This window comes from Enterobacter cloacae complex sp. IR5384, assembly GCF_049237265.1.
Taxonomy (GTDB): domain Bacteria; phylum Pseudomonadota; class Gammaproteobacteria; order Enterobacterales; family Enterobacteriaceae; genus Enterobacter; species Enterobacter cloacae.
In genome coordinates, this window is sequence record NZ_JBMKHJ010000007.1 from 112,725 (window position 1) to 164,641 (window position 51,917).

A 51,917-nucleotide genomic window follows, 5' to 3' on the forward strand; every position below is an offset into this window, starting at 1 on the left:
TTGGTATAGCCGTTCCCGGTGTGCCAGAACTTCGCCGCCTGGTCGTTTAACGCCTGGCGCAGCGCCGGGTGTGCATGGCCCAGCGCGTTAACCGCAATCCCGCCCGCAAAGTCGATATACTCTTTACCCTGCTGATCCCACAGGCGCGAGCCTTCCCCACGAACCGGAATAAAAGCCGCCGGAGCGTAAACCGGCATCATCCATTCATCGAAATTTTCACGCGTAATTGACAGAGACATAGCGACCTCATCCGGTAAATAAAAGGTTATTTGAATGTTAAATAATTGAGTGTTTGCACTGTGAATGTAGATTGCAGCCTTCGTGCCAGCCAGCGATAAAAATGCATAAACGGGGGGAGGTAACAGAATATCAATAAGTTACAATATGGGGTTATTCACTGTTAGTGCATAAAAAGTGAATATTTTTACGACAAGCGGCGCTTTGCCGCATGAAAATCAGAAAGAGTATGCAGAGGCCAAATATAATTCTGGAATTGTGATCGCTCGCGAAATTTATTGGCCATTTACGCCCCTTTTAAGGGCGAAGCGCGTCAGAATGGTGCAAATATTGCACCGTTGGCATTATCTGTCGCAGTTATTGGTCAATCCCCGTAACAGACGACGCAAATTCTGCTACCATCCATGCACTATTCACCTTGCACTGGCAGCGACTATGAAATTTGTCTCTTTTAATATCAACGGCCTGCGTGCCCGCCCTCACCAGCTTGAAGCGATTGTTGAACAACATCAGCCTGATGTGATCGGCCTGCAGGAGACAAAAGTTCACGACGATATGTTCCCCCTCGAAGAGGTGGTGAAACTGGGTTACAACGTCTTTTATCACGGACAGAAAGGGCATTACGGCGTTGCCCTGCTGACCAAAGAGACGCCGGTTTCCGTCCGCCGCGGCTTCCCGGGTGATGGCGAAGAAGCGCAGCGCCGTATCATCATGGCGGAAATTCCTTCAGCGCTCGGCAATATCACCGTGATCAACGGCTATTTCCCGCAGGGGGAGAGCCGTGACCATGAGACCAAATTCCCGGCGAAAGCGAAGTTTTATCAGGATCTGCAGGATTACCTGACCACCGAACTGAAAAAAGAGAATCCGGTGCTGATCATGGGCGACATGAATATTAGCCCGACCGATCTGGATATCGGCATTGGTGAAGAGAACCGCAAACGCTGGTTGCGCACCGGCAAATGTTCATTCCTGCCGGAAGAGCGGGAGTGGATGGATCGTCTGCTGAGCTGGGGTCTGGTGGATACCTTCCGCACGGCTAACCCAGACACCCAGGATCGCTTCTCATGGTTCGATTACCGCTCAAAAGGCTTTGATGACAACCGCGGGCTGCGCATAGACCTGCTGCTGGCAACCTCCCCGCTGGCGGAGCGCTGCATTGAAACCGGGATCGACTACGATATCCGCAGCATGGAAAAACCGTCGGACCACGCGCCGGTGTGGGCGAAATTCAAGCTGTAACCCCGTGTGAACATTCGAAAAATTTTCGTACTGTGCGCCCTGCTGGGCGCCTTTATGCTGACGTGGCTCACTCTTCCTCCGGGCACGCTCTCTCTTGAAACCGTCAAAACGCATCAGCAAACCTTGCTCGCTTGCGTCGAACACGCCCCGCAGCAAAGTGCGCTGATCTTTTTTGCGCTCTATGTGGTGGTTTCCGCCCTCTCTATCCCCGGTGCCGCGATACTGACCCTGCTGGGCGGCGCGCTGTTTACGCTGTGGAAGGGGACGCTGCTGGTGTCGTTTGCCTCCACGCTCGGCGCCACGCTCGCGATGCTCGCCAGCCGTTATCTGCTGCGCGACTGGGTTCAGCGACGGTTTGCCCAACAGATGAAAACGGTGAACGCCGGGATGGCGCGTGACGGCGCAGGGTATCTATTCGCCCTGCGCATGATGCCGTTGTTCCCGTTTTTTCTGGTCAATCTGCTGATGGGGCTGACCCGCATTGGGGTGCGTCGGTACTGGTGGGTCAGCCAGCTCGCCATGCTGCCCGCAACGGTTATCTTCCTCAACGCCGGCCGCGAGCTGGGAAAAATCACCTCGCTGCGCGATATTCTGTCGCCGGGTATGCTGTTAGCCTTTACACTACTGGGATTATTACCGCTGATGAGCCGATGGCTGTTTTCCCGACTCCCCTCTTCGTTTAAAAAGTGAGGCATTATGCGCCGTGTGCGTTTTTGCGCGTTTCTGACCGGTCTGCTGCTGACCACTCCTCTGTGTGCCGCCGACAGCTGGCACGTTATCCAACAACAGGCCAAAGGCCAGACCGTCTGGTTTAACGCCTGGGGAGGCGATCAGGCGGTTAACCGCTACCTCGACTGGGTCAGCGGCGAGATGAAAATGCACTACGCGATCAACCTCAACATTGTCCACCTGGCCGATGCGGCGGATGCGGTAAAACGGATCCAGACAGAAGCTGCCGCCGGGCGTAAGACCCATGGCTCGGTGGATCTTTTGTGGGTTAACGGTGAGAATTTCCGCACGCTGAAAGAGGCTAACCTGTTGCAAACCGGATGGGCACAGACGCTGCCTAACTGGCGCTATGTCGACACGGGCAAACCGGTCACGGAAGATTTCGCCCTGCCAACCGAGGGCGCAGAATCTCCGTGGGGTGGCGCGCAGCTTACCTTTATCGCCCGCAAAGCGAGCATGCCGACTCCGCCATCAGACCCGCAGGCATTACTGGCCTGGGCGCAGCAGCATCCGGGTAAAATCAGCTATCCTCGTCCGCCTGATTTTACCGGCACCGCGTTTCTGGAACAGTTGCTTCTCACGCTCACCTCCCGGCCCGATGCGCTGAAACGCGCGCCCGATGACACCTTTGCACAGGTTACCGCGCCGCTCTGGGACTACCTCGACAAACTCCACCCGCTGCTGTGGCGAGAAGGAAAAGATTTCCCGCCTTCACCTGCGCGGATGGATACCCTGCTCGCCCGCGGCAGTCTGAGCCTGTCGCTGACCTTTAACCCGGCACATGCGCTGCAAAAAGTGGCCAGCGGTGAACTGCCTGCCGACAGCTACAGCTTTGGTTTTCATAACGGGATGATCGGTAACGTTCATTTTGCTGCCATCCCGGCGAACGCCAGCGCCAGTGCGGGGGCCAGGGTGGTTGCCAATTTCCTGCTCTCACCTCAGGCGCAGATCCGCAAAGCCGACCCGGCTATCTGGGGCGATCCGAGCGTACTGCAGGCGAACACGCTGCCCGCAGATGAAGCAAAACAGCTTCAGGCCCACACGCCACAAGGGCTTCCGCGGATGCTTGCGGAGCCACACGCAGCCTGGGTTAACGCGCTGGAGCAGGAATGGCTGCGTCGTTACGGCACCCGCTGAGCGCACTCATCTGGCTGGCGATGGCGGCAGTGTATCTGCCGCTTGTTCCCGCCGCCGCCATGCTGTTGACGCCGGCGCTGTCGGCAGGAAACTGGCAACGCCTGTTTGACGACCCGCAGATCCCGCAGGCGCTCGCCGCCACCCTGGTATCCACGCTGATTGCCACTCTCGGCGCCCTGTTTATCGCCCTGATTTTCGTCACCACGCTCTGGCCCGGTGAGCGCTGGCGTCGTCTGTGCACCCGTTTGCCGTGGCTGCTGGCCGTTCCCCACGTTGCTTTCGCCACCAGCGTGTTGCTGACTTTTGCCGAAGGCGGTCTGTTTTATCAGCTCTGTACACGCTGCTCCCCGATGTTGGATCGCTACGGGATTGGGCTGGGGCTAACTCTCGCCGTCAAGGAGAGCGCCTTCGTGCTGTGGGCGATATACGCGGTGTTACCTGAAACCATACTGGCCCGCCAGAATGTCGTGTTGCAAACCCTGGGATACGGGCGGTTCCAGCGACTGTGCTGGCTGGTGATCCCGGAGATCGCGCCGGCGCTGGGTGCCACAATGCTGGCGGTTCTCGCCTGGTCCCTCTCTGTTGTGGATGTCGCCATTATCCTGGGGCCGGGGAATCCGCCTACCCTGGCGGTACTGGCCTGGCAGTGGCTGACCCAGGGCGACGTGCAGCAGCAAACGAAAGGCATGCTGCTCTGCCTGCTGATGCTCGCGCTGTTGGCCGTGCTTTCGGCGCTGGGGTTCGGTATCTGGAAAGCGTGGCGTCGCACGCTGCCCGCGCAGACAGGGGTGCGACGGACGTTACCCCTCGCGCCGCCCGCCCGAATGCTCAGCGGAATCCTCCCCGCATGCGGCATGCTTTGCGCCGGAGTGCTGCTGATTCTGGCCCAGTGGGATGATGTTAGCGCCGTGCGTGCCAGTTTATCGTTCGGCCTGCTTGCCAGCCTGATAGGCCTGATCACGATACTGCTCTGGCTGGAATGGGGGCCGCGGCGTGGTGCGCTGTGGGTCTGGCTCCCTCTCGCCCTTCCTGCGCTGCCGTTGGTTTCCGGGCAATACAGGGTGGCGTTATGGCTGGGTATCGACGGGCAGTACGCCGCCGTGCTCTGGAGTCATCTGCTGTGGGTGTTGCCGTGGATGCTGCTGATACTGCAACCCGCCTGGCGGCGCATCGATCCGCGGCTTCTCCTCACGGCCAGAACGCTTGGCTGGCGGCGGACAAAAGTCTTCTGCCTGATCAAATGTCCCCTGCTGTTGCGCCCCGCGCTGCTGGCGTTTGCAACCGGATTTTCGGTCAGCATGGCGCAATACATGCCAACACTCTGGCTCGGCGCGGGGCGTTTCAGCACCCTTACCACCGAAACCGTGGCGCTCAGCAGCGGCGGCAGCATCCCGATTCTGGCTAACCGGGCGCTGTGGCTTCTGTTGGTGACAGGGGCCGTCTTCGGCGTTGCCGCACTGTTATCCCGGCTCGCAGGCCATTATCGACGAGGATTACGTTAATGCTGAAGGTCAACAATCTCACCATTGCGCCGCTGTTCCGTGAGGTTAACTTTTATGTCCCTCGCGGTGAAATCGTCACCCTGATGGGGCCGTCCGGCAGCGGGAAATCGACCCTGTTCTCATGGATGGTTGGGGCACTGTCTGACGACTTTCAGGCGCAGGGCGAGCTGTGGCTTGACGATCGCCGCTGTGACGGGCTGCCTGTCGAGCAACGCGGGATCGGTATTCTCTTTCAGGACGCACTGCTGTTTGACCAGTACAGCGTCGGGCAAAATCTGCTGCTGGCGTTACCGGCGCGAATAACCGGACGCGCACGCCGGGAAAGGGTGCAACAGGCCCTGGATTCAGCCGGGCTAAATCGCCACTATGCCAGCGATCCGGCCACGCTGTCCGGCGGGGAGCGTGCCAGGGTGAGCCTGCTGCGGGCTCTGCTTGCCGAGCCGCAGGCGTTGTTGCTGGACGAACCGTTTAGCCGCCTTGATAAATCACTGCGGTCGTCCTTTCGGACATGGGTGTTTGATGCCCTGCGCGCACGCAATATCCCGGTGGTGCTGGTCACGCATGACGATGAAGATATTTTGCCGGGTGGCGAGGTGATTGAGATTTCTCGCTGGCAATAATGTGCTAACGCAATGTTTTACCTTTCAGGAGAGACGACAATGCCCCCCTCTTTTACTGACGTCAGGTTATTCGATGAAACGTGTTTCTCAACTGACCGCGCTGGCCCTGCTTTGCGGCCTCGCCTCACTCTCTTGCATGGCCGCTGATATGCCCCATTCGCTCACACTGGCTCAGCTCCAGGAAGAGCACGGCGCGGCGATCGATACCCGTGCCAGTGCGTTTTATAACGGCTGGCCGCAAACGCTGAGCGCCCCCTCCGGGCACGAGCCCGCTGCGCTTAACCTCTCTGCCACCTGGCTGAGCGCGATGAGCGACGACCAGATTGGCCGCTGGGCAAAACAGCATCAGCTTACCCCCACAACGACTATCGCCCTCTACGGCAGTGACGCTGACAACCAGGCGGTGAGCGCCCGCCTGAAGAAAGCCGGTTATCCCCGGGTTTCCGTTCTCAGCGATGCCCTGCAGTCCCCTGAGCGTCTGCAGCGCCTGCCGCACTTTGAACAGCTCGTTTACCCGGAGTGGATTTACCAGCTTTCGCAGGGTAAACCGGTGGCAGCCGCCCCGGCCGGTGACTGGAAAGTGATTGAAGCCGCCTGGGGAGCACCGAAGTTCTATCTGCTGAACCACATTCCCGGCGCGGATTATATTGATACCAACGAAGTGGAAAGCGAGCCGCTGTGGAATAAGGTTTCTGACGACAAACTGAAAGCGATGCTGGCAAAACACGGGATCCGTCACGATACCACCGTCATTCTGTATGGTCGCGATGTCTATGCCGCCGCCCGCGTGGCACAAATTATGCTCTATGCGGGCGTGAAGGACGTGCGTATCCTTGATGGTGGCTGGAAAGCGTGGTCAGAGGCCAATCTGCCGGTGGAAAGAGGGATGCCTGCTGATGTCAAACCCGCTCCCGATTTCGGCGCGCCGATCCCCGGTCAGCCACAGCTGATGATCGATATGGCGCAGGCGCGCGGGATGCTGCATCGCCAGGATGCGTCGCTGGTCAGCATTCGCTCGTGGCCGGAGTTTACTGGCGAAACCAGCGGCTACAGCTATATCAAACCCAAAGGTGAAATTGCCGGTGCCCGCTGGGGTCATGCCGGAAGCGATGCCACCCATATGGAAGATTTCCATAACCCGGACGGCACCATGCGCAGCGCCGATGACATCGCCGCCATGTGGAAAAGCTGGAACATCCTGCCGGAACAGCACGTGGCCTTTTATTGCGGTACCGGCTGGCGAGCCTCTGAGGGCTTTATGTATGCCCGGGCGATGGGCTGGAAAAACATCTCCGTCTATGACGGTGGCTGGTACGAATGGAGCAGCCACCCGCAAAACCCGGTGTCGTCTGGCGAACGCGGACCCGACAGTTCGCGCTAGGGCGTGAGTGAACGCAGCGTCAGATACCCGCTCCAGATGCGCGTTGTGGTGGTCAGCCAGCACAACGCGCCAAATACCCACGCGAGAAGCGTGAAGTGCGCCGGAAACAGGCAGCACAACACAAACAGCACGATGGTTTCCGTCCCTTCCGTTAATCCGCCGATATAGTAAAACGACTTGTGCGCATAGCCGGGGTTATCGATATTGTGTTTCGCCGCCAGAGCGGCAAAAGCCAGAAAACTGCTGCCGGTTCCGATAAAGGCGAACAGTAGCCAGGCCGCGGCCAGCGCATTCTCAGCGGGAGCCGCGAGGGCAAAACCAAACGGCACCAGCGCGTAGAACAGAAAATCGAGCGCGATATCCAGAAACCCGCCCGCATCCGTCAGCCCTCTGCGGCGTGCCAGCGCGCCGTCCAGGCCATCCAGCAGGCGATTAACCACAATGGCGACCAGGGCCGCCGGATACCAGCCAAGCGCCAGAAACGGTAGCGTCAGCACGCCTGCGGCAAATCCGGTTAACGTTAAGCCATCGGGCGTGATGCCGGGTTTATCCAGCCAGGAGGCCAGCCGGTTAAGGGCGGGCTTTACCCGGGGATGAAGATGTCGATCAAGCATGCGGCTTTCCTTTAAACGTGTCGCACAGTCCCTGCGCCGGGATATCAAGGGCGGCATTAAAGCGGGCCGAAAGGTTTTGAAACGCAATCAGCGCCGTCATTTCGCTAATCGTCTCATCGGTAAAAAGGCGTTTGAGCTCGCTTTTGAGCGCCTCATCCACCTGCGGCGGCGTGGCGGTGACGGCCTCCGCGTAGGCCAGCGCCGCGCGCTCCTGCTCATTGAAAAGCGCGGCGTCACGCCACTGACTCACGGCCTGCACTTTATCCAACGCGCCCGCGCGTTCGGCAAGACGCAGGCTATTGGCATCAATACAAAATGCACAGTGACAGAGCTGGGATACCCGCGTCATCAGCAGCGAGCGCAGCACCGGCGTCAGGCGGGCGTTGCGTCGCTCCAGAAACCCGACAAACAGCGCCACCAGCCAGAACAGGCGCGGCATACGTCCCCACCAGCGCGTGGGGTTAAGCACTGCGCCAAAGTGTTTTTTCTGCATGGCGGCAATAGGTTTGAGGCTGGCGGGAAGGGATTCAACCGGGGCAACCCAGGTGGATGTCTCTTTCACGTGATTCTCCTGATGACTGGACTCCTGGAAAGGGCACGATAATATGGTGTTTTTCGCTATCAAGTATTGACGACCATGCTGAAAACACTCGATGTCGTTGCGGCAATCATCGAAAAAGACAATAAAATTTTACTGGCGCAGCGCCCCATGCATGCCGATCAGCCGGGCCTGTGGGAGTTTGCCGGTGGAAAGGTGGAAGCCGGAGAAACGCAGCCCGAAGCGCTGATCCGCGAGCTGCAGGAGGAGTTAGGGATCCACGCGCGACCGTCGTACTACGTGGCAAGCCACCAGCGGGAAGTGTCACAGCGGTTAATCCATTTACACGCCTGGCACGTGCCCCACTTCAGTGGTGAGCTAACGGCGCACTACCACAGCGCCCTGGTGTGGTGTACGCCTGAAGAGGCGTTTGACTACCCCTTAGCCCCGGCGGATATTCCGCTGCTGGAAGCCTTTATTCTTTTACGCGACGCCAGACCAGTGGATTCGTACTGATGGTGCGTTCATCGCGCTGGCACTGCAGCAGGATGCCGTCCGCTTTCACCACCGCCCCTTCTGAGTAGTTCTGATCCTGATAGATGCAGCACTGGTTACAGGGCTGCGCTCTCTGGCCGCTGGAGCTAAAGACCTCCGGCGGTACGTTCACTTCCACATCCGGGCGAATGCGGTCAGCCTGCGCGCCAGCGCTCAGCATCAAACATAACGCGGTCATCACGTAACGGTTCATAGACTTCTCTTCCTGTTGTGTCCTGATAATGACTATAACGGTTAATCATCGCGGAACCTTTAATTTATCTCGTCATCGCTTTTGGTTATGACGCCGCACTGGTCATTAATTTCCCTTTCGACATAAATTTCTGCTTGCTTCGCAAAGCGGTACGGGTGGTATAGTCAAAAAAACAACACAAATCGTATAAGACACATACGGAAATTATCATAAGAGGTTCTTATATCTATGGATCAGACACGCACTCTGGAAAGTTTTCTCACCCATGTTCAGCAGCGCGACCCGCATCAGAGCGAGTTTGCGCAGGCCGTACGTGAAGTAATGACCACCCTGTGGCCCTTCCTGGAACAAAACCCACGTTATCGTCAGATGTCTTTGCTTGAGCGCCTCGTCGAACCTGAGCGCGTGATCCAGTTCCGCGTGGCGTGGGTGGACGACCGCAATCAGGTGCAGGTGAACCGCGCGTGGCGCGTGCAGTTTAACTCGGCTATCGGGCCGTTTAAGGGCGGGATGCGCTTCCACCCTTCAGTGAACCTGTCGATTTTGAAATTCCTTGGCTTTGAGCAGACCTTTAAAAACGCGCTCACTACCCTGCCGATGGGCGGCGGTAAAGGCGGCAGCGATTTTGACCCGAAAGGCAAAAGCGAAGGCGAAGTGATGCGCTTCTGCCAGGCGCTGATCACCGAGCTTTATCGCCACCTTGGCCCGGACACCGACGTCCCTGCTGGTGATATCGGCGTGGGCGGGCGTGAAGTGGGCTTTATGGCCGGAATGATGAAAAAGCTCTCAAACAACAGCGCCTGCGTCTTTACCGGCAAAGGACTCTCCTTTGGCGGCAGCCTGATCCGCCCGGAAGCGACCGGCTACGGTCTGGTCTATTTCACCGAAGCGATGCTGAAACGCCACGGCTTAGGCTTCGAAGGCATGCGCGTGGCGGTCTCCGGCTCCGGCAACGTGGCGCAATATGCCATCGAAAAAGCAATGCAGTTTGGTGCCCGCGTGGTCACCGCGTCTGATTCCAGCGGTACCGTCGTGGATGAAGCCGGCTTCACGGCTGAGAAACTGGCGCGTCTGTGTGAAATCAAAGCCAGTCGCGATGGCCGCGTGGCCGATTATGCCCGCGAGTTTGGTCTGACCTATCTTGAGGGTAAACAACCGTGGGGCGTGCCGGTGGATATCGCCCTGCCGTGTGCAACCCAGAACGAACTGGACGTTGAAGCCGCCCGCACCTTAATCAGCAATGGCGTAAAAGCGGTAGCCGAAGGGGCGAATATGCCAACCACCATCGAGGCGACCGATCTGTTCCTGGAAGCAGGCGTACTGTTTGCACCGGGCAAAGCCGCCAACGCCGGCGGCGTGGCAACGTCCGGTCTGGAGATGGCGCAAAACGCCGCGCGTCTGGGCTGGAAAGCAGAGAAAGTGGATGCCCGTCTGCACCACATCATGCTGGATATTCACCACGCCTGCGTAGAGTACGGCGGTGAGGCCTCGCAAACCAACTACGTGCGTGGTGCGAATATCGCCGGGTTCGTGAAGGTGGCGGACGCGATGATTGGACAAGGTGTGATTTAAGTTTTAACGTGCGGCCGGGTGCCCTCTCCCTTTGGGAGAGGGGAAAAAAACGAGGGTATCAGGCCGCGCTCTTTTTCTTTTTAAACGGTTTCTTCGCACCACCACCCGGTGCCACCATTCCTCTGAACCGCTTCACCGGCGTGCTGCGTGCCTGATCGATCAGCTGGTACAGCGTCCCCACCAGCGGCTGCATAAAGTCCTGATAACGGCACTGTTTCTCGCTGATTTGCGTCAGCACCGATTCCCAGTGCGCCGTCATATCCGGCCTGGCGGCCAGCTCCGGCAGGGAGTGGATTAATGCCCTGCCCGGCTCGGTGGAGTGAATATAGCGCCCTTTTTTCTCCAGGAAGCCGCGTTTGAACAGCAGCTCGATGATCCCCGCGCGGGTCGCTTCAGTTCCCAGCCCGTCAGTGGCGCGCAGGATCTTTTTCAGCTCTTTGTCCTGTACAAAACGGGCAATCCCGGTCATGGCGGAGAGCAGCGTCGCATCGGTGAAATGGCGTGGTGGCTGCGTCTGGCGCTCTACCACTTCCCCTTTCTCACACAGCAGCTCGTCGTCTTTAGCCACTACCGGCAGCGGAGTGCCGTCGTTCTCTTCGTCACGCTCTTTGTTGCCAAGCAGCGTACGCCAGCCCGCTTCCGCCAGAAAACGCGCTTTGGCAATAAATTTGCCTTTGGAGATCTCCAGCTCAATGACGCACTTGCGGAACACCGCGTCCGGGCAGAACTGCATCAGATATTGACGCGCGATCAGGTTATAGACCTTCGCTTCGTTCTCCGTCAGGTTGACGTTGCTGGCCCGCGCCGTCGGGATGATCGCATGGTGGGCATCGACTTTTTTATCGTCCCAGCAGCGGTTATGGGTATCCGGGTTGACGACCGGCTGCGGCAGCAGATCCGGCGCATGCACGCCGATGGCGTTCATCACCGCGTGGCGTCCGGCAAAGTGCTCTTCAGGCAGGTAGCGGCTGTCTGAACGCGGATAGGTGATGAGCTTGTGGGTTTCGTAGAGCTTCTGGCAGATATCCAGCACGTTCTGCGCGCTCAGGCCAAAGCGCTTCGCGGCCTCAATCTGCAGGGCAGAAAGTGAAAACGGCAGCGGTGCGGGTTCGGATTCCCGTTTATCGTTATAGCTGGTGACGATGGCAGGTTGACCGGTGATCCGGTTGACCACGTGCTCCGCCAGCGGACGGTGCAGCAGACGGCCTTCTTCATCCTGATACGATTCGCAGGCATCGCTCGGCTGCCAGACGGCGGTAAAACGCTCCTCTTTCGGGGTGACGATGTGCGCTTTCACTTCGAAGAAATCTTTGGCGACGAAGTTTTCAATTTCTTCATCACGGCGCACCACCAGCCCCAGCACCGGCGTTTGCACGCGGCCTACGGAGAGTACCCCCTGATAGCCGGCATTCCGCCCAAGGATCGTGTAGGCGCGGGTCATGTTGATCCCGTACAGCCAGTCTGCGCGCGCGCGGGCTAACGCGGACACGCACAGCGGGATAAACTCGCTGTTGGCGCGCAGACGTGAAATCGCCCGCTCCACCGCCTGCGGGTTGAGGTCGTTAATCAGGCAGCGCTGCACCTGCTGGCGTTTTTCCGGCGCCAGCTCCAGATAGTCCAGCACTTCATCCACCAGCAGTTGTCCTTCCCTGTCCGGGTCACCGGCGTGGACAACTTCAGACGCTTCATGCAGAAAGCGCTTAATGACGTTGAGCTGTTTGGTGACGGAGGGGCGCGGTTGCAGGCGCCATTTTTCCGGCACGATAGGCAGATCGTTGAGGTTCCAGCGGGCATAGCGGCTGTCGTAGACGTCTGGCTGTGCCTGCTCAAGCAGGTGACCAATGCACCAGGTGACCACCTGCCCGTTACCGCATTCAATAAAGCCGTCGCCTTTGCGATGCGGCTTCGGCAGCACATCGGCGATGGCACGAGCCAGACTCGGCTTTTCGGCAATAAACAACCGCATCGAATTAACGGATCTCAATCATCGGTCGGCCACCGCGCGCGGTCACCAGTTCGCCGATCGCCGTCAGGGTAATACCAAACTCGGCGGCCGTTGCCTGCACCTCGGCTTCTGACTCCGGCGTGACTGCCAGCAGCAGACCACCCGAGGTTTGCGGATCGCACAGCAGGTTACGCCACTCTTCAGGCATTTCGCCCATCAGATGACCATAGCTGGCAAAGTTACGCTGAGTACCGCCCGGCACGGCGCCCTGGGCAATGTACGCTTCCACGCCTGGCAGCTTCGGCACGTCCTGATACCAGACCTGCGCCTGCACACCCGCGCCCTGACACACTTCAGAGAGATGCCCCAACAGGCCAAAACCGGTGACGTCGGTCATCGCCTTCACGCCGTCGATATTGGCGAAAGCGGCACCGGCCAGGTTCATCTGGCACATCACTTCCGTTGCCAGACCTTTATGCTCGGGTTTCAGCAGGGATTTTTTCTCGGCGGTGGTCAGCACGCCAATGCCCAGCGGCTTGGTGAGGAACAGCTTGCAACCCGCCTGCGCGGTGCTGTTGCGTTTGACGCGCTCGGTAGGCACCACGCCCGTGACCGCCAGACCGAAGATCGGCTCCGGCGCATCAATAGAGTGACCACCGGCCAGGGCAATCCCCGCCTGCTGGCAGGCAAAGCGTCCGCCCTCAATCACCTGGCGGGCTATTTCTGGCGCAAGGGTGTTGATCGGCCAGCCCAGAATCGCAATCGCCATAATCGGTTTACCGCCCATCGCGAAGATATCGCTGATGGCGTTGGTCGCTGCGATGCGCCCGAAATCGAACGGGTTATCGACAATCGGCATAAAGAAGTCAGTGGTACTGATAATGCTGGTGCCGTTACCCAAGTCATAAACCGCTGCATCGTCACGCGTTTCGTTGCCAACAAGCAGGTTCGGGTCGACAAACTTCGCCTGTTCACTGTGCAGGATGGTTTCCAGCACTTTGGGGGAAATTTTACAACCGCAACCGGCTCCGTGGCTGTATTGCGTTAAACGAATGGTTTGCTCGCTCATGGACATCTCCTGTCAATGCAATCGCGCTATGGTAGCGCTCATTCCTTAAAGAGGTAAGTATGACTGTCTGAATTCTGCGGCAGATGCTCAGAATCCAGACAGTTTAGCGCGCGTTATCAGAAACGGCTGACGAAAGGCGTGGTGTCCGGCACGCTAATGGTGCTGGAGGCTTTAAGCTGAGGGGTGCCGAGATAGAGGAAACCGACGATTTTGTCATGCTCGCCGCAGTTGAGTCCGTCGCGCACCGCCGGGCTTTCAGTTAGTGGCCCGGTACGCCAGATACCGTTGAAGCCTTGTGCAACAGCGGCCATCTGCATCGCCATCACCGCGCATCCCGCCGACATCTCCTGCTCCCATACCGGCACTTTATGCTCCGCCTGACACTTCGCCACGACGGCGATAATCATCGGCGCACGGAACGGCGCATTACGGGCTTTATCGATCCCTTTCTCATCCTGACCGGCGGCAACCGCCCCCTGCTCCAGCAGCTGGCTGAAGCGCTCGCGGCCTTCACCTTCAATAATAAAGAAGTGCCACGGCTGAAGTGTGCCGTGATCCGGCGCACGCATACCGGCACGCAGAATGTTCTCCAGCTGCTCACCCGCTGGCGCAGGTTCCGCCAGACGTGACGCGCTACGGCGGTTAACAAGCAGTTCAAGTGCGTCCATTGGTTAACTCCTTTCTTGAAATTTACTCACAAAATTAACACGACGGCAGATTTTGTTACAGCCTGGCAGGCGATTCCTGCTGACAAGTGGCGGTTGGGTCATTACGATAACCCAACATTACCGTCCAGTGGCGACGGAAACAGTCATTTTCTGGTTAGGGAGAATACATGCGAACCCTTTGGCGAATCTTTGCCGGTTTCTTTAAATGGACGTGGCGACTGCTCAATTTCGTCCGCAACCTGGTGATGAACCTCGTTTTCATCCTCCTGGTGCTGGTTTGCGCGGGCATCTGGATGCACATCAGTAACGCAAACCAGTCACAGCATTCGACGCGCGGCGCGCTGCTGCTCGACATCACCGGCGTGATTGTCGATAAGCCTTCCACCAGCAATCGTCTGGGAGTGATTGGTCGTCAGCTGTTCGGCGCTACCTCGGACCGCCTGCAGGAAAACTCCCTGTTCGATATTGTCGATACCATTCGTCAGGCAAAAGATGATCGCAACATTACGGGTATCGTGCTGGATCTGAAAGATTTTGCCGGGGCCGACCAGCCTTCTATGCAGTACATCGGCAAAGCCCTGCGTGAATTCCGTGACAGCGGTAAACCGGTGATCGCAATAGGCGACAGCTACAGCCAGGGGCAATATTATCTGGCGAGCTTTGCCAATAAAATCTGGCTTTCACCTCAGGGTACGGTCGACCTGCACGGCTTTGCCACGAACGGGCTTTACTACAAATCTCTGCTCGACAAGCTGAAGGTCACCACCCACGTGTTCCGCGTCGGTACGTATAAATCTGCCGTTGAGCCATTTATCCGTGATGACATGTCTCCTGCCGCCCGTGAAGCGGACAGCCGCTGGATTGGTGAGCTGTGGCAGAACTACCTGACCACAGTTGCCAGTAACCGCCAGATTACCCCTGCACAGGTCTTCCCTGGTGCTCAGGGCGTGCTGGACGGCTTGCGCAAGGTTGACGGCGATACCGCGAAATATGCGCTTGATAACAAGCTGGTCGATGCCCTGGGAACCAGCGCGGAGATCGAAAAGTCCCTGAGCAAACAGTTCGGCTGGAGCAAAGAGGATAAAAATTACAGCGCGATCAGCATGTACGATTACGCGGCGAAAAAACCGGATGAGAGCGGTGACAGCGTTGCGGTCGTCTTCGCCAATGGCGCAATCATGGACGGTCAGGAGACTCCGGGGAACGTCGGGGGTGATACCACCGCGTCGCAGATCCGTGACGCGCGTCTTGACCCGAAAGTGAAAGCGATTGTGCTGCGTGTGAACAGCCCGGGGGGCAGCGTCAGCGCCTCTGAAGTGATCCGCGCCGAGCTGGCCGCTGCGCGTGCAGCAGGTAAACCGGTGGTGGTTTCCATGGGCGGCATGGCGGCTTCCGGCGGTTACTGGATCTCAACCCCGGCTAACTACATCGTCGCTAACCCAAGCACCCTGACCGGATCAATTGGCATCTTCGGGGTGATCAACACGGTAGAGAACAGCCTGGATTACCTGGGTGTGCATACGGATGGTGTGGCCACTTCACCGCTGGCGGATGTGTCGGTAACCAAATCCTTGCCACCTGAAGTGTCCGAGATGATGCAGCTCAGCATTGAGAATGGCTACAAGCGCTTTATCACGCTGGTCGCTGACTCGCGTAAAAAGACGCCGCAGCAGATCGACGAAATTGCTCAGGGCCACGTCTGGACAGGACAGGATGCGAAGAGCAACGGCCTGGTCGACAGCCTGGGTGACTTTGATGACGCGGTGAAGAAAGCCGCCGAACTGGCTAAGCTCAAACAGTGGCATGTTGAATACTATCAGGATGAGCCGTCGTTCTTCGATATGGTGATGGACAGCATGTCCGTCTCCGTGCGCGCCATGTTGCCGGAAGCGCTGCAGGCTTATCTGCCAGCGCCTGTCGCCACGGCCGCTAAAGCGATGAAAGCGGAAAGCGATAAGCTCGCGGCGTTTAATGATCCACAAAGTCGTTACGCGTTTTGCCTGACCTGCGCAAACGTACGTTAAACCCCGTCCCCTCTTCCGGTGAAGAGGGGATTTTTTTCTTTTGAAGAACAAGAAATCACTACCATGCAGAAGAAATCGATTTATGTAGCCTACACTGGCGGTACCATCGGGATGCAGCGCTCTGAAAACGGCTATATTCCTGTGTCCGGTCATCTTCAACGTCAGCTTGCCCTGATGCCGGAATTCCACCGCCCGGAAATGCCTGACTTTACCATCCACGAGTACGAGCCGCTGATGGACTCCTCCGATATGACGCCGGAAGACTGGCAGCATATCGCGGATGACATCAAAGCCCATTACGACCAGTACGACGGCTTTGTGATCCTGCATGGTACCGACACCATGGCCTTTACCGCCTCGGCGCTCTCCTTCATGCTGGAAAACCTGAGCAAACCGGTGATTGTCACCGGCTCGCAAATTCCGCTGGCGGAACTGCGCTCGGATGGACAGATTAACCTGCTTAACTCCCTCTACGTGGCGGCGAACTACCCGATTAACGAGGTCTCGCTGTTCTTCAACAACCGTCTGTATCGTGGCAACCGTACCACCAAAGCGCACGCCGATGGGTTTGACGCCTTCGCCTCACCAAACCTGCAACCGCTGCTGGAAGCGGGTATTCATATTCGTCGTCTGGGCACGCCGCCTGCGCCGACCACCTCAGGCGAGCTGATCGTTCACCCGATCACCCCGCAGCCGATCGGTGTGGTAACCATTTATCCGGGCATCTCTGCTGATGTGGTGCGTAACTTCCTGCGCCAGCCGGTAAAAGCGCTGATTTTGCGCTCCTACGGTGTGGGTAACGCGCCGCAGAACAGTGAATTCCTGAAAGAGCTGCAGGAAGCGAGCGAGCGCGGGATTGTGGTGGTTAACCTGACGCAATGTATGTCCGGCAAGGTCAATATGGGCGGCTATGCCACCGGTAATGCCCTGGCGCATGCGGGGGTGATCAGCGGATTCGATATGACCGTCGAGGCCACACTGACTAAACTTCATTATTTACTGAGTCAGGATCTGGACATCCAGTCCATTCGCAGCGCCATGATGCAAAACCTGCGCGGCGAACTGACCCCGGACGAATAAGGAGGCCTCATGAAGCAACGCGCCCTGTTACTGGTCGATTTGCAAAATGATTTCTGCGCGGGCGGCGCACTGGCCGTCGCAGAAGGTGAAAGCACGGTCGACGTGGCCAATACCCTGATTGACTGGTGTAAATTGCGCGGTGAAGCCGTTGTCGCAAGCCAGGACTGGCATCCGGCCAACCATGGCAGTTTTGCCAGCCAGCACGGCGTTGAACCCTTCAGCCAGGGTGAGCTCGACGGTCTGGCGCAAACCTTCTGGCCCGATCACTGCGTGCAGCAAACGGAAGGCGCCGCGCTGCATCCGCTGCTGAATCAGAAAGCCATCGACGCGGTGTTTCATAAAGGCGAAAACCCGGCTATTGACAGCTACAGCGCCTTTTTCGATAACGGACATCGTCAGAAAACGGCGCTGGACGCGTGGTTACGTCACCACGAAATCATCGAGCTGATTGTGCTGGGGCTGGCAACGGACTACTGCGTGAAGTTTACCGTGCTGGACGCGCTCCAGTTGGGTTATACGGTCAGCGTCATCACCGACGGCTGTCGCGGGGTGAACATTCAACCGCAGGACAGCGCGCAGGCGTTTATGGATATGGCCGCTGAAGGCGCGACGCTGTATACGCTGGCAGACTGGCTGGAGACGCAGGCGTAGTCTTTTATGCCGGGGGGCGGCTTCGCCTTTCCCGGCATTTCCACTCCGATCCCCATAAAGTGAACTCCCTCGCATCACCAGCGAAGCGGCGATGCTATGCTTTTCAGGCTGTTTTTTCGCCACGCTTTTTCTGTGGCGTGGTTATTTTTATTCTGTCAAAGAGGAACACCTATGAAACGTTTGCCATTGCTGGCAGCTTTACCCTTGCTTTGCGCGTCAGTTGCTTACGCCACTCCCCTGATGTCCGTGGGCTACTTTAACGGCGGTGGTGATGTCACTGCCGGACCCGGCGGCGATATTAATACGCTTGATGTCCGCCAGGTCACCCACCTGAACTATTCGTTTGGCCTTATCTACAATAACGAAAAAGACGAAACCAACGCCGCACTGAAAGATCCGGCGAAGCTGCATCAGATCTGGTTATCTCCGAAAGTGGCGTCCGACCTGGCGCTTATCCCACAGCTTCGTAAACAAAACCCGAATTTAAACGTTCTGCTTTCCGTCGGCGGTTGGGGTGCCCGTGGTTTCTCGGGCGCAGCAGCCACCAAAGAGAGCCGCGCGGTGTTTATCCGCTCGGCGCAGGAGATTGTTGAGAAATACGGTCTGGACGGGATCGACCTTGACTGGGAGTACCCGGTAAACGGCGCATGGGGGCTGGTCGCAAGCACGCCTGCAGACCGGGATAACTTCACCTTCCTGCTGAAAGAGCTGCGTGCCGCCTTCGGGCAGAAAAAACTGGTCACGATTGCGGTTGGGGCCAATGCGGAAAGTCCGAAAAGCTGGGTCGATGTGAAAGCCATTGCTCCCCTTCTCGACTATATCAACCTGATGACCTACGACATGGCGTACGGCACTCAGTATTTTAACGCGAACCTGTATGACTCCAGCGCCTGGCCGACCGTGGCGGCAGCAGATAAATACAGCGTTGATTTTGTGGTGAACAATTATCTGGCCGCGGGGCTGAAGCCACAGCAGATGAACCTTGGGATTGGTTTCTATGGGCGCGTGCCAAAACGCGCTGTAGAACCGGGCATTGACTGGAGCAAGCCCGATGCGCAAAACAATCCGGTGACACAGCCTTACTTCGGCCCACAGGAGATCGGGTTGTTCAGATCACTCGGTTATGACCTGACCAAAGATACCTACGTGAAGTACAACGATATCGTGAAGAAACTGCTAAACGACCCGCAAAAGCGCTTTACTGAACACTGGGACGACCAGGCGAAAGTGCCGTGGCTTTCCGTGAAGGGCGCCGACGGGAAGGATCTGTTTGCCCTCTCGTATGAGAATCCACGTTCCGTCGCTATCAAAGCGGACTATATCAAAGAGAAAGGTCTGGCAGGCGCAATGTTCTGGGAGTATGGGGCGGATGATAATAACCAGTTAGCGAAGCAGCTGGCAGAGTCGCTCGGGATCCCGCATAAGTAGTGAGGCAATCAAACCCTCTCCCACAAGGAGAGGGTTGAGTGAGGGCATCAACCCGCACTGTTATTGTATTTTCATCGTCGCAATCGGCTTTGGCGTGATACCAAACTCTTCCTTCAGTTCACGCTTGCTCTTCATCACCATCTGGCCGTTGGTATCGATTGTCATGTGCTGCGCATCGGTGTTGTTGCGCGCCTGCCACAGCATGACCAGCTGCAAGCTGTTCTCTTTTTGCTCCGGGGTTAAGGCAACGCCATCAGGCCATTTCCCCAGCTCAACGGCGGTGACCAGACGCTGATAAACTTCCGGCGTCATACCGTTAATCATGTCATCAATATTCACGCTCTAACCCTTTCAAAGGAATAATTTGCTGAATCGTTTTTTCAACCTTTAATCTGGTCGCCGTTTTCATCGTCGCTAAAGCTCAGAGAAGCTGAGTTAACGCAGAAACGCTCGCCCGTTGGCTGAGGGCCATCCGGGAAGACATGCCCCAGGTGCGCATCGCAGTTGCCGCAGCGAATTTCGGTACGCACCATCCCGTGCGACGAGTCAGTTAAGTAGCGGATCGCGTCATCACTCACCGGCTCGTAAAAACTCGGCCAGCCGCAGCCAGAATCGTATTTCGTTTGTGAATTGAACAGGGGGGCGTCACAGACCAGGCAATGGTATACGCCATCGCGTTTGTTATGCAGTAAACGCCCGGTAAATGGCGGCTCCGTGCCGTGATTCTGCGTCACGTAAAACTGCATTTCTGTGAGGTTTTTTTTCAAATCGTCAGGGTTACGTTGGTTCGACATATGCTTACATCTCGCTGTAGAAACAGACACCTTTTAACCCGGATTCTAACAAAACATTAACACCCTTGCGTGCACTTTTGATCTAAACTTATGTGTCGCGAAAAGGCGGTCAGGCAATTGTGATCATGCTCACATATTTATCCTGCGAGGCCTTTAAAATTCCGGGCGCAGCCCCCATGTGGTTGCTAGCTCAAAGGGAAAGTGAGGCGAGTCAGTCGCACAAACGTTAGTCACAGGATTGATTTGTCGCAATGATTGACACGATTCCGCTTGACGCTGCGTAAGGTTTTTGTAATTTTACAGGCAACCTTTTATTCACTAACAAATAGCTGGTGGAATATATGACTATCAAAGTAGGTATCAACGGTTTTGGCCGTATCGGCCGTATTGTTTTCCGTGCTGCTCAGAAACGTTCTGACATCGAAATCGTTGGTATCAACGATCTCCTGGACGCTGAATACATGGCGTACATGCTGAAGTACGACTCAACTCACGGTCGTTTCGACGGCACCGTTGAAGTGAAAGACGGCCACCTGGTTGTTAATGGCAAAACCATCCGCGTTACTGCTGAGAAAGACCCAGCTAACCTGAAATGGAACGAAATCGGTGTTGACGTTGTTGCTGAAGCAACCGGTATCTTCCTGACTGACGAAACTGCGCGTGAACACATCACCGCGGGTGCGAAAAAAGTTGTTCTGACTGGTCCTTCCAAAGACAACACCCCAATGTTCGTTCGTGGTGCTAACTTCGAAACTTACGCTGGCCAGGATATCGTTTCTAACGCATCCTGCACCACCAACTGCCTGGCACCGCTGGCAAAAGTTATCAACGACAACTTCGGCATCATCGAAGGTCTGATGACTACCGTTCACGCGACCACCGCTACTCAGAAAACCGTTGATGGCCCGTCTCACAAAGACTGGCGTGGCGGCCGTGGCGCGGCTCAGAACATCATCCCATCCTCTACCGGTGCTGCTAAAGCGGTAGGTAAAGTACTGCCAGAACTGAATGGCAAACTGACTGGTATGGCGTTCCGCGTTCCAACTCCTAACGTATCCGTTGTTGACCTGACCGTTCGTCTGGAAAAAGCTGCTTCTTACGAAGACATTAAGAAAGCAATCAAAGCTGCTTCCGAAGGCCCAATGAAAGGCGTTCTGGGTTACACCGAAGACGACGTTGTATCTACCGATTTCAACGGCGAAGTATGCACTTCCGTGTTCGATGCTAAAGCAGGTATCGCACTGAACGACAACTTCGTTAAACTGGTATCCTGGTACGACAACGAAACCGGCTACTCTAACAAAGTACTGGACCTGATCGCTCACATCTCCAAATAAACTGGAATGAGTGCTTGATCCAAAAAGGCGACTTCGGTCGCCTTTTTTATTTATAAGACAGAGGATTGCTTAATGATTAATAAAATTTTTGCACTTCCGGTAGTCGAACAACTTACCCCTGTGCTCTCCCGTCGCCAGATTGATGGCGCTGATGTTATCGTCGTTGACCACCCGCGAGTGAAAGCCTCCGTTGCGCTGAACGGCGCCCACCTGCTCTCCTGGAAACCGGAAGGTGAAACGGAAGTGCTGTGGCTGAGTGATGCGACCTCTTTCAAAAAAGGAGCGGCGATCCGCGGCGGCGTGCCTGTCTGCTGGCCATGGTTTGGCCCGTCAGCGCAGCAGGGACTGCCTTCTCATGGTTTTGCCCGCAACCAGCAGTGGACCCTGAAAGCGCATAACGAAGATGATAACGGTGCCGTGCTGACCTTTGAGCTTCAGGCCAATGACGAGACCCGTGCGCTGTGGCCGCACGAGTTTACCCTGTACGCCCGCTTCAAGCTGGGTAAAACCTGCGAGATTGAGCTGGAAGCGCACGGCGAGTTTGAAACGACCTCTGCCTTGCACACCTACTTCAACGTGGGTGATATCAGCGCGGTAAAAGTGAGCGGCCTTGGCGATACCTATATCGACAAAGTGGACAATACAAAAGAAGGGAAACTCAGCGACGGCGTGCAGACCTTCCCTGACCGTACCGACCGCGTTTACCTGCATCCGGAAGCGTGCAACGTGATCCACGACAGTGCCCTCAACCGTGGCATCGAAGTGATTCACCATCATCACAGCAACGTGGTGGGCTGGAACCCAGGTCCGGCACTCTCAGTGAGCATGGCCGACGTGCCCGATGACGGTTACAAAACGTTTGTCTGCGTTGAAACGGCCTGCGTCACTACGGCGCAAAAAGCCAGCGAAGAAAAACCGTCTCGCTTAGGGCAAACTATTCGCATTGTGAAGCGCTAAGACGCGGTATTATTTTGACCGCACCAGCACAATGCAAACGGGGCGCAAGCGCCCCGTTATAATGCAAAGATTGCACTGTTTTAATGCGCAATCAGAACTTGTAGGTCACACCGACAGAGAAAATACCCGCCCAGGACTTGTCGACCATTGGGCTGTCTTTCACTTCGTCGCTCAGACGCTCGTAACGGCCAGTACCGTATACGTTCCAGTCACCCAGGAAGTTGTAGCTCGCGGTCAGCTCCAGGTACGGATCCCAGCCATCATCTGCGCTGTAGCTCTTCAGACCGCTACGACGGGACTCATTCTTAGAGACACCATAGTAGTAGTCGTTGTAGTTCTCACTGTTGTACTGCACACCAATACCTGGCGTCAGTGTTAACGCACCGTTCGTGTAGCGATAGAGCCAGGCCAGATCCCAGATAAAGCCGTTGCTGTTATCCAGCGTGTCTCCCGCCAGCGCGGTACGCAGGAAGCCATACTCGGTGTTATGCACATAAGAGAGACCCGCCATCATGGTGCTCTTACGCTTGTCGAGTCGACGCAGGGCGTGGCTGTCGCTGTCGCCCGGTTTGAAGTGCGTCGGATCGTAGTAGGCCATAATGGAGAGCTTATCGGCCGTATCGTTCCACAGATAGTAGCCGCCGCCCAGTCCACGGAACCAGAAGTTATCGCCTTCATAGGTGACAACCGGAACGGGATAAACATCACGATCATACTGTTTATACGGGCTGTTAATGACGCCAACGCCCGCACCTACCGTCCACTGGCTTTCCGCCTGTGCGGTGCTAACTGCGGTCGCGGCGAGTACGCCCAATGCCAGAAGTTTGAGTTTGGTCACAATCCATTCTTTCCTGTAGTCAAATAATCAGCGGGAGAAGTTTAACCGCCAGACCCGTACTTCCCCAAATTTTTTGCCTGCTAATCAGTTTGATTAACCCGTTATTTTTCATTTTTCAGATGACAGGCCGTTTTCACTTCTGTGACCGCAGGGTGAAAAATGCCCGTATGACATATAACGGCAATGGATATTTTTGGATGAGTTATTGATATGTCATTGAAATTAGATTTTATCAGCATGCAAGTTTTGCAAATGCCATCTACGCTTTAATTTAAGAAGAGTTTTCCTGCACGCCCCGCGGTTCTTAGCGTCTGACCTGGCACACAGGTTGCTGCTCTGGCAGTGAGGTGCGAGAGATTCTCTTCCGGGAGCCTCCACTACTCATACGAACGGCTCTTATCCTGTGCTAAAAAACGAAAGGACGGCATGCCATGAATATATTCGATCACTATCGCCAGCGCTATGAAGCTGCCAAGGACGAAGAGTTCACACTGCAGGAGTTTCTTACCATCTGTCGGCAAGATCGCAGTGCCTATGCCAACGCGGCAGAACGGCTATTGATGGCTATTGGTGAGCCAAACATGGTTGATACTGCCCAGGAACCACGGCTTTCCCGTCTCTTTTCGAATCGGGTGGTCGCCCGATACCCGGCGTTTGAAGAGTTCTATGGCATGGAAGATGCCATCGAGCAAATCGTCTCATACCTGAAGCATGCTGCTCAGGGTCTGGAAGAGAAGAAACAGATCCTCTATTTACTCGGCCCGGTGGGTGGCGGTAAATCGTCGCTGGCTGAACGGCTGAAATCGCTGATGCAGCGCGTGCCTATCTATGTGCTGAGCGCCAACGGTGAACGCAGCCCGGTGAACGACCATCCGCTGTGCCTGTTTAACCCGCAGGAAGATGCGCAAATTCTGGATAAAGAGTACGGCATTCCGCGTCGTTATCTCGGCACCATCATGTCGCCGTGGGCGGCGAAACGCCTGCATGAGTTTGGTGGCGATATCACCAAATTCCGCGTCGTGAAAGTGTGGCCATCCATTCTGGAGCAGATCGCCATCGCCAAAACGGAACCGGGTGATGAGAACAACCAGGACATCTCGGCGCTGGTCGGTAAAGTCGATATCCGTAAGCTGGAAAATTACGCCCAGAATGACCCGGATGCCTACGGCTACTCCGGCGCACTGTGCCGGGCAAACCAGGGCATTATGGAATTCGTCGAGATGTTTAAAGCACCCATTAAAGTGCTACATCCACTGCTGACGGCCACCCAGGAGGGGAACTACAACGGGACGGAAGGTATCTCTGCCCTGCCGTTCAACGGCATAATCCTGGCGCACTCGAACGAATCAGAGTGGGTCTCCTTCCGAAATAACAAAAACAATGAGGCGTTCCTTGACCGTGTGTACATCGTTAAAGTGCCTTATTGCCTGCGGATCTCCGAAGAGATCAAAATTTACGAAAAACTGCTTAACCACAGTGAGCTGATGCATGCCCCATGCGCACCGGGCACGCTGGAAACGCTGTCGCGCTTCTCCATCCTGTCGCGTCTGAAAGAGCCGGAAAACTCCAGCATCTACTCCAAAATGCGCGTTTATGACGGGGAAAGTCTGAAAGATACCGACCCGAAAGCGAAGTCGTATCAGGAGTACCGCGATTACGCGGGTGTCGACGAGGGCATGAACGGTCTGTCCACGCGTTTCGCGTTTAAGATCCTCTCCCGCGTGTTTAACTTCGACCATGCGGAAGTGGCGGCCAACCCGGTACACCTGTTCTATGTGCTGGAGCAGCAGATTGAACGCGAGCAGTTCCCACAGGAGCAGGCGGAACGTTACCTTGAGTTCCTGAAAGGTTATCTGATCCCGAAATATGCCGAGTTTATTGGCAAAGAGATCCAGACGGCCTACCTGGAATCCTATTCAGAATACGGCCAGAACATCTTTGACCGTTACGTCACCTATGCTGACTTCTGGATCCAGGATCAGGAGTACCGCGACCCGGATACCGGACAGCTGTTTGATCGTGAATCCCTGAACGCGGAGCTGGAAAAAATAGAGAAGCCTGCCGGGATCAGCAACCCGAAAGACTTCCGTAACGAGATTGTGAACTTCGTACTGCGTGCCAGAGCGCATAACAACGGTCGTAATCCGAACTGGACCAGCTACGAGAAACTGCGCACGGTCATCGAGAAGAAAATGTTCTCTAACACCGAGGAGCTGTTACCCGTCATTTCGTTTAACACCAAAACCTCAACTGACGAGCAGAAAAAACACGACGATTTTGTCGACCGTATGATGGAAAAAGGCTACACCCGCAAACAGGTTCGTTTGCTGTGCGAATGGTATCTGCGCGTACGGAAATCGTCTTAAAACAAGTGCCCGGTAGCGTTTAACGCTCACCGGGCCGACAAAATGCAAGTTGGCAAATGCAGTACGGGGGGTATATGACCTGGTTTATTGACCGGCGTCTGAACGGCAAAAACAAGAGCATGGTGAATCGCCAGCGCTTCTTGCGCCGTTACAAAGCGCAAATTAAACAGTCGATCTCCGAGGCCATCAACAAACGCTCGGTAACCGACGTCGACAGCGGCGAGTCTGTCTCCATCCCCACCGATGACATCAGCGAACCGATGTTTCATCAGGGGCGTGGCGGCCTGCGCCATCGCGTACACCCAGGTAATGACCACTTCGTTCAGAACGACAGAATCGAGCGCCCACAAGGAGGCGGCGGCGGTTCTGGAAGCGGTCAAGGACAGGCCAGCCAGGATGGTGAAGGTCAGGATGAATTCGTCTTTCAGATCTCAAAAGATGAGTATCTCGACCTGCTCTTTGAGGATCTGGCGCTGCCTAATCTGAAAAAGAACCAGCACCGTCAGCTTAACGAATACAAAACCCATCGCGCGGGTTATACCGCGAACGGCGTACCGGCCAATATCAGCGTCGTTCGTTCGCTGCAGAACTCGCTGGCGCGGCGCACGGCCATGACGGCCGGTAAACGGCGGGAGCTGCGCGAACTGGAAAGCAGCCTGAAGGTGGTAGAAAACACAGAACCGGCGCAACTGCTGGAAGAGGAGCGCCTGCGTAAAGAGATTGCCGAGCTGAGGGCGAAGATTGAGCGGGTACCGTTTATTGATACCTTCGACCTGCGCTATAAAAACTACGAAAAACGGCCGGAGCCTTCGAGCCAGGCTGTCATGTTCTGTCTGATGGACGTCTCCGGTTCAATGGACCAGGCCACTAAGGATATGGCGAAGCGTTTTTACATTCTGCTCTATCTGTTCCTGAGCAGAACCTATAAGAACGTGGAAGTGGTTTATATCCGCCACCACACCCAGGCCAAAGAGGTGGATGAACATGAGTTCTTCTACTCGCAGGAGACCGGCGGCACCATCGTATCGAGCGCCCTGAAGCTGATGGATGAGGTGGTGAAAGAGCGTTACGATCCGGCTCAGTGGAACATCTATGCTGCGCAGGCGTCGGATGGCGACAACTGGGCGGATGATTCGCCGCTGTGTCACGACATTCTGGCGAAGAAAATTTTGCCGGTGGTGCGTTACTACAGCTATATCGAAATCACGCGTCGAGCTCACCAGACGCTGTGGCGTGAATATGAACATCTGCAATCGATGTTCGAAAATTTCGCCATGCAACACATCCGTGACCAGGATGATATCTATCCGGTGTTCCGGGAGCTGTTCCACAAGCAATCGGCCACCAGCAATGCCTGACCCCACAGCCAGCGACACGCTGGCTGTTTTCTTTCCCCTTCGTCCATCCCCTTCGCAAAAAGATCTGTGTTACTGTTGGAAACTGCGTATTGGCAGATAACAGGTAAACTGACTATGTCTGATGAGGTTAAGGGTACGGCTACCCACCAGCAACTCATTTCGCTGTTAACGCAGCAAGGTGCGCGCTTTCGCGTGATGGAGCACGAGGCCGTAGGAAAATGCGAAGCGGTAAGCGAAATCCGCGGAACCGATCTGGGGCAAGGCGCAAAAGCGCTGGTCTGCAAAGTGAAGGGAAACGGCGTAAAAAAACACGTTCTGGCGATCCTGGCCGCTGACCAGCAGGCCGACCTGAGCCAGCTTGCCAGCCATTTCGGCGGCTTAAAAGCCTCTCTTGCAAGCCCGGCCGAAGTCGATCATCTGACCGCCTGCGTGTTTGGCGCTATCCCACCGTTTAGCTTCCATCCGGATCTGACGCTGGTCGCCGACCCGCTCCTGTTCGAGCGTTTTGACGAAATCGCGTTCAATGCCGGTCTGCTGGAAAAATCCGTGATCATGGATACCCAGGATTATCTGCGCATTGCCCGCCCTGAACTGGTGACGTTTCGTAAAGCGTGACCGTGATGGCTGACGCCTCTGTCAGCCTCTCTTTTCCAGAAACAGAACTGATGCGATCAAAATCACCGCAATAGCGAAAAACGATGAGGAGATAATCAGCGTTTCAACAAACATGTGATCGTTCATCTTTAGCAACCCTTTGCGATGCCTGATGCCGTTTTATCCCCTGCAAATGACACGGATATGACAATCTCCTATTTTTTTTAAACGCTGTCGTCAGCCGTTTTTCCGCGTAAAGTAAGCAGGCTTACTATTCTGGCAAGGACTCCTCATGTTTGACCCTACTCTGCTCATTCTTCTGGCACTCGCTGCACTCGGCTTTATCAGCCATAACACCACCGTCGCCATTTCGATCCTGGTGTTGATCATTGTGCGCGTCACCCCGTTAAACACTTTTTTCCCGTGGATAGAAAAACAAGGCCTGACGATCGGGATAATCATTTTGACCATTGGGGTGATGGCCCCCATTGCCAGCGGCACGCTTCCGGCCTCAACGCTGCTGCACTCGTTTGTTAACTGGAAATCACTGGTGGCTATCGCGGTGGGGATTTTCGTGTCATGGCTGGGTGGTCGCGGCGTCACGTTGATGAGCAGCCAGCCCTCGCTGGTGGCTGGCCTGCTGGTGGGAACGGTGCTTGGCGTGGCGCTCTTTCGCGGCGTTCCGGTGGGCCCGCTCATTGCCGCCGGGCTGGTTTCGCTGTTTATTGGGAAGTCGTAGTCAGGCTGGCAATATAGCGCGCGGGCGTTTGCCCCAGCCCCTTTTTAAACATCGTAATAAAGGCGGTGGTGGAGTCATAACCAAGTGACTGCGCCACCTGCTGAACTGACTTCCCGCCAATCAGCAGCTGCAACGCCACAATCAACTGCAGCTGATGACGCCAGCGGCGAAAGCTTAAGCCCGTCTCTTTGACCACCAGCCGCGCCAGGTTGCGCTCACTCATGGCAAAGTGGTTCGCCCATTGCGCCAGCGTCTGCCACGCGGCGGGCTCTTCCGCCATCTTTTCGCTCATCAACCGAATTTTAGGATGAGGGGAAACGGGCAGCTGTAAATGTTCCTGTCGCTGGAGCGGCAGTTCATCAAACAGCACATCCACCAGACGCGAGGTGGTGGCAAGCGGCAGTTGCTCACGCGTTTTTCCCGCCAGCGACAGAATCAGCTCCCGAACCAGCGGCGATATTTTCAGGGTACAGCACCGGTCCGGCAGACTGACGGCACCCGGTTCAATAAACAAAAAGCAGAGCTGCGCGCCTGGCGTGGCCCTGTTGCTGTGGGGCATCTGCCCGGGGATCCACACGGCATACTGGGGCGGTACCATCAGCATGGCATTTTCTACCTCACAGGTGATTGCACCACCCAGCGCCAGAATCAGCTGCCCTTTGCGGTGCTGATGGAGCGGAATATATTGCTCCTGCGCTACCACGCGGATGCGAAACGCGACCGCGGCATCGAATTGGCTATCGGGATCGTAGCCGTCGAGTCCCAGACCGTTCATCAGGTTGTCCGATATTAGCGATAAACTGTCATTTTAGCCTGATTTCAACCACGGCGAAAATCGGTATTGTGTGCGCTCGCCTGAACGTATGAGAAAACAATGACTACTGCTACTCGCAAAGGCGCGCTGCTGATCGCCGGCATTCTGATGATTGCCACGACGCTTCGCGTCACCTTTACCGGCGCAGCGCCGCTGCTCGATACCATTCGCCTTGAATATGGATTAACCACCGCGCAAACCGGCCTGCTAACCACCCTGCCACTATTAGCGTTTGCCCTTGTCTCGCCGCTTGCCGCGGGCGTAGCACGGCGTATCGGCATGGAGCGCAGCCTGTTCCTCGCCCTGTTGCTGATCTGCGCCGGGATTGCCGTGCGCTCTCTGCCCTCTGCGGCCCTGCTGTTTACCGGCACGGCGGTGATCGGTTGCGGTATCGCGCTCGGGAATGTGTTGTTACCGGGCTTAATCAAACGCGACTTTCCCGGCCAGGTTGCCCGCCTTACCGGGGCCTATTCCCTGACGATGGGCGTTTCGGCGGCGTTCGGTTCGGCGCTGATTGTTCCTCTCGCCCAGGGAGCCGCAGGCTGGCATGGCGCGCTGCTAATGCTGATGATCTTTCCCCTGCTGGCGCTGCTGCTCTGGCTGCCACAGTGGCGCCAGAAGCAGGTCGCCACAGTGACCGGTGCAGGAGCGCTGCACAACCGCGCCATATGGCGTTCTGCCCTCGCCTGGCAGGTGACGCTCTTTCTCGGCATTAACTCGCTGATTTACTACGTCATCATCGGCTGGTTACCCGCGATATTACTCAGCCACGGCTACAGCGAAGCGCAGGCGGGCTCCATGCACGGGCTCTTACAGCTGGCCACGGCCATTCCGGGCCTTGCCGTGCCGCTGATCCTGCATCGTCTGAACGATCAACGCGGGATCGCTGGCGCCGTAGCCCTGATGTGCGCAGTGAGTGCGGCCGGTTTCTGGTTTGCACCGGATTTGGCGGTCGTGTGGACGCTGGTGTTTGGCTTTGGCACCGGAGCAACGATGATCCTCGGTCTGACGTTCATCGGCCTGCGCGCCAGCTCTGCTCATCAGGCGGCGGCACTGTCCGGTATGGCGCAGTCGATTGGTTATCTGCTAGCCGCCTGCGGGCCTCCGCTGATGGGGAAAATTCACGATACCGCCGGTGACTGGCAGATCCCCCTTCTGGCCTGCGCGCTGGCCTCGGTGGTGATGGCCATCTGCGGCATGCTTGCCGGGCGCGACCGGGAGATCACGCCCCGCTAAAAACAGTGGCAGACCTGACGGTCTGCCTGTTATTTATCCCCGTGCCGCACGCAGCATCGCCTGTACCAACACCACCGGACGCCCCGCCAGCGCTGCACGCTCGTGCTGGAATAAGGTAATCACGAAGAACGGATGGGTGACCAGCTCTGCGGCACGGATTTCCCCCTGCTCGTCCCAGCCCGTCACGCGCATATCACCGCTCTCCAGCTCCTGCGCAAATTCCGGCGATACGCCGTAGTTGCAGTGATATCCCTCTTCAATTTCCGGCTTGCCGTAGGCTTTCGCAATAAGCGTGTTGTTACGCAGTTCAATCGCATCGGTTTTTTCCACCAGCGAGCAGGTCAGCGGCGCAATCACCATTGAGCCTTCGGTGTCCGTTTCGGCGTGCGCCGCATCGCTCCAGCCGAGCACATTACGCGCATACTCAATCAATGCATGCTGAAAACCGCCGCAGGTGCCGAGAAACGGAATGCTGTTTTCGCGCGCGTAGCGTGCAGCGATAAAGGCGGCTTCGGTGTTTTTGTAGGGGCTTGCAGGAACCAGCCAGATGGCATCGTAACCCACCAGATCTTCAGGGCTGGTCAGCTCCGTCGTCGCTAGCCAGTCGTAATCAGCGGTGAGATCCAGTACTGCAGCAGCATCATCAATGGCCAGCGGGATCGCCTGGTGCGCAATCACATCGGGATTGTAATCGCCAACCAGCGCAATGCGCAGCGTCGTTTTAACCGGGAGGTGTTCCATGAAAGGTTCCTTATGCCAGAGTATTATCAGATAACATAAGGAACCTCAGACTACCGATCTTCTGCAATAATCACAATACCTTAAATTGGGAGGGGGAAATGATGATTCAGTGCAAGCGCGTCTATGAACAGGCAGCCCCGGAGGATGGCTATCGGGTGCTGGTGGACAGACTGTGGCCGCGAGGGGTGAAAAAAGCAGACCTTGTGCATGATGAATGGTGCAAAGCGCTTACGCCTTCTGACGGGTTACGTAAGGCCTTTCACAGTGAAACCATTGATTTCGCTGCCTTCAGCCAGGCGTATCGGGAAGAGCTGGCGCAGCATAAAGACGAAGGATTGCGTCTTGCAACCCTCGCCAGACAGCAAACCTTAACCCTTCTCTACGCCGCGAAAAATACCGAACAGAATCACGCAATGGTCTTAGCCGACTGGCTGCGCCATCTGTGATTAGCTGGCCGTCAGCGCATCGGAGGTTTGCGGTGCCTCATCCGGCGTGAGCGGCAGCAGATGTTCGGCGCGCACAAACGCAAAACCGTGCTGATTATCAAAGGCGTAGACATCGCCCGTCACCAGCCAGAGCGCGCGATCCGCTGTCGCAGGCAGCTGCGTCATCACGCCATTGACCGGGTTAACGAAGCGCTGGCCGGGCTGGCAAAGGCCAAACAACTCAACGGATTTACCCACATTGCGACGGCCTGAGGCCGTGCGGGCACCAATGATCAACGCCATGCTGCCCGGTTTAAGCTGAAACATACTTCTCTCACGATAACGGTGGCCAGAAACTGGCTAAGAATAATCTTAAAGAGAAGTGTATCGCAATCTTTGTCCTGCTGTCACCTGGCGGGTTGCGGATGATCGCGGCGGTAGAGCTCCCATTCGTCGATCACTTCGCCACCGGGCAATTTACACTCCGTACGCACGCCCTGCGGGCTCTGGATTGGGATCTGCTCTCCCCCTTTTTCCAGACAATAGACAGAGGCAGGGTTAGCCATCCCCACCCTATGCGGCGGCGGTGGGGCAACAGGTGGAGACGTTTTTGTGGTACAGGCCGCCAGGGGTAGCGCGAGAGCCAAAAGCAGAAATCTCATCGTGTTGATCCTTTTTACATCATCAGAAGATAAGGGTAACGGGTCGCCGTCGCTTTCTCCATCATTTCTCCATTTTAACTGCACTTTTCAACACTATAGTGAGGCGTGTTCTCCTTATGACCAGAGAACATCATTCCGTAATCAAGATGTCTTTGCCCCGGTCTCAACAACGGGGCCTTTTTCTCCCCTGCCTGCTTCTGGTGGATATATAAAATTCTCACCATTCATGTTTTACTATGGCTGAAGTCGAAATTTTCAGCATAGCATGCAGATGCAGACGTCTTGTGCATGGGAGTCAACCTACGTCATGTCAGATATCATCCTGGCGCGAGTGTCAGAAACGCTCACCACGGAACAATCCCTTGAAAGTCTCGTTCGCCAGTTGCTGGAGATGCTGGAACTTGTGACCGAAATGGAGTCGACCTACCTGACGAAGGTCGATATCAATGCCCGTCTTCAGCATATTTTGTATGCCCGAAACAGTAAGCAGATGCAGATCCCGGAGGGACTAAGCGTGCCCTGGGGCGATACATTGTGCAAACGCGCTCTGGACAGTGACACCATTTTCAGTAACGAGGTTTCTGAACGCTGGGCGGATTGCGACGCCGCGAAAGCGCTCGGTATTACCACGTACATGAGCGTGCCGGTTCACCTGGCGGATGGTTCCCTGTACGGCACGCTCTGTGCGACCAGCACGGAAAAGAAGCTGCTCAGTGAACGCGGCGAACACGTGCTGAAACTCTTTGCTGGGCTGATTGCCCAGTATATTCAGAAAGAGTCGTTGCTTTCTCAACTTCGAGAAGCGAATGCAGCGCTCATCGCCTACTCCTTTACCGACGTTCTCACCGGTTTACCCAACCGCCGCGCCATCTTTGAAGATCTCAATACCCTGTTTTCTTTAGGCCGCCACCTTAAACGCAACGTAATTATCGCTTTTATCGATCTGGATGATTTTAAACGGATTAACGACCAGTACGGGCATGAAGCAGGCGATCAATTCCTCATTGAAGTCGGCAAACGTCTGTCAGATGAAAAGACCGAAGACGAGATTATCGGCCGCCTGGGGGGCGATGAGTTCCTGGTAGCCTGCCTGAGTAAAGCGGAAAATCAGGCTGATGAGGGCCAGATTAACCTGCTCAGGGCGCGGCTTCGCGACCGGATTGCCGGCCAATACGGGTTGGGCAGTGTGAGTATTGTGTACCCGGGTGCAAGCCTGGGAGTTGTCGAAGTTGATCCTGCCGGGATGGATCCGGACAGCGCATTACGCGTCGCGGATGTTGCGATGTATCAGGATAAAAAGGGTAAAGGCAAAACGCGCTTTCACGTTTTGGATTAACCCCGTACACTTTACGGCATTCTGAAAACCGAAAAAGGTGATGGCATGAGAATAGGGATCCTCTTCCCGGTCGTTATTTTTATAACGGCGGTGGTTTTTTTAGCATGGTTTTTTGTCGGTGGTTACGCGGCTCCGGGAGCATAAATGAGAAAAACCACCCTCATTATGCTGCTCCTCGCCATCGTCGCCGTTGCTGGCACGCAATTTGGCTGGTGGTAACACCGCAACGTAAAAAGGCCGCCATCTGGCAGCCTTTTTTAACGCTTATCAAACTTAGCTTTTGATTTTTCTGTAGATAAACAGAACAACCAGCGCGCCGATCACGGCGACAGCAAAACTGCCGAAGTTGAAACCGTCAACTTTGCCAAACCCGAACAGCGTACTGATCCAGCCGCCGACGACCGCGCCGACAATACCCAGTATCACGGTAACGATAAAACCACCGCCATCTTTGCCCGGCATGATCCACTTCGCCAGAATACCCGCAATAAGCCCAAAGATAATCCAGGATAAAATTCCCATAACTTTCCTCTCTGTATGGTTTTTGTCATTAAATCAACGACACAAAAAGGATAGCACAGGATCCGGGAAAGGAAATTTGTGATTAGTATCACAGCGAGAGAGTGCGCATTTAGTATCCAAAACCGCACCACACGAAATGTGGGGTTGCAACTTAAGATGAGAAAGATTATCTTTCTCAACACTGAATAGTTGAGTTAAACACTCAGGTATTCAGTACGACATTGCTCACATTGCTTCCAGTATTTTTGCCCACGCTTTAGTGGGCATTTTTTTGCCCGCTTATACGGCGATAAAGGCATAGCGGTTGCGTCCTGCGCGTTTTGCCTGATAGAGCGCCTGGTCAGCCGCAATAATAATGTTCTGCTGGCTGCCTGCAATGTCAACGGCACGTGCGGTTGACACCCCGACGCTGACCGTTACCCGTCCAAAGGGGCTAAAGGCATGCTCAATATGCAGTGAAAATACATTGCGGATGATCGTCTGGGCCAGGCGGATGGCTTCCTGAATATCGGCGTCTGGCAGGATCAGCGCAAACTCTTCGCCGCCATAACGCGCCACAAGCTGGTTGTTGCGGGTAAGGCTCTCTCTGAGGCTATTCCCCAGCAGGGTAAGACAACGGTCTCCTTCTGGGTGACCGTAGTTATCATTGTATTTTTTGAAATAATCGACATCGACAATGAGGATAGAAATTGGCGTGTCGTTATCCGCACACGTGGCGATTTCAGACAGAATTTTTTCATCAAACGTGCGGCGGTTGAAAAGCCCCGTCAGCGCATCTTCAGAGGCTATTATCTTGAGCTCTTTGTTATCTCTGGTTTTTCTGGACAGATCCGAATAGAGGAAATAAGACGCGACGATAAGCGCCACGGTAAAAATAAGAATGAGTACGGCGAGCTGAATGGCCTGCTTACGCCAGGCTGCAAGTGCTTCTTCTTTACTCACTGCAACGGTGGTGACCAATCCGTAACGTTTGTTTTTCTCAAAAGCGAAAATGCGTTCGACTTTATCAAACCGCGAAACCGAGCTGGCAATCCCTGAATTTTGTACCTTCAGGTATTCTCTGAACAGGGGTGAGTCTGAAACAATCGCGCCAATGTAGTTATTTTTAAACGGATAGCGAACCAGCAACACGCCGGATTGTGTCGTGAGGCCAATGACTCCAGCATGGCCAATATTAATCTGCCCGTAGAGTGCCAGAAAATTTTCGATTCCAAGCGTCACCACGACAACGCCGTTAAAGTCTCCGGTCTGCGTTTCAAGCCGTCGACTGATCGTAATCACCCATTTCCCGTTCGTTCTGCTCACGACCGGCTGGCCAATAAAAATCTGCTGACTTTTATTTTCCTTGTGATAGATAAAAAACGATCTGTCAGCCCCTTTTCGCGGCCCGGAAAAACGTCCGTACAATGCCGTAAAGATGTCACCATTGACATTGTAAATAACCACATTATTAATCTGGCTAAGAAGATTATCCTGGTTTTCTATTATCCGCTGAATATTGGTCGCCTGTTCCGGGGTCATACCATAAATGTCGATCATGTCTGAAATGGTGGTGATCAGCATTTCGCTTTGACGCATGATCCCCTCAGTATAAACATCCAGGGTATGGCTCAGGTTAGCAACGCTGGTATTAATTTGCTGAATTGACTGCTGTCTGGACGTGGTAATTTGGACCGCAAGCGACAACGAGATGATCAACGAGACAATGATGACAGTAATGGTTGTTGTGTAAAAAGTATTTTTCACATGCACGAGCTTTTCCACCTTATCACGCCTGACATCCCTGGCTGACAACTCGTGTCACTGTAACAAAGGTCAGGATAAGAGGAAAATAAATTGCACTTAAGCGCACAATAAGAAGCGGTTATTATTTTGCTTCACTAAAATTTGCGTCAGGGTTATTACGGAGATCCCCTGGCGCCTGCCGCTCTCTCCCGTGAGGACCAGGCTTGTACCCTGCCCCGGCTGTGTTAAGATTCACCCCATCAGGGAGCTGACAGGATAACCGGAAAATGAAAAAAATCATTGCCGTTGCTATCGTATCAACGATTCTGGTCATTCTGTCTCTGTATGCGGTAAATGCGGTTATCATCAGCCAGCAGAAGGATAAACAGCGTGAGATCGCCCAGACGCTTTTGCACTATTCCGAAGGATTATCCGAAAGCATCGCGCTGGCCCTTAAAGAGGTAACAACCCGAGGCTGCGATCAAACCAGCCTTGATCGCTACAGAAAGCTAAAACTCGACAGCCCCTATTTTTCCGATATCGGTTTTGTTGAAAATGGGCAAGTCGTCTGTACTGCCTTTTGGGGTAAGCTCGCCACTCCAGTCCCTCTACCGACAGAACTCCATAAAACACCAAGAGGCTTTCTGTTAGCGCAGTTTTCGAGAAAAGATTTTTTCACTGGCAACGCGGCAATCTATAATAATGTGATTATTTTCACCTCGCGTTATGCCTACGATAAATTCATGCCGGTTACGGCAAACTATGCGCTGAGTACCACGACGAAAAATTTCGACCGAACTTTTTTCTCGGTTAAGCCAGATGTCATAAAACACCACTGGCCAGATTCAGCGCTTTTTACCCTGACCCTGACGCAGTGCAGCACGCGATGGGACATATGCGTTACGGTGAAGCATTACGACGCGGGCCTGGCTTCGCTCCCCGTTGTGGTGTTTATTCTTCTGACGACTATTTTGTGTTTTATCTGGACCGCAATCTCGTTGTTTTTCATGCGCATTTACGAAGATCGCTTCTCACTGGAGCGAACGCTGGTTAAGGCGGTAAAAAACAATTCTATCAGCGTTAACTACCAGCCGATTATACGTATCCAGGATAAAAGCATTGTCGGGGTAGAAGTGCTGTCGAGATGGCGCGATTATCATCGCACCGATGTTTCTCCGGAACTGTTTATTCCTTTAATTAAGAAAATTGGGCTGTACCGACAGTATTATATTAATATTATTGAAAAATCGCTGTCTGAGATCGCACCGCTTGCCATTAAACATCAGCTGATGATTTCGCTGAACGTTGGGCGAACAGAGATTGAAGATGGACAGTTTATCCAGACGTTACGTCGTGAATGTGCATTTAATCACATCCCCCTGTCTTTGATAAAAGTGGAACTTTCAGAAAAAGCGGTATCCAGTGCGGATATTCTGGAAGGGTTTTGTCTGGAGCTGAAAAAACTTGGGGTGAGAATATCGATAGACGATTTCGGCGTGAAAAACTCAAACCTGGACCGACTCTCTCTGCTGGAATATGACGAAATCAAAATCGATAAGTCGCTGGTGGACGGTATCAATGAACATTATAAGCAGAATATTTTTGCTATTTTTTGCGATGCGCTTGCCAGGCTCAACAAAACGCTCGTTTTCGAAGGGGTGGAAAGTGAAACCCAGTATCGTTTTATTGCGGACAGGTATCCTGACGCTCTGATCCAGGGGTGGTACTTCTCAAAATCACTGACACGCAGTGAACTGGCGAAGAAACTTACGATGAGAATGCCCTTGCGGGCTACTCGTTCCCCCACTGATTAAGGAAATTCGCAATATCATCGATGCGTGCCGTGCGGATCCCCGCCGCACTGGCCATTTCCTGCTGGGCTTCCTCGCTGATTTCCTCGTTGTTCGTTAACCGCGTCAGCAGCAGCTGGAAATAGTACGCCAGCGCGTCATGCTCTGACTCACTGACTGGCTCAGCGGTTTCCGTCGAATACTCATCGACGATGTCATAATATTTAAGCGGAATATCGTTGTTCATAAACAGTCTCTCGTCTGTCATTTAGCGGGTGATGCACCGAGTATAGCGGACGCATTACGTTGACCAAAGTATTAGATAAGCAGCGCAAGTAAGGCAGCGAGAGCCGGCATAGCCTGAACATAGAGGATTTTTCGACTGGCAGTCGCTGCGCCAAAAATTCCGGCAAGTAGCACGCAGCTCAGGAAAAAGACGGTCACAGGGACACCGCGCTCTCCGAGCCAGAGTCCCCAGAGCAGACCCGCCGCCAGAAAACCGTTATACAGCCCTTGATTCGCAGCCAGTACGCGGGTGTCACGCGCAAAATCGGGCGTGAGATTGAAAGCCTTGTGCCCGGTTTTGGTGTTCCACAGGAACATCTCCAGCACCAGAATATAGAGATGGATTAACGCAACAATAATGATAAGTACAGTGGCTAACATGAGGCGGTCTCACACAGTCAGTGGCAAAATAAATGCCGTCCCATCGGACGGCATTTTGGTATTAACGAACCAGATGCAGGAAGTGCAGATGTTTTTCGTACTGGTCCAGTATGTCATTGATAAGCTGTTCCTGATTCCAGCCCATCACATCATAGTTCTGACCGCCCTCTTTCAGATACACTTCAGCGCGATAATAGCGGTGTTGCTCTGCCTGTTGCTCGTCATTATCCATAGCGGCAAGAGCAAAAGTTGGCGAATTATAGCCACGTAGCCTCACTTCATAAATAAAGTTCAGCTCATTGCCTAAATCAACTTCAAGCCGGAGACGATCGTCAGCCGCATCATTGATATGACTCAACGTCCCCTGCTTGTTCAGTTCTTCCTGAACCAACGTCATGGCAGGCTGGATAACGTCGTCCATAAACCGTTTCACCAGAGAACGTTTCGGCAGATAGGCAATATTGCGCAACCTTCTCTGCCACGGAATAGGGTTACGTGCGGCAGTCGGCGCAATCGTCGCCATGCTCAGACTTTCACGTTTGGTCAAATCCCGACGCAGGGCTTTTAACAGTCCGTATATTGAGATCAATAAGATCACGGAGAACGGTAATGCGCTCGCTATTGTCACGGTTTGCAGCGCGCTTAGCCCACCCGCAATCAGCAGTGCAATGGCCACAATCCCCATGAGCGAGGCCCAGAAAATTCGCTGCCATACAGGCGTGTTAGCGACGCCACCCGATGCCAGCGTATCCACAACCATCGCCCCGGAGTCAGCCGAGGTGACAAAGAAGACAATGACCATCGCCATTGCAATAAATGACAACACTGAGGAAAACGGGAAATGTTCAAGGAAATTAAACAGGGCCAGCGCGACATCCTGCTGGACGGTATTTGCCAGATCTGTTGCTCCCTGATTCATGATGAGATAAATGGCGCTGTTACCAAACACCGTCATCCACATGAGGGTAAAACCTGCGGGAACAAACAGCACGCCCGTGACAAACTCACGAATTGTCCTGCCACGGGATACGCGCGCGATGAACATACCGACAAACGGCGACCAGGAAAGCCACCATCCCCAGTACAATAGCGTCCAGCCACCAAGCCAGTTGCTTGATTTCGGTTCGTAGGCGTAAAGGTTAAAGGTTTTACTCACTAATTCCGAAAGATAACCGCCGGTATTTTCGACAAAAGATTTCAGTAAAAGTACGGTTGGTCCAAGACACAGCACAAGCGCCAGGAGTAAAACAGCCAGACCCAGATTGAGTTCAGAGAGGATACGTATTCCCTTGTCCAGACCGGACACCACTGAAATCGTCGCTAACCCCGTGATGACGACAATCAGAATGACCTGCACCGTTTCATTGATGGGCACCCCAAAAAGATGGTTCAGACCGGCATTAACCTGCAAAACACCGTAACCCAGCGATGTGGCAACGCCAAAGACCGTCCCTATCACCGCAAAAATATCGACTGCATGGCCGACAGGACCGTAGATGCGATCGCCGATGATGGGATAGAGTGCGGAACGCAGCGTTAATGGCAAACCGTGACGGTAGCTGAAGAATGCCAGAATCAGCGCCACTATGGCATAGATGGCCCATGCATGCAGTCCCCAGTGGAAGAACGTCAGGCGCATGGCTTCTTTCGCTGCGGCTACGGTTTCAGGGGTGCCGACGGGTGGCGAAAGGTAATGCATTACCGGTTCGGCAACGCCAAAGAACATCAGGCCGATCCCCATCCCTGCCGAAAACAGCATCGCAAACCAGGAATGGTAGCTGAAATCAGGCTGGGCATGATCCGGCCCCAGTTTGATATCACCGTAACGCGAAAGACCGAGGAAAGTAACACTCAGTAAAATCAGGGCGACAGCAAGAATGTAGAACCAGCTGGCATTGGTGAATATCTGTTGCTGCAGGAGTTTGAATTTTTTGTCGGCCAGATCCGGGAATACTGCGGCAAAGGCGACAAGAAGGAAAATTAACAAAGCAGATGTGAAGAATACCGCTTTGTTAATCTGGCTTGTAGACTTCTTTGGGATAGTATCATTTTCACTCATAATCAATTCATTCCATTATCGTAGACCGCCCCGGTTGAGAGGCGTTACCTCTCATAGAGTAGCAAAATTCAACACCCCAGGGGGACAATAATCTGAATGAATGTCAGGGTGATATAAACTGTCCGGTGACGATCGCCGCGTTATCAATAAAGCCTGCGGGGTGGACATCGGGATTTACCGATTTGCAACGTGCCGGCAGCATGTACCAGATCCGCTAACGTACGAACCTGCATTTTATCCATCACCCTGCGTCGATGTACCTTCACCGTAATTTCTGTTATGCCCAGTTCCGATGCGATTTGTTTATTTTGCAAGCCATTAATTGCCAGCTCAAAAATCTGTTTCTCACGTCGCGTCAACGCCTGGTAATTTTTGCACAGTTCAAATAACCGTTGCTGTTCCAGAAAATGGTTTGTCGCGTCGATCAATACCTCATTCACCACGCGCAAAAGTTGTTCAGGTTCGACCGGTTTGGTCAAAAAATCCCGGGCGCCTGCTTTCATTGCCCGAACGCAGGAAGGGATTGAGCCGCTCTTCGTCAGAATGAGTACCGGTATAGCGCATCCACGCGCTTTGAGTGCATCCATCACGTCAAAGCCATTCATACGCGGAAGGTTTAATTCAAGGATTAAGCATGAAGGATGATCAACGATGGGAGAGGATAAAAATTCTTCGGCATTACTGAAGTCAAATGTCTGATAGCCCGCGGCTGTTAAGAACTGAACAACAAACGACCGATATGCATCATCATCATCGATAACATAAATAACCTCTTCCATATCAATTTCTCCTGATTAAATCTTTCAGGGACATAATACGAACAGTTGCGTCCATTCCCAAAGTATTTATGACTGCTAACGTCATGCCGGATAACATTTCCACACCGTTCGCTTTCGAGAGCGAATAACGTTGATGCGCTCACAGAGCCATTTCTGTCAGAAGCTATAGTCTCTCTTTCGCTTATTTCCCGGGAATGTTCTGAGTATGAATTTTTTTATGAAATTTCCGTGGTAGTCGTGATACCGGTTGCACACAAAATAAAAACGGGAGCCATCAAGCTCCCGTTCTTGTTTAACCCAGAATCTGGATTACATATTCGCGATAATCGCGTCACCAAACTCTGAACATTTCAGCAGTTTAGCGCCTTCCATCAGACGTTCGAAGTCATAGGTTACGGTTTTCGCGTTAATCGCGCCTTCCATACCTTTAACGATCAGGTCTGCGGCTTCGAACCATTCCATATGACGCAGCATCATCTCTGCGGACAGGATGATAGAGCCTGGGTTCACTTTGTCCTGGCCTGCGTATTTTGGTGCAGTACCGTGGGTTGCTTCGAACAGGGCGCATTCGTCACCGATGTTCGCGCCTGGGGCGATACCGATACCGCCAACCTGTGCAGCCAGGGCGTCGGAGATGTAGTCACCGTTCAGGTTCATACAGGCGATCACGTCGTATTCCGCTGGACGCAGCAGGATCTGCTGCAGGAACGCATCGGCGATAACATCTTTAATGATGATCTCTTTGCCGGTGTTCGGGTTCTTGATCTTCTGCCATGGGCCGCCGTCGATCAGCTCACCGCCGAACTCTTCTTGCGCCAACTGGTAACCCCAGTCTTTGAACGCGCCTTCGGTGAACTTCATGATGTTGCCTTTGTGAACCAGGGTCACAGAGTCACGGTCGTTGGTGATCGCGTATTCAATTGCCGCGCGCACCAGACGTTTGGTCCCTTCTTCGGAGCACGGCTTGATGCCGATACCGCAATGCTCAGGGAAGCGAATTTTCTTCACGCCCATCTCTTCGCGCAGGAATTTAATCACTTTTTCTGCGTCAGCAGAGTCAGCTTTCCATTCGATACCCGCGTAGATGTCTTCTGAGTTTTCGCGGAAGATAACCATATCGGTCAGCTCAGGGTGCTTAACCGGGCTTGGGGTGCCCTGATAGTAACGAACCGGACGCAGACACACGTACAGGTCCAGCTCCTGGCGCAGTGCCACGTTCAGGGAACGGATACCGCCACCAACTGGCGTCGTCAGTGGGCCTTTGATAGCAACGCGGTAGTCGCGGATCAGGTCCAGCGTTTCTGCTGGCAGCCAAACGTCCTGGCCATAAACTTGAGTAGATTTTTCACCGGTGTAAATTTCCATCCAGGAAATTTTACGCTCGCCTTTGTAGGCTTTCTCAACAGCGGCATCAACCACTTTCAGCATTGCCGGGGTAACGTCTACACCGATACCATCACCTTCGATGAATGGAATGATCGGATTGTGAGGAACGTTAATCTTGCCGTTTTGCAGGGTGATCTTTTTACCTTCCGCCGGAACAACTACTTTGCTTTCCATTAACCTCTCCTTCGAGCGCTTCTGGTTGTTACTGATCTTATGTTAATAAATTGTAATGAGCCCTTCGATAGTACCTGATTGTCCTGCGCCATGAAAGGTCTTCGTTATTAGGCTATAATGCGGCAATTGATAACGCCTGAAAATACCATGAAGAAAACTTCTTTTACAAAACACCGGGTTGAGCGATTCAGCTCACGACAAGCCGCCAGAAGACCGCAAGAAAGCCAGCCAAAGCGGGTTATTTTGTTCAATAAACCCTACGATGTGTTGCCGCAGTTTACCGACGAAGCCGGGCGCAGCACGTTAAAGGATTACATTCCTGTTCAGGGCGTTTATGCCGCGGGTCGTCTGGACCGCGATAGCGAAGGTCTGCTGGTCTTAACCAACGACGGAGCCCTACAGGCAAAACTCACGCAGCCCGGAAAACGCACCGGCAAAATTTACTTTGTGCAGGTGGAAGGTGAGCCGGATGAAGAGGCGCTCGCCGCACTCCGCAACGGCGTGACGTTAAACGATGGCCCCACCCTGCCCGCAGGTATTGAACGTGTGAATGAACCGGAGTGGCTGTGGCCGCGCAACCCGCCCATTCGCGAGCGCAAATCTATTCCCACCAGCTGGCTCAAAATCACCCTTTATGAAGGCCGCAACCGTCAGGTTCGGCGCATGACCGCCCACGTAGGCTTCCCTACCCTGCGCCTGATTCGCTATGCCATGGGCAGTTACACCCTGGATTCCCTGGCTAACGGTGAATGGCGGGACGTTGCCCCTTAAGGAGTCAATATGTTTAAACCTCATGTCACGGTCGCCTGTGTGGTTCACGCGCAGGGGAAATTCCTGGTTGTAGAAGAGAGCATTAACGGCAAAGCGCTGTGGAATCAGCCAGCCGGGCATCTGGAAGCCAATGAAACCTTATTACAGGCCGCAAAACGTGAACTCTGGGAAGAGACGGGCATCCGCGCGGAGCCTCAGCACTTCATTCGTATGCATCAGTGGATTGCGCCTGATAAAACGCCCTTCCTGCGTTTTTTATTTGCCGTCGAGCTTAGCGAAACGTGCGCCACTGAGCCGCACGACGACGATATCGATCGCTGCCTGTGGGTCACCGCCGACGAGATCCTGAACGCGCCAAACCTGCGCTCGCCGCTGGTTGCCGAAAGCATTCGCTGCTGGCAGTCAGGCGCACGCTTGCCGCTGGAGGTCATCGCAGAATTTAACTGGCCGTTTACAGAGGGTGTCAATGGTGGGGGGGCGTGATAGAATACGCCGCCTTGAAGTTCAATGTCGTGAGTATTCCATGTCAGATAACAGCCAGAAAAAAGTGATCGTCGGCATGTCCGGCGGTGTCGATTCCTCCGTTTCCGCCTACCTGTTGCAACAACAGGGCTATAAGGTGGAGGGCCTGTTCATGAAGAACTGGGAGGAAGATGATGGCGAGGAATATTGCACTGCCGCTGCGGATCTCGCCGATGCGCAGGCCGTGTGCGACAAGCTCGGCATTGAACTGCACACCGTTAACTTTGCCGCAGAATACTGGGATAACGTGTTTGAGCTTTTCCTGGAAGAGTACAAAGCGGGCCGTACCCCAAACCCGGATATTCTGTGCAACAAAGAGATCAAATTTAAAGCCTTCCTCGAATTCGCGGCGGAAGATCTGGGCGCAGACTATATTGCGACCGGTCACTACGTGCGTCGCGCCGATTTGAACGGCAAAAGCCAGCTGCTGCGCGGTCTGGACGGTAATAAAGATCAGAGCTATTTCCTTTATACGCTAAGCCATGAACAGATTGCACAAAGCCTGTTCCCGGTTGGCGAGCTGGAAAAGCCAGAAGTCCGTAAAATCGCTGAAGAGCTGGATCTGATCACCGCGAAGAAAAAAGACTCCACCGGTATCTGCTTTATTGGCGAGCGCAAATTCCGCGATTTCCTTGGTCGCTACCTGCCTGCGCAGCCGGGCAAAATTGTCACCGTCGATGGTGACGAAATTGGCCAGCATCAGGGGCTGATGTACCACACCCTCGGCCAGCGTAAAGGCCTGGGTATCGGCGGTACCAAAGACGGTAGCGAAGATCCGTGGTACGTGGTCGACAAAGATGTCGAAAACAATATTCTGATCGTCGCTCAGGGGCACGACCATCCGCGTCTGATGTCCGTTGGCCTGATCGCGCAACAGTTGCACTGGGTCGACCGTGAACCGCTCAAAGGTACCCTGCGCTGCACGGTAAAAACACGCTACCGTCAGACGGATATCCCCTGCACCATTACCGCGCTGGATGACGATCGCATTGACGTGCGTTTTGACGAGCCAGTTGCAGCCGTCACGCCGGGCCAGTCCGCCGTCTTCTACAGCGGTGATATCTGCCTGGGTGGTGGGATCATAGAACAGCGCCTGCCGCTGCCGGCCTTTTAACCCGATTGCACACATAAAGGAGAACGTGTGGCGAAGAACTATTATGACATCACCCTGGCACTGGCAGGAATTTGCCAGTCAGCCCGTCTGGTGCAACAGCTGGCGCATCAGGGTCATTGTGACGCTGACGCGCTGCACGTTTCGCTCAACAGCGTTATCGATCTCAACCCCGGTTCAACCCTGGGTGTCTTCGGTGGCAGCGAAACCAATCTTCGTCTCGGTCTTGAAACCTTGCTTGGCGTGCTTAATGCCAGCAGCCGTCAGGGATTAAACGCGGAGCTTACCCGTTATACATTAAGCCTGATGGTGCTGGAACGTAAACTCAGCGCAGCGAAAGGCGCGCTGAATACGTTGGGTGACCGCATTGCCGGCTTGCAGCGTCAGCTCGACCATTTTGATCTGCAGTCTGAAACGCTGTTGAGCGCCATGGCCGGTATTTATGTTGATGTTATCAGTCCGCTGGGCCCGCGTATCCAGGTCACCGGTTCACCTGCCGTACTGCAAAGCCCGCAGGTCCAGGCAAAAGTACGCGCCTCGCTGCTGGCCGGTATCCGTGCCGCCGTGCTGTGGCATCAGGTTGGCGGTGGCCGCCTGCAGTTAATGTTTTCTCGTAATCGCCTGACGACTCAGGCAAAACAAATTCTTGCTCATTGTTAACCTCCCGGAGTTGCGAATTATGGAATTATCCTCACTGACCGCCGTATCCCCTGTCGATGGACGCTACGGCGATAAAGTCAGCGCGCTGCGCGGGATCTTCAGCGAATATGGCCTGCTGAAGTTCCGTGTTCAGGTTGAAGTACGCTGGCTGCAAAAGCTGGCCGCCCAGGCAGCAATCAAGGAAGTTCCTGCTTTTGACGCCCAGGCAAACGATTACCTTGATAAAATCGTTGCTGACTTCAATGAAGAAGATGCTGCTCGCATCAAGACCATTGAACGTACCACCAACCACGACGTAAAAGCGGTTGAGTACTTCCTGAAAGAGAAAGTGGCAAGCGTTCCGGCGCTGCTCGCGGTGTCTGAATTCATTCACTTCGCCTGTACTTCTGAAGACATCAATAACCTGTCTCACGCATTGATGCTCTCTACCGCGCGCAAAGAGGTGGTTCTGCCTTACTGGCGTAAAATCATTGACGCGGTGAAAGCGTTGTCTGTGGAATACCGCGACATTCCCCTGCTCTCCCGTACCCACGGTCAGCCCGCTACGCCATCCACGATGGGTAAAGAGATGGCTAACGTGGCATACCGTATGGAGCGTCAGTATCGTCAGCTGGAACAGGTTGAGATCCTTGGTAAAATCAATGGCGCGGTAGGTAACTACAACGCCCATATCGCCGCTTACCCGGAAGTGGACTGGCATCAGTTCAGTGAAGAGTTCGTGACCTCCCTGGGAATTCAGTGGAACCCGTACACCACTCAGATTGAGCCGCACGACTATATCGCCGAGCTGTTCGACTGTATCGCCCGCTTCAACACCATTCTGATCGACTTCGACCGCGACGTGTGGGGTTATATCGCGCTGAACCACTTCAAGCAGAAGACCATCGCCGGTGAAATCGGCTCTTCAACCATGCCGCACAAAGTGAACCCGATTGACTTCGAAAACTCCGAAGGCAACCTGGGTCTGGCCAACGCCGTGTTGCAGCATATGGCGAGCAAACTGCCGGTTTCCCGCTGGCAGCGCGACCTGACCGACTCCACCGTGCTGCGTAACCTGGGCGTGGGGATTGGCTATGCGCTGATCGCCTATCAGTCCACCCTGAAAGGGGTGAGCAAGCTGGAAGTGAACCGCGATCGTCTGCTGGACGAGCTGGACCACAACTGGGAAGTGCTGGCCGAACCGATCCAGACCGTAATGCGTCGTTACGGCATCGAAAAACCGTATGAAAAACTGAAAGAGCTGACCCGTGGTAAACGTGTCGATGCGGAAGGTATGAAACAGTTTATCGATAGCCTCGCCTTGCCGGAAGCGGAAAAAAACCGCCTGAAAGAGATGACACCAGCGAATTACATTGGCCGCGCCATCACCATGGTCGACGAGCTGAAGTAATCTCCCCCGCCCCCTTTTCGCCCGAAAAGGGGGCGGCTTTTTCCCCGGTTTACTCAATGTTTATCCCCACAACAACATAATCAGCGTTAAACTATTCATACTATTAATTCTGGGAGAAAGATGATGCGCGTACTGGTTGTTGAGGATAACGCATTGCTACGTCATCACCTGAAGGTTCAGCTTCAGGAGATGGGACATCAGGTGGATGATGCGGAAGATGCAAAAGAAGCCGATTATTATCTCAATGAACACCTGCCGGATATCGCCATCGTTGATCTCGGGTTACCTGACGAAGACGGACTGTCATTGATTCGCCGCTGGCGCAGCCACGATGTCTCCCTTCCTGTCCTGGTGCTGACCGCGCGTGAAGGCTGGCAGGACAAAGTGGAAGTGCTCAGTGCCGGTGCCGATGATTACGTCACCAAACCGTTTCATATTGAAGAAGTGGCGGCACGCATGCAGGCATTGTTACGCCGCAACAGCGGGCTCGCCTCCCAGGTGATTTCCCTTCCACCTTTCCAGGTGGATCTCTCCCGGCGGGAATTCTCAATCAACAATGAAGTCATCAAACTGACGGCCTTCGAATACACCATCATGGAAACGCTGATCCGTAACAACGGTAAAGTGGTGAGCAAAGACTCCTTAATGCTCCAGCTTTACCCGGATGCCGAACTGCGTGAGAGTCACACCATTGATGTGCTGATGGGCCGTTTGCGTAAGAAGATTCAGGCGCAGTATCCGCATGATGTGATCACAACCGTGCGCGGTCAGGGCTACCTGTTCGAATTACGCTAAATGAAACGACTAATGCGGCACATTATGCCCCTTTCACTGCGGGTTCGCTTTTTGCTGGCCACAGCCGCCGTTGTGCTGGTGCTGTCGCTTTCTTACGGCATGGTGGCGCTGGTTGGTTACAGCGTCAGTTTTGATAAAACGACCTTTCGTCTGCTGCGCGGTGAGAGCAACCTGTTTTATACCCTCGCAAAGTGGGAAAACAACCAGATCAGCGTCGAGATGCCGGAGAATCTTAACCAGCAGAGTCCCACGCTGGCGCTGATTTACAATGAAAAAGGGAAACTGCTGTGGGCACAGCGTGATGTTCCCTGGCTGGTGAAAAGCATCCGCCCGGAATGGCTGAAAACCAACGGATTCCATGAAATTGAAGCCGATCTGAATACCACCAGCAGCCTGCTGCGCGAAGATCGCTCTCTGCAAAAAAAGCTGAATGAGATCCGCGCCGATGACGCCGAAACAGAAATGACCCACTCCGTCGCCATCAACCTCTATCCCGCCACGCCTGACATGCCGCAGCTGACCATCGTAGTGGTGGATACCATCCCCGTCGAGCTTAAACGCTCTTATCGGGTCTGGGGCTGGTTCGTCTACGTGCTGGCTGCCAATCTGCTGCTGGTCATACCGCTGCTGTGGATTGCTGCCTGGTGGAGTTTGCGCCCGATTGAATCGCTGGCGAAAGAGGTTCGCGAGCTGGAAGAGCATCATCGCGAGAAGCTTAATCCTGAGACAACGCGTGAGCTAACAAGTCTGGTGCGTAACCTTAACCGCCTGCTGAAAAGTGAACGCGAGCGCTACGATAAATACCGCACCACGTTGACTGACCTCACTCACAGCCTGAAGACCCCGCTGGCCGTCATGCAAAGCACCCTGCGATCCATGCGCAGCTCCAGAATGAGCGTCGATGATGCCGAGCCGGTGATGCTTGAGCAGATCAGTCGTATTTCGCAGCAAATTGGCTACTATCTTCATCGCGCCAGCATGCGTTCCGGCAGCGCCCTGCTGAGCCGGGAGCTGCACCCCGTGGCACCACTGCTGGATAACCTGACCTCTGCGCTGAATAAGGTGTATCAGCGTAAAGGGGTGAACATCAGTCTCGATATCTCTCCTGAAATCAGTTTCGTCGGCGAAAAGAATGATTTCATGGAGGTGATGGGTAACCTGCTCGATAACGCCTGTAAATATTGTCTGGAGTTCGTGGAGGTTTCCGCCCGTCAGACGGACAACGAGCTGCACATCATTGTTGAGGACGATGGCCCGGGGATCCCGCGAAACAAACGTGACGTGGTATTTGATCGCGGTCAGCGTGCGGATACATTGCGTCCCGGTCAGGGGGTGGGGTTGTCCGTCGCACGCGAGATTGTCGACCAGTACGACGGCAAAATCGAAACCGGTGAAAGTTTACTTGGCGGTGCCAGAATGGAAGTGATTTTTGGCCGTCAGCAGCCCACATCGAACGATAGTTAGCCCGTTATGTGAAAAATGCGCGGATCTCGCACCCAGGCTTCTGCGCTTCCGTTATAATCCGACTCAGTAAGAGCCTGCGGAATAAAAAAATATGGATTATCACTTAGCACTGAACTGGCCCGAGTTTATTGAACGCTACTGGCAGAAACGCCCGGTAGTTCTTAAGCGCGGGTTCAGCAATTTTGTCGACCCTATCTCGCCTGATGAACTGGCTGGCCTGGCCATGGAAAACGAAGTCGACAGCCGCCTGGTGAGCCACCAGGATGGAAAATGGCAGGTCAGCCATGGTCCTTTCGAAAGCTACGATCACCTCGGTGAAAATAACTGGTCATTACTGGTGCAGGCGGTCAACCACTGGCACGAGCCGACGGCAGCCTTAATGCGCCCGTTCCGCGCCCTGCCCGACTGGCGAATGGACGATCTGATGATCTCCTTCTCCGTGCCAGGGGGCGGCGTTGGCCCGCATCTGGATCAGTACGATGTGTTTATCATTCAGGGGACCGGCCGCCGCCGCTGGCGCGTGGGTGAAAAAGTGCCGATGAAACAGCACTGCCCGCATCCTGACCTGCTTCAGGTGGATCCGTTTGACGGGATCATCGACGAAGAGCTGGAGCCGGGAGATATTCTTTATATTCCGCCGGGATTCCCGCATGAAGGCTACTCGCTGGAAAACTCCCTCAATTATTCTGTCGGATTCCGCGCGCCAAGTGGTCGTGAGATGATCAGCGGTTTTGCCGATTACGTTCTGCAACGCGAGCTGGGCAGCCATCGCTACAGCGATCCGGATGTGCCTTCCCGCGAGCATCCGGCAGACATTCTGCCAGCAGAACTGGATAAGCTGCGCGGCATGATGCTGGATCTGATCAACGAGCCGGAACATTTCAGACAGTGGTTTGGTGAGTTTATCAGCCAGTCACGTCACGAGCTGGATGTGGCACCTCCGGAGCCGCCGTATCAGGCCGACGAGATTTATGATGCGCTGCAGCAGGGTGACAAGCTGGTTCGCCTGGGTGGGTTACGCGTGCTGCGCATCGGTGAAGATGTCTTCGTCAACGGCGAGAAGCTGGATTCTCCGCATCGCCCGGCGCTGGAAGCCATCGCCAGCCATCTGGTACTGACTGCCGATACCTTTGGCGACGCCCTGGAAGATCCCTCTTTCCTCGCCATGCTTGCCGCGCTGGTCAACAGCGGATATTGGTTCTTTGAGGACTGAGTTGTAATGTATTGCCGGGTGGCGGCTACGCCTTACCCGGCCTACCTGTTCCCGTAGGCCCGGTAAGCGCAGCGCCACCGGGCGATGTCTTAACGCTTCGCGGTTAACTCCGCAATCCGCACAATCACCTTCACCGCTTTCTCCATTCCTTCCAGCGTCACAAACTCATGCTTACCATGATAGTTGTATCCCCCGGTAAAGAGATTCGGGCACGGCAATCCCATGAAGGACAGTTGCGAACCGTCGGTGCCGCCGCGAATCGGCTTCAGCACCGGTTCAATATCGCAGTCGCGCATGGCCTGCTGGGCGATATCCAGGATATGCGGATGCTCCATGACCTTCTCGCGCATATTGTAGTAGCTGTCTTCAATAATCAGCTCAATATAGCAGTCCGGGTGTAGCCCCTTACCCACCTTCTTCGCGATTTCCATCATCTTACGCTTGCGCGCTTCGAACGCTTTACGGTCAAAGTCACGCACGATGTAGTGCATCTGCGCGCTGTCCACCGTGCCTTTGATGCTGGTCAGGTGGTAAAAACCTTCATAACCTTCAGTCTGCTCCGGGCTCTCATTCGCCGGGACTTCCGCATGAATACGGGACGCCAGCGACAGCGCATTCACCATCACACCTTTGGCGGAGCCGGGATGCACATTATTACCCACAATTTTGATGGTCACGGACGCGGCATTGAAGTTTTCAAATTCCAGTTCGCCCACGCCACCGCCGTCCACGGTATAGGCCCACTGCGCGTTAAAGGCCTCGACATCAAAATGTTTCGCCCCCTTGCCCACCTCTTCGTCCGGCGTAAAGGCCACACGGATATCACCGTGCGGAATATTTTTTCCTTTCAGCACCGCCAGTGCCGTCATGATTTCCGCGATACCCGCTTTGTCATCTGCCCCCAGCAGCGTTTTGCCATCCGTGGTGATCAGCGTCTGCCCGAGGAGCTGGTGCAGCACCGGGAACATTACCGGCGAAAGCACTTCGTCACCTATTCCCAGCGCAATGTCACCGCCACGGTAGTTTTCCACAATCTGCGGATTAACATGTTTACCGCTAAAATCCGGAGAGGTGTCGACATGGGAGATAAAGCCAATCGCCGGAATATCACCGGGGACGTTGGCAGGCAGCGTTCCCATCACAGTGCCTTTTTCGCTCAGGGTGACATTGACCAGCCCCATGGCCTCAAGCTGCTCTTTGAGCAGGTTTAATAACTTCCACTGGCCTTCGGTGCTTGGCACCTGGCGGATACCCGGTTTAGATTGGGTATCCAGCGAAACGTACTGTAAAAAACGCTCAAGTAATTTATCCATGCAGTCACCCTCACTTTTTGTGACAACATTATCAATAAGCATCAAAACGCAAATATTGCGTCAGGTCACTTTTATCCCGCAAACGAGAATATTTAATGAGATGGTCACTCCCTCCTTCCCGGTACTATGCTGAGGACAGGCTTTCATTCGGAGAACTATCATGGAAAACATTGCGCTCATTGGTATCGATCTGGG

At 54.5% G+C, this 51,917-nt stretch carries 55 protein-coding genes (1 of these 55 only partly in view); 32 read left to right on the forward strand and 23 right to left on the reverse strand.

Translation table 11 applies throughout. The features are described from left to right. Positions 1–239, reverse strand: partial view of a succinylornithine/acetylornithine transaminase gene (gene astC / locus ACOTX3_RS08775; protein ID WP_029882003.1) — the beginning only. The gene continues 982 nt to the left of window position 1, outside the view; only the first 239 of its 1,221 coding nucleotides appear in the window; its start codon is at positions 237–239; the stop codon falls past the left edge of the window. Between the two features lie 433 nt (positions 240–672). On the opposite strand from astC, the gene xthA reads away from it, so the two are divergent. From xthA to ACOTX3_RS08805, 6 genes are all read left to right on the forward strand, one after another. Beyond that, positions 673–1,479, forward strand: coding sequence for an exodeoxyribonuclease III (xthA, locus tag ACOTX3_RS08780; RefSeq protein WP_058679128.1), 807 nt, complete (start codon positions 673–675; stop codon positions 1,477–1,479). Positions 1,480–1,485: 6 nt separating this feature from the next. After that, positions 1,486–2,169, forward strand: a complete 684-nt coding sequence (locus tag ACOTX3_RS08785) for a TVP38/TMEM64 family protein (protein ID WP_058679129.1) — start codon at positions 1,486–1,488, stop codon at positions 2,167–2,169. A gap of 15 nt (positions 2,170–2,184) precedes the next feature. After that, positions 2,185–3,345, forward strand: coding sequence for an ABC transporter substrate-binding protein (locus ACOTX3_RS08790; RefSeq protein WP_371867675.1), 1,161 nt, complete (start codon positions 2,185–2,187; stop codon positions 3,343–3,345). Then, a complete protein-coding gene (locus tag ACOTX3_RS08795) occupies positions 3,318–4,847 on the forward strand; it encodes a hypothetical protein (RefSeq protein WP_058679131.1) in 1,530 nt (509 codons plus the stop codon). Before ACOTX3_RS08790 ends, ACOTX3_RS08795 begins: the two co-directional genes overlap by 28 nt. Then, positions 4,847–5,467, forward strand: a complete 621-nt coding sequence (locus ACOTX3_RS08800) for an ATP-binding cassette domain-containing protein (protein WP_058679132.1) — start codon at positions 4,847–4,849, stop codon at positions 5,465–5,467. The genes ACOTX3_RS08795 and ACOTX3_RS08800 overlap by 1 nt, the downstream gene beginning before the upstream one ends. Positions 5,468–5,540: 73 nt before the next feature. Beyond that, positions 5,541–6,848 carry a sulfurtransferase gene (locus ACOTX3_RS08805; protein WP_023620721.1) on the forward strand — a complete coding sequence of 436 codons (1,308 nt, stop codon included), beginning with the start codon at positions 5,541–5,543 and terminating at the stop codon, positions 6,846–6,848. Here the strand turns inward: ACOTX3_RS08805 and ACOTX3_RS08810 are convergent. Together ACOTX3_RS08810 and ACOTX3_RS08815 are read right to left on the reverse strand one after the other, a co-directional pair. Then, a complete protein-coding gene (locus ACOTX3_RS08810; protein ID WP_038419143.1) occupies positions 6,845–7,462 on the reverse strand; it encodes a CDP-alcohol phosphatidyltransferase family protein in 618 nt (205 codons plus the stop codon). The genes ACOTX3_RS08805 and ACOTX3_RS08810 overlap by 4 nt on opposite strands. After that, entirely contained in the window at positions 7,455–8,024 is a 570-nt protein-coding gene (locus ACOTX3_RS08815; protein WP_057071569.1) for a carboxymuconolactone decarboxylase family protein, read from the reverse strand. Before ACOTX3_RS08815 ends, ACOTX3_RS08810 begins: the two co-directional genes overlap by 8 nt. Positions 8,025–8,099: 75 nt before the next feature. Here ACOTX3_RS08815 and ACOTX3_RS08820 point away from each other — a divergent pair, with 75 nt between their 5' ends. Continuing rightward, a complete protein-coding gene (locus tag ACOTX3_RS08820) occupies positions 8,100–8,516 on the forward strand; it encodes a pyrimidine (deoxy)nucleoside triphosphate diphosphatase (RefSeq protein WP_045295809.1) in 417 nt (138 codons plus the stop codon). Here ACOTX3_RS08820 and ACOTX3_RS08825 read toward each other — a convergent pair. Further along, entirely contained in the window at positions 8,476–8,748 is a 273-nt protein-coding gene (locus ACOTX3_RS08825; RefSeq protein WP_013097042.1) for a YnjH family protein, read from the reverse strand. The two genes, ACOTX3_RS08820 and ACOTX3_RS08825, sit on opposite strands and share 41 nt — an antisense overlap. Before the next feature lie 228 nt (positions 8,749–8,976). On the opposite strand from ACOTX3_RS08825, the gene gdhA reads away from it, so the two are divergent. Beyond that, the gene (gdhA, locus tag ACOTX3_RS08830; RefSeq protein WP_020688396.1) at positions 8,977–10,320 is read left to right on the forward strand and encodes an NADP-specific glutamate dehydrogenase; all 1,344 of its coding nucleotides are present in this window, start codon (positions 8,977–8,979) and stop codon (positions 10,318–10,320) included. 58 nt (positions 10,321–10,378) lie between these two features. Here the strand turns inward: gdhA and ACOTX3_RS08835 are convergent, their stop codons facing one another. The 3 genes from ACOTX3_RS08835 to ACOTX3_RS08845 all read right to left on the reverse strand — a co-directional run bounded on the left by ACOTX3_RS08835 (position 10,379) and on the right by ACOTX3_RS08845 (position 14,002). Further along, positions 10,379–12,286: a DNA topoisomerase III gene (locus ACOTX3_RS08835; RefSeq protein ID WP_058651477.1), complete on the reverse strand. Its 1,908-nt coding sequence runs from the start codon at positions 12,284–12,286 to the stop codon at positions 10,379–10,381. A 4-nt stretch (positions 12,287–12,290) separates the two neighbouring features. Then, positions 12,291–13,334, reverse strand: a complete 1,044-nt coding sequence (selD, locus tag ACOTX3_RS08840) for a selenide, water dikinase SelD (protein ID WP_014831513.1) — start codon at positions 13,332–13,334, stop codon at positions 12,291–12,293. Positions 13,335–13,450: 116 nt separating this feature from the next. Continuing rightward, complete coding sequence (locus ACOTX3_RS08845; RefSeq protein WP_013097046.1) at positions 13,451–14,002, reverse strand: NAD(P)H nitroreductase; 552 nt, start codon at positions 14,000–14,002, stop codon at positions 13,451–13,453. Between the two features lie 167 nt (positions 14,003–14,169). Between ACOTX3_RS08845 and sppA the strand changes: the two genes are divergently transcribed. From sppA to ACOTX3_RS08865, 4 genes are all read left to right on the forward strand, one after another. Next, complete coding sequence (sppA, locus tag ACOTX3_RS08850) at positions 14,170–16,026, forward strand: signal peptide peptidase SppA (RefSeq protein WP_020690337.1); 1,857 nt, start codon at positions 14,170–14,172, stop codon at positions 16,024–16,026. Positions 16,027–16,089: 63 nt separating this feature from the next. Beyond that, on the forward strand, positions 16,090–17,106 hold the full coding sequence (gene ansA / locus ACOTX3_RS08855) for an asparaginase (protein ID WP_013097048.1): 1,017 nt from the start codon (positions 16,090–16,092) through the stop codon (positions 17,104–17,106). Between the two features lie 9 nt (positions 17,107–17,115). Then, positions 17,116–17,757, forward strand: a complete 642-nt coding sequence (pncA, locus tag ACOTX3_RS08860; RefSeq protein WP_058679134.1) for a bifunctional nicotinamidase/pyrazinamidase — start codon at positions 17,116–17,118, stop codon at positions 17,755–17,757. 171 nt (positions 17,758–17,928) lie between these two features. Then, positions 17,929–19,185: a glycoside hydrolase family 18 protein gene (locus tag ACOTX3_RS08865; protein ID WP_058679135.1), complete on the forward strand. Its 1,257-nt coding sequence runs from the start codon at positions 17,929–17,931 to the stop codon at positions 19,183–19,185. A 60-nt stretch (positions 19,186–19,245) separates the two neighbouring features. Here ACOTX3_RS08865 and ACOTX3_RS08870 read toward each other — a convergent pair whose 3' ends face one another. Together ACOTX3_RS08870 and msrB are read right to left on the reverse strand one after the other, a co-directional pair. Next, a complete protein-coding gene (locus ACOTX3_RS08870; protein ID WP_013097051.1) occupies positions 19,246–19,524 on the reverse strand; it encodes a YeaC family protein in 279 nt (92 codons plus the stop codon). 41 nt (positions 19,525–19,565) lie between these two features. Beyond that, complete coding sequence (gene msrB, locus ACOTX3_RS08875; RefSeq protein WP_013097052.1) at positions 19,566–19,979, reverse strand: peptide-methionine (R)-S-oxide reductase MsrB; 414 nt, start codon at positions 19,977–19,979, stop codon at positions 19,566–19,568. 341 nt (positions 19,980–20,320) lie between these two features. Between msrB and gapA the strand changes: the two genes are divergently transcribed. Both gapA and ACOTX3_RS08885 read left to right on the forward strand, forming a co-directional pair. After that, the gene (gene gapA, locus ACOTX3_RS08880) at positions 20,321–21,316 is read left to right on the forward strand and encodes a glyceraldehyde-3-phosphate dehydrogenase (RefSeq protein WP_421631603.1); all 996 of its coding nucleotides are present in this window, start codon (positions 20,321–20,323) and stop codon (positions 21,314–21,316) included. 72 nt (positions 21,317–21,388) lie between these two features. Further along, entirely contained in the window at positions 21,389–22,273 is an 885-nt protein-coding gene (locus ACOTX3_RS08885) for a D-hexose-6-phosphate mutarotase (RefSeq protein WP_058679136.1), read from the forward strand. A 91-nt stretch (positions 22,274–22,364) separates the two neighbouring features. On the opposite strand, the gene ACOTX3_RS08890 is transcribed toward ACOTX3_RS08885, so the two are convergent. Beyond that, positions 22,365–23,111 (reverse strand): MipA/OmpV family protein, encoded by a 747-nt coding sequence (locus tag ACOTX3_RS08890; protein ID WP_013097055.1) that lies wholly within the window; start codon positions 23,109–23,111, stop codon positions 22,365–22,367. Positions 23,112–23,542: 431 nt separating this feature from the next. Between ACOTX3_RS08890 and yeaG the strand changes: the two genes are divergently transcribed. From yeaG to ACOTX3_RS08905, 3 genes are all read left to right on the forward strand, one after another. Further along, positions 23,543–25,477, forward strand: a complete 1,935-nt coding sequence (gene yeaG / locus ACOTX3_RS08895; RefSeq protein ID WP_013097060.1) for a protein kinase YeaG — start codon at positions 23,543–23,545, stop codon at positions 25,475–25,477. Between the two features lie 74 nt (positions 25,478–25,551). Beyond that, positions 25,552–26,835, forward strand: coding sequence for a YeaH/YhbH family protein (locus ACOTX3_RS08900; RefSeq protein ID WP_013097061.1), 1,284 nt, complete (start codon positions 25,552–25,554; stop codon positions 26,833–26,835). A gap of 114 nt (positions 26,836–26,949) precedes the next feature. Continuing rightward, positions 26,950–27,450 (forward strand): YbaK/prolyl-tRNA synthetase associated domain-containing protein, encoded by a 501-nt coding sequence (locus tag ACOTX3_RS08905; protein ID WP_013097062.1) that lies wholly within the window; start codon positions 26,950–26,952, stop codon positions 27,448–27,450. 21 nt (positions 27,451–27,471) lie between these two features. Here the strand turns inward: ACOTX3_RS08905 and yoaI are convergent, their stop codons facing one another. Next, on the reverse strand, positions 27,472–27,576 hold the full coding sequence (gene yoaI, locus ACOTX3_RS08910; RefSeq protein ID WP_020690334.1) for a small membrane protein YoaI: 105 nt from the start codon (positions 27,574–27,576) through the stop codon (positions 27,472–27,474). Positions 27,577–27,721: 145 nt separating this feature from the next. On the opposite strand from yoaI, the gene ACOTX3_RS08915 reads away from it, so the two are divergent. After that, positions 27,722–28,168, forward strand: a complete 447-nt coding sequence (locus ACOTX3_RS08915) for a DUF441 domain-containing protein (RefSeq protein ID WP_008500737.1) — start codon at positions 27,722–27,724, stop codon at positions 28,166–28,168. Here ACOTX3_RS08915 and ACOTX3_RS08920 read toward each other — a convergent pair. Next, the gene (locus ACOTX3_RS08920) at positions 28,152–28,943 is read right to left on the reverse strand and encodes an AraC family transcriptional regulator (protein ID WP_038979869.1); all 792 of its coding nucleotides are present in this window, start codon (positions 28,941–28,943) and stop codon (positions 28,152–28,154) included. The two genes, ACOTX3_RS08915 and ACOTX3_RS08920, sit on opposite strands and share 17 nt — an antisense overlap. Before the next feature lie 99 nt (positions 28,944–29,042). Between ACOTX3_RS08920 and ACOTX3_RS08925 the strand changes: the two genes are divergently transcribed. Next, entirely contained in the window at positions 29,043–30,218 is a 1,176-nt protein-coding gene (locus ACOTX3_RS08925) for a CynX/NimT family MFS transporter (protein WP_058679137.1), read from the forward strand. A gap of 33 nt (positions 30,219–30,251) precedes the next feature. Here the strand turns inward: ACOTX3_RS08925 and ACOTX3_RS08930 are convergent, their stop codons facing one another. Next, positions 30,252–30,959: a CTP synthase C-terminal region-related (seleno)protein gene (locus tag ACOTX3_RS08930; RefSeq protein ID WP_014831497.1), complete on the reverse strand. Its 708-nt coding sequence runs from the start codon at positions 30,957–30,959 to the stop codon at positions 30,252–30,254. Between the two features lie 101 nt (positions 30,960–31,060). Between ACOTX3_RS08930 and ACOTX3_RS08935 the strand changes: the two genes are divergently transcribed. Then, positions 31,061–31,405, forward strand: coding sequence for a DUF488 domain-containing protein (locus tag ACOTX3_RS08935; protein WP_058679138.1), 345 nt, complete (start codon positions 31,061–31,063; stop codon positions 31,403–31,405). On the opposite strand, the gene ACOTX3_RS08940 is transcribed toward ACOTX3_RS08935, so the two are convergent. Then, entirely contained in the window at positions 31,406–31,711 is a 306-nt protein-coding gene (locus ACOTX3_RS08940) for a periplasmic protein (RefSeq protein ID WP_038979865.1), read from the reverse strand. Between the two features lie 80 nt (positions 31,712–31,791). Next, positions 31,792–32,046 (reverse strand): DUF333 domain-containing protein, encoded by a 255-nt coding sequence (locus tag ACOTX3_RS08945; RefSeq protein WP_038979863.1) that lies wholly within the window; start codon positions 32,044–32,046, stop codon positions 31,792–31,794. A 307-nt stretch (positions 32,047–32,353) separates the two neighbouring features. Between ACOTX3_RS08945 and ACOTX3_RS08950 the strand changes: the two genes are divergently transcribed. Genes ACOTX3_RS08950 through yoaJ form a run of 3 tightly spaced genes read left to right on the forward strand, consistent with a single transcriptional unit; the run spans position 32,354 to position 33,601 of the window. Continuing rightward, positions 32,354–33,382 carry a sensor domain-containing diguanylate cyclase gene (locus ACOTX3_RS08950; RefSeq protein ID WP_058679139.1) on the forward strand — a complete coding sequence of 343 codons (1,029 nt, stop codon included), beginning with the start codon at positions 32,354–32,356 and terminating at the stop codon, positions 33,380–33,382. Between the two features lie 45 nt (positions 33,383–33,427). Then, positions 33,428–33,526: a YoaK family small membrane protein gene (locus ACOTX3_RS08955; protein WP_014883431.1), complete on the forward strand. Its 99-nt coding sequence runs from the start codon at positions 33,428–33,430 to the stop codon at positions 33,524–33,526. Then, complete coding sequence (gene yoaJ, locus ACOTX3_RS08960) at positions 33,527–33,601, forward strand: protein YoaJ (protein WP_072205158.1); 75 nt, start codon at positions 33,527–33,529, stop codon at positions 33,599–33,601. Between the two features lie 54 nt (positions 33,602–33,655). Here yoaJ and ACOTX3_RS08965 read toward each other — a convergent pair whose 3' ends face one another. Together ACOTX3_RS08965 and ACOTX3_RS08970 are read right to left on the reverse strand one after the other, a co-directional pair. Further along, on the reverse strand, positions 33,656–33,904 hold the full coding sequence (locus ACOTX3_RS08965; protein ID WP_008500746.1) for a GlsB/YeaQ/YmgE family stress response membrane protein: 249 nt from the start codon (positions 33,902–33,904) through the stop codon (positions 33,656–33,658). Positions 33,905–34,183: 279 nt separating this feature from the next. Beyond that, a complete protein-coding gene (locus ACOTX3_RS08970) occupies positions 34,184–35,668 on the reverse strand; it encodes a sensor domain-containing diguanylate cyclase (protein ID WP_371867669.1) in 1,485 nt (494 codons plus the stop codon). Positions 35,669–35,916: 248 nt separating this feature from the next. On the opposite strand from ACOTX3_RS08970, the gene ACOTX3_RS08975 reads away from it, so the two are divergent. Beyond that, positions 35,917–37,443: an EAL domain-containing protein gene (locus ACOTX3_RS08975; RefSeq protein ID WP_058679140.1), complete on the forward strand. Its 1,527-nt coding sequence runs from the start codon at positions 35,917–35,919 to the stop codon at positions 37,441–37,443. Here the strand turns inward: ACOTX3_RS08975 and ACOTX3_RS08980 are convergent. From ACOTX3_RS08980 to icd, 5 genes are all read right to left on the reverse strand, one after another. Further along, complete coding sequence (locus ACOTX3_RS08980) at positions 37,421–37,666, reverse strand: YmjA family protein (protein ID WP_058679141.1); 246 nt, start codon at positions 37,664–37,666, stop codon at positions 37,421–37,423. The two genes, ACOTX3_RS08975 and ACOTX3_RS08980, sit on opposite strands and share 23 nt — an antisense overlap. Before the next feature lie 71 nt (positions 37,667–37,737). Further along, positions 37,738–38,085 carry a DUF1304 domain-containing protein gene (locus ACOTX3_RS08985; RefSeq protein ID WP_013097074.1) on the reverse strand — a complete coding sequence of 116 codons (348 nt, stop codon included), beginning with the start codon at positions 38,083–38,085 and terminating at the stop codon, positions 37,738–37,740. Between the two features lie 61 nt (positions 38,086–38,146). Continuing rightward, positions 38,147–40,144: a BCCT family transporter gene (locus ACOTX3_RS08990; RefSeq protein WP_038979854.1), complete on the reverse strand. Its 1,998-nt coding sequence runs from the start codon at positions 40,142–40,144 to the stop codon at positions 38,147–38,149. Between the two features lie 143 nt (positions 40,145–40,287). Continuing rightward, positions 40,288–40,923, reverse strand: coding sequence for a response regulator transcription factor (locus tag ACOTX3_RS08995; protein ID WP_029881986.1), 636 nt, complete (start codon positions 40,921–40,923; stop codon positions 40,288–40,290). A 309-nt stretch (positions 40,924–41,232) separates the two neighbouring features. Beyond that, positions 41,233–42,483: an NADP-dependent isocitrate dehydrogenase gene (gene icd, locus ACOTX3_RS09000; RefSeq protein WP_013097077.1), complete on the reverse strand. Its 1,251-nt coding sequence runs from the start codon at positions 42,481–42,483 to the stop codon at positions 41,233–41,235. 117 nt (positions 42,484–42,600) lie between these two features. On the opposite strand from icd, the gene rluE reads away from it, so the two are divergent. The 8 genes from rluE (at position 42,601) to ACOTX3_RS09040 (ending at position 50,409) form a co-directional block, all read left to right on the forward strand. Next, on the forward strand, positions 42,601–43,254 hold the full coding sequence (rluE, locus tag ACOTX3_RS09005; RefSeq protein WP_029881977.1) for a 23S rRNA pseudouridine(2457) synthase RluE: 654 nt from the start codon (positions 42,601–42,603) through the stop codon (positions 43,252–43,254). Between the two features lie 9 nt (positions 43,255–43,263). Beyond that, on the forward strand, positions 43,264–43,737 hold the full coding sequence (locus tag ACOTX3_RS09010) for an NUDIX hydrolase (RefSeq protein ID WP_029881976.1): 474 nt from the start codon (positions 43,264–43,266) through the stop codon (positions 43,735–43,737). Between the two features lie 40 nt (positions 43,738–43,777). Next, positions 43,778–44,890 (forward strand): tRNA 2-thiouridine(34) synthase MnmA, encoded by a 1,113-nt coding sequence (gene mnmA / locus ACOTX3_RS09015; protein WP_127868963.1) that lies wholly within the window; start codon positions 43,778–43,780, stop codon positions 44,888–44,890. Positions 44,891–44,917: 27 nt separating this feature from the next. Continuing rightward, the gene (gene hflD, locus ACOTX3_RS09020) at positions 44,918–45,547 is read left to right on the forward strand and encodes a high frequency lysogenization protein HflD (RefSeq protein ID WP_013097081.1); all 630 of its coding nucleotides are present in this window, start codon (positions 44,918–44,920) and stop codon (positions 45,545–45,547) included. 19 nt (positions 45,548–45,566) lie between these two features. Then, on the forward strand, positions 45,567–46,937 hold the full coding sequence (gene purB, locus ACOTX3_RS09025; protein WP_058679143.1) for an adenylosuccinate lyase: 1,371 nt from the start codon (positions 45,567–45,569) through the stop codon (positions 46,935–46,937). Positions 46,938–47,060: 123 nt separating this feature from the next. Continuing rightward, on the forward strand, positions 47,061–47,732 hold the full coding sequence (phoP, locus tag ACOTX3_RS09030) for a two-component system response regulator PhoP (RefSeq protein ID WP_013097083.1): 672 nt from the start codon (positions 47,061–47,063) through the stop codon (positions 47,730–47,732). Beyond that, complete coding sequence (phoQ, locus tag ACOTX3_RS09035; protein ID WP_029881973.1) at positions 47,733–49,196, forward strand: two-component system sensor histidine kinase PhoQ; 1,464 nt, start codon at positions 47,733–47,735, stop codon at positions 49,194–49,196. A gap of 91 nt (positions 49,197–49,287) precedes the next feature. Further along, the gene (locus ACOTX3_RS09040; protein WP_014831472.1) at positions 49,288–50,409 is read left to right on the forward strand and encodes a cupin domain-containing protein; all 1,122 of its coding nucleotides are present in this window, start codon (positions 49,288–49,290) and stop codon (positions 50,407–50,409) included. 89 nt (positions 50,410–50,498) lie between these two features. Here the strand turns inward: ACOTX3_RS09040 and pepT are convergent, their stop codons facing one another. Continuing rightward, complete coding sequence (pepT, locus tag ACOTX3_RS09045; RefSeq protein WP_058679144.1) at positions 50,499–51,722, reverse strand: peptidase T; 1,224 nt, start codon at positions 51,720–51,722, stop codon at positions 50,499–50,501. Between the last annotated feature and the right edge of the window lie 195 nt (positions 51,723–51,917).

Excerpts from the sequence above, each read along its gene's own strand:
- xthA (WP_058679128.1), top strand. The coding sequence starts at position 673 with ATGAAATTTGTCTCTTTTAATATCAACGGCCTGCGTGCCCGCCCTCAC.
- ACOTX3_RS08795 (WP_058679131.1), top strand. The coding sequence starts at position 3,318 with ATGGCTGCGTCGTTACGGCACCCGCTGAGCGCACTCATCTGGCTGGCG.
- ACOTX3_RS08800 (WP_058679132.1), top strand. The coding sequence starts at position 4,847 with ATGCTGAAGGTCAACAATCTCACCATTGCGCCGCTGTTCCGTGAGGTT.
- ACOTX3_RS08805 (WP_023620721.1), top strand. The coding sequence starts at position 5,541 with ATGAAACGTGTTTCTCAACTGACCGCGCTGGCCCTGCTTTGCGGCCTC.
- ACOTX3_RS08810 (WP_038419143.1), bottom strand. The coding sequence starts at position 7,462 with ATGCTTGATCGACATCTTCATCCCCGGGTAAAGCCCGCCCTTAACCGG.
- ACOTX3_RS08820 (WP_045295809.1), top strand. The coding sequence starts at position 8,100 with ATGCTGAAAACACTCGATGTCGTTGCGGCAATCATCGAAAAAGACAAT.
- ACOTX3_RS08825 (WP_013097042.1), bottom strand. The coding sequence starts at position 8,748 with ATGAACCGTTACGTGATGACCGCGTTATGTTTGATGCTGAGCGCTGGC.
- gdhA (WP_020688396.1), top strand. The coding sequence starts at position 8,977 with ATGGATCAGACACGCACTCTGGAAAGTTTTCTCACCCATGTTCAGCAG.
- ACOTX3_RS08835 (WP_058651477.1), bottom strand. The coding sequence starts at position 12,286 with ATGCGGTTGTTTATTGCCGAAAAGCCGAGTCTGGCTCGTGCCATCGCC.
- selD (WP_014831513.1), bottom strand. The coding sequence starts at position 13,334 with ATGAGCGAGCAAACCATTCGTTTAACGCAATACAGCCACGGAGCCGGT.
- ACOTX3_RS08845 (WP_013097046.1), bottom strand. The coding sequence starts at position 14,002 with ATGGACGCACTTGAACTGCTTGTTAACCGCCGTAGCGCGTCACGTCTG.
- sppA (WP_020690337.1), top strand. The coding sequence starts at position 14,170 with ATGCGAACCCTTTGGCGAATCTTTGCCGGTTTCTTTAAATGGACGTGG.
- ansA (WP_013097048.1), top strand. The coding sequence starts at position 16,090 with ATGCAGAAGAAATCGATTTATGTAGCCTACACTGGCGGTACCATCGGG.
- pncA (WP_058679134.1), top strand. The coding sequence starts at position 17,116 with ATGAAGCAACGCGCCCTGTTACTGGTCGATTTGCAAAATGATTTCTGC.
- ACOTX3_RS08865 (WP_058679135.1), top strand. The coding sequence starts at position 17,929 with ATGAAACGTTTGCCATTGCTGGCAGCTTTACCCTTGCTTTGCGCGTCA.
- msrB (WP_013097052.1), bottom strand. The coding sequence starts at position 19,979 with ATGTCGAACCAACGTAACCCTGACGATTTGAAAAAAAACCTCACAGAA.
- gapA (WP_421631603.1), top strand. The coding sequence starts at position 20,321 with ATGACTATCAAAGTAGGTATCAACGGTTTTGGCCGTATCGGCCGTATT.
- ACOTX3_RS08885 (WP_058679136.1), top strand. The coding sequence starts at position 21,389 with ATGATTAATAAAATTTTTGCACTTCCGGTAGTCGAACAACTTACCCCT.
- yeaG (WP_013097060.1), top strand. The coding sequence starts at position 23,543 with ATGAATATATTCGATCACTATCGCCAGCGCTATGAAGCTGCCAAGGAC.
- ACOTX3_RS08900 (WP_013097061.1), top strand. The coding sequence starts at position 25,552 with ATGACCTGGTTTATTGACCGGCGTCTGAACGGCAAAAACAAGAGCATG.
- ACOTX3_RS08905 (WP_013097062.1), top strand. The coding sequence starts at position 26,950 with ATGTCTGATGAGGTTAAGGGTACGGCTACCCACCAGCAACTCATTTCG.
- yoaI (WP_020690334.1), bottom strand. The coding sequence starts at position 27,576 with ATGAACGATCACATGTTTGTTGAAACGCTGATTATCTCCTCATCGTTT.
- ACOTX3_RS08915 (WP_008500737.1), top strand. The coding sequence starts at position 27,722 with ATGTTTGACCCTACTCTGCTCATTCTTCTGGCACTCGCTGCACTCGGC.
- ACOTX3_RS08920 (WP_038979869.1), bottom strand. The coding sequence starts at position 28,943 with ATGAACGGTCTGGGACTCGACGGCTACGATCCCGATAGCCAATTCGAT.
- ACOTX3_RS08925 (WP_058679137.1), top strand. The coding sequence starts at position 29,043 with ATGACTACTGCTACTCGCAAAGGCGCGCTGCTGATCGCCGGCATTCTG.
- ACOTX3_RS08930 (WP_014831497.1), bottom strand. The coding sequence starts at position 30,959 with ATGGAACACCTCCCGGTTAAAACGACGCTGCGCATTGCGCTGGTTGGC.
- ACOTX3_RS08935 (WP_058679138.1), top strand. The coding sequence starts at position 31,061 with ATGATTCAGTGCAAGCGCGTCTATGAACAGGCAGCCCCGGAGGATGGC.
- ACOTX3_RS08940 (WP_038979865.1), bottom strand. The coding sequence starts at position 31,711 with ATGTTTCAGCTTAAACCGGGCAGCATGGCGTTGATCATTGGTGCCCGC.
- ACOTX3_RS08945 (WP_038979863.1), bottom strand. The coding sequence starts at position 32,046 with ATGAGATTTCTGCTTTTGGCTCTCGCGCTACCCCTGGCGGCCTGTACC.
- ACOTX3_RS08950 (WP_058679139.1), top strand. The coding sequence starts at position 32,354 with ATGTCAGATATCATCCTGGCGCGAGTGTCAGAAACGCTCACCACGGAA.
- ACOTX3_RS08955 (WP_014883431.1), top strand. The coding sequence starts at position 33,428 with ATGAGAATAGGGATCCTCTTCCCGGTCGTTATTTTTATAACGGCGGTG.
- ACOTX3_RS08965 (WP_008500746.1), bottom strand. The coding sequence starts at position 33,904 with ATGGGAATTTTATCCTGGATTATCTTTGGGCTTATTGCGGGTATTCTG.
- ACOTX3_RS08975 (WP_058679140.1), top strand. The coding sequence starts at position 35,917 with ATGAAAAAAATCATTGCCGTTGCTATCGTATCAACGATTCTGGTCATT.
- ACOTX3_RS08980 (WP_058679141.1), bottom strand. The coding sequence starts at position 37,666 with ATGAACAACGATATTCCGCTTAAATATTATGACATCGTCGATGAGTAT.
- ACOTX3_RS08985 (WP_013097074.1), bottom strand. The coding sequence starts at position 38,085 with ATGTTAGCCACTGTACTTATCATTATTGTTGCGTTAATCCATCTCTAT.
- ACOTX3_RS08990 (WP_038979854.1), bottom strand. The coding sequence starts at position 40,144 with ATGAGTGAAAATGATACTATCCCAAAGAAGTCTACAAGCCAGATTAAC.
- ACOTX3_RS08995 (WP_029881986.1), bottom strand. The coding sequence starts at position 40,923 with ATGGAAGAGGTTATTTATGTTATCGATGATGATGATGCATATCGGTCG.
- icd (WP_013097077.1), bottom strand. The coding sequence starts at position 42,483 with ATGGAAAGCAAAGTAGTTGTTCCGGCGGAAGGTAAAAAGATCACCCTG.
- rluE (WP_029881977.1), top strand. The coding sequence starts at position 42,601 with ATGCGGCAATTGATAACGCCTGAAAATACCATGAAGAAAACTTCTTTT.
- ACOTX3_RS09010 (WP_029881976.1), top strand. The coding sequence starts at position 43,264 with ATGTTTAAACCTCATGTCACGGTCGCCTGTGTGGTTCACGCGCAGGGG.
- mnmA (WP_127868963.1), top strand. The coding sequence starts at position 43,778 with ATGTCAGATAACAGCCAGAAAAAAGTGATCGTCGGCATGTCCGGCGGT.
- purB (WP_058679143.1), top strand. The coding sequence starts at position 45,567 with ATGGAATTATCCTCACTGACCGCCGTATCCCCTGTCGATGGACGCTAC.
- phoP (WP_013097083.1), top strand. The coding sequence starts at position 47,061 with ATGCGCGTACTGGTTGTTGAGGATAACGCATTGCTACGTCATCACCTG.
- phoQ (WP_029881973.1), top strand. The coding sequence starts at position 47,733 with ATGAAACGACTAATGCGGCACATTATGCCCCTTTCACTGCGGGTTCGC.
- ACOTX3_RS09040 (WP_014831472.1), top strand. The coding sequence starts at position 49,288 with ATGGATTATCACTTAGCACTGAACTGGCCCGAGTTTATTGAACGCTAC.
- pepT (WP_058679144.1), bottom strand. The coding sequence starts at position 51,722 with ATGGATAAATTACTTGAGCGTTTTTTACAGTACGTTTCGCTGGATACC.